56 protein-coding genes (2 of these 56 only partly in view) are annotated in these 55,285 nt (G+C 61.6%); 35 read left to right on the top strand and 21 right to left on the bottom strand.

Annotated elements, in window-relative coordinates:
- From addB to AC5STI_RS13745, 5 genes are all read left to right on the top strand, one after another.
- On the top strand, positions 1 to 1,880 hold the 3' portion of the coding sequence (addB, locus tag AC5STI_RS13765; RefSeq protein WP_495447069.1) for a double-strand break repair protein AddB. It extends 1,054 nt beyond the left edge of the window; the window shows 1,880 of its 2,934 coding nt (coding positions 1,055–2,934); its start codon lies off the left edge, out of view; the stop codon is at positions 1,878 to 1,880.
- Positions 1,877 to 5,230, top strand: a complete 3,354-nt coding sequence (gene addA / locus AC5STI_RS13760; RefSeq protein ID WP_495447068.1) for a double-strand break repair helicase AddA — start codon at positions 1,877 to 1,879, stop codon at positions 5,228 to 5,230. Before addB ends, addA begins: the two co-directional genes overlap by 4 nt.
- A 62-nt stretch (positions 5,231 to 5,292) precedes the next feature.
- Positions 5,293 to 5,613, top strand: a complete 321-nt coding sequence (gene trxA, locus AC5STI_RS13755; protein ID WP_421052842.1) for a thioredoxin — start codon at positions 5,293 to 5,295, stop codon at positions 5,611 to 5,613.
- 156 nt (positions 5,614 to 5,769) lie between these two features.
- Positions 5,770 to 6,117, top strand: a complete 348-nt coding sequence (locus AC5STI_RS13750; RefSeq protein WP_495447067.1) for a Lin0512 family protein — start codon at positions 5,770 to 5,772, stop codon at positions 6,115 to 6,117.
- A complete protein-coding gene (locus AC5STI_RS13745; RefSeq protein ID WP_495447066.1) occupies positions 6,114 to 6,485 on the top strand; it encodes a Lin0512 family protein in 372 nt (123 codons plus the stop codon). The genes AC5STI_RS13750 and AC5STI_RS13745 overlap by 4 nt, the downstream gene beginning before the upstream one ends.
- A 52-nt stretch (positions 6,486 to 6,537) precedes the next feature.
- Here the strand turns inward: AC5STI_RS13745 and AC5STI_RS13740 are convergent, their stop codons facing one another.
- Positions 6,538 to 6,729 carry a DUF1127 domain-containing protein gene (locus AC5STI_RS13740; RefSeq protein ID WP_475048551.1) on the bottom strand — a complete coding sequence of 64 codons (192 nt, stop codon included), beginning with the start codon at positions 6,727 to 6,729 and terminating at the stop codon, positions 6,538 to 6,540.
- 221 nt (positions 6,730 to 6,950) lie between these two features.
- Here AC5STI_RS13740 and hslV point away from each other — a divergent pair, with 221 nt between their 5' ends.
- The 3 genes from hslV to AC5STI_RS13725 all read left to right on the top strand — a co-directional run bounded on the left by hslV (position 6,951) and on the right by AC5STI_RS13725 (position 10,079).
- Complete coding sequence (hslV, locus tag AC5STI_RS13735) at positions 6,951 to 7,508, top strand: ATP-dependent protease subunit HslV (RefSeq protein WP_495447065.1); 558 nt, start codon at positions 6,951 to 6,953, stop codon at positions 7,506 to 7,508.
- Positions 7,509 to 7,573: 65 nt separating this feature from the next.
- Positions 7,574 to 8,884 carry an ATP-dependent protease ATPase subunit HslU gene (hslU, locus tag AC5STI_RS13730; protein ID WP_475048545.1) on the top strand — a complete coding sequence of 437 codons (1,311 nt, stop codon included), beginning with the start codon at positions 7,574 to 7,576 and terminating at the stop codon, positions 8,882 to 8,884.
- Between the two features lie 79 nt (positions 8,885 to 8,963).
- A complete protein-coding gene (locus AC5STI_RS13725) occupies positions 8,964 to 10,079 on the top strand; it encodes an alpha/beta hydrolase (RefSeq protein ID WP_495447064.1) in 1,116 nt (371 codons plus the stop codon).
- Between the two features lie 11 nt (positions 10,080 to 10,090).
- Here the strand turns inward: AC5STI_RS13725 and AC5STI_RS13720 are convergent, their stop codons facing one another.
- Genes AC5STI_RS13720 through AC5STI_RS13710 form a run of 3 tightly spaced genes read right to left on the bottom strand, consistent with a single transcriptional unit; the run spans position 10,091 to position 12,384 of the window.
- A complete protein-coding gene (locus tag AC5STI_RS13720) occupies positions 10,091 to 10,678 on the bottom strand; it encodes a Smr/MutS family protein (RefSeq protein ID WP_495447063.1) in 588 nt (195 codons plus the stop codon).
- Positions 10,679 to 11,731 (bottom strand): murein transglycosylase A, encoded by a 1,053-nt coding sequence (gene mltA, locus AC5STI_RS13715; RefSeq protein WP_475048539.1) that lies wholly within the window; start codon positions 11,729 to 11,731, stop codon positions 10,679 to 10,681.
- The gene (locus AC5STI_RS13710) at positions 11,728 to 12,384 is read right to left on the bottom strand and encodes a Tim44/TimA family putative adaptor protein (protein WP_495447062.1); all 657 of its coding nucleotides are present in this window, start codon (positions 12,382 to 12,384) and stop codon (positions 11,728 to 11,730) included. The genes mltA and AC5STI_RS13710 overlap by 4 nt, the downstream gene beginning before the upstream one ends.
- 116 nt (positions 12,385 to 12,500) lie before the next feature.
- Between AC5STI_RS13710 and AC5STI_RS13705 the strand changes: the two genes are divergently transcribed.
- Both AC5STI_RS13705 and secB read left to right on the top strand, forming a co-directional pair.
- Positions 12,501 to 13,001: an FxsA family protein gene (locus AC5STI_RS13705; protein WP_490397851.1), complete on the top strand. Its 501-nt coding sequence runs from the start codon at positions 12,501 to 12,503 to the stop codon at positions 12,999 to 13,001.
- A 56-nt stretch (positions 13,002 to 13,057) separates the two neighbouring features.
- On the top strand, positions 13,058 to 13,546 hold the full coding sequence (secB, locus tag AC5STI_RS13700) for a protein-export chaperone SecB (protein WP_475048532.1): 489 nt from the start codon (positions 13,058 to 13,060) through the stop codon (positions 13,544 to 13,546).
- Between the two features lie 72 nt (positions 13,547 to 13,618).
- Here the strand turns inward: secB and dnaQ are convergent, their stop codons facing one another.
- Genes dnaQ through AC5STI_RS13680 form a run of 4 tightly spaced genes read right to left on the bottom strand, consistent with a single transcriptional unit; the run spans position 13,619 to position 16,356 of the window.
- Positions 13,619 to 14,344 (bottom strand): DNA polymerase III subunit epsilon, encoded by a 726-nt coding sequence (dnaQ, locus tag AC5STI_RS13695; protein ID WP_475048529.1) that lies wholly within the window; start codon positions 14,342 to 14,344, stop codon positions 13,619 to 13,621.
- Complete coding sequence (coaE, locus tag AC5STI_RS13690; protein WP_495447061.1) at positions 14,337 to 14,930, bottom strand: dephospho-CoA kinase; 594 nt, start codon at positions 14,928 to 14,930, stop codon at positions 14,337 to 14,339. Before coaE ends, dnaQ begins: the two co-directional genes overlap by 8 nt.
- Positions 14,927 to 15,760: a shikimate dehydrogenase gene (locus AC5STI_RS13685; RefSeq protein WP_495447060.1), complete on the bottom strand. Its 834-nt coding sequence runs from the start codon at positions 15,758 to 15,760 to the stop codon at positions 14,927 to 14,929. Before AC5STI_RS13685 ends, coaE begins: the two co-directional genes overlap by 4 nt.
- Positions 15,757 to 16,356: a Maf family protein gene (locus tag AC5STI_RS13680; RefSeq protein WP_495447059.1), complete on the bottom strand. Its 600-nt coding sequence runs from the start codon at positions 16,354 to 16,356 to the stop codon at positions 15,757 to 15,759. The genes AC5STI_RS13685 and AC5STI_RS13680 overlap by 4 nt, the downstream gene beginning before the upstream one ends.
- Before the next feature lie 410 nt (positions 16,357 to 16,766).
- Between AC5STI_RS13680 and AC5STI_RS13675 the strand changes: the two genes are divergently transcribed.
- The 7 genes from AC5STI_RS13675 (at position 16,767) to AC5STI_RS13645 (ending at position 24,208) form a co-directional block, all read left to right on the top strand.
- Positions 16,767 to 17,222 (top strand): CopD family protein, encoded by a 456-nt coding sequence (locus tag AC5STI_RS13675; protein ID WP_475048519.1) that lies wholly within the window; start codon positions 16,767 to 16,769, stop codon positions 17,220 to 17,222.
- 173 nt (positions 17,223 to 17,395) lie between these two features.
- Positions 17,396 to 18,667: a transcription termination factor Rho gene (gene rho / locus AC5STI_RS13670; protein WP_039184518.1), complete on the top strand. Its 1,272-nt coding sequence runs from the start codon at positions 17,396 to 17,398 to the stop codon at positions 18,665 to 18,667.
- A gap of 30 nt (positions 18,668 to 18,697) precedes the next feature.
- Entirely contained in the window at positions 18,698 to 19,984 is a 1,287-nt protein-coding gene (mnmE, locus tag AC5STI_RS13665) for a tRNA uridine-5-carboxymethylaminomethyl(34) synthesis GTPase MnmE (RefSeq protein WP_495447058.1), read from the top strand.
- 13 nt (positions 19,985 to 19,997) lie between these two features.
- Positions 19,998 to 21,872 carry a tRNA uridine-5-carboxymethylaminomethyl(34) synthesis enzyme MnmG gene (gene mnmG, locus AC5STI_RS13660; RefSeq protein WP_495447057.1) on the top strand — a complete coding sequence of 625 codons (1,875 nt, stop codon included), beginning with the start codon at positions 19,998 to 20,000 and terminating at the stop codon, positions 21,870 to 21,872.
- Positions 21,869 to 22,486: a 16S rRNA (guanine(527)-N(7))-methyltransferase RsmG gene (rsmG, locus tag AC5STI_RS13655; protein ID WP_495447056.1), complete on the top strand. Its 618-nt coding sequence runs from the start codon at positions 21,869 to 21,871 to the stop codon at positions 22,484 to 22,486. The genes mnmG and rsmG overlap by 4 nt, the downstream gene beginning before the upstream one ends.
- Positions 22,479 to 23,288, top strand: coding sequence for a ParA family protein (locus AC5STI_RS13650; RefSeq protein ID WP_495447055.1), 810 nt, complete (start codon positions 22,479 to 22,481; stop codon positions 23,286 to 23,288). The genes rsmG and AC5STI_RS13650 overlap by 8 nt, the downstream gene beginning before the upstream one ends.
- Positions 23,289 to 23,314: 26 nt before the next feature.
- A complete protein-coding gene (locus tag AC5STI_RS13645; RefSeq protein ID WP_495447054.1) occupies positions 23,315 to 24,208 on the top strand; it encodes a ParB/RepB/Spo0J family partition protein in 894 nt (297 codons plus the stop codon).
- On the opposite strand, the gene AC5STI_RS13640 is transcribed toward AC5STI_RS13645, so the two are convergent.
- From AC5STI_RS13640 to rph, 4 genes are read right to left on the bottom strand one after another with little or no spacing between them, the layout of a single operon-like run.
- The gene (locus tag AC5STI_RS13640) at positions 24,198 to 24,551 is read right to left on the bottom strand and encodes a YbaN family protein (RefSeq protein WP_495447053.1); all 354 of its coding nucleotides are present in this window, start codon (positions 24,549 to 24,551) and stop codon (positions 24,198 to 24,200) included. The genes AC5STI_RS13645 and AC5STI_RS13640 overlap by 11 nt on opposite strands.
- 4 nt (positions 24,552 to 24,555) lie before the next feature.
- Entirely contained in the window at positions 24,556 to 25,710 is a 1,155-nt protein-coding gene (gene hemW / locus AC5STI_RS13635) for a radical SAM family heme chaperone HemW (RefSeq protein WP_495447052.1), read from the bottom strand.
- Positions 25,703 to 26,317 carry an RdgB/HAM1 family non-canonical purine NTP pyrophosphatase gene (gene rdgB, locus AC5STI_RS13630; protein WP_495447051.1) on the bottom strand — a complete coding sequence of 205 codons (615 nt, stop codon included), beginning with the start codon at positions 26,315 to 26,317 and terminating at the stop codon, positions 25,703 to 25,705. Before rdgB ends, hemW begins: the two co-directional genes overlap by 8 nt.
- On the bottom strand, positions 26,314 to 27,027 hold the full coding sequence (gene rph, locus AC5STI_RS13625) for a ribonuclease PH (protein WP_495447050.1): 714 nt from the start codon (positions 27,025 to 27,027) through the stop codon (positions 26,314 to 26,316). The genes rdgB and rph overlap by 4 nt, the downstream gene beginning before the upstream one ends.
- A 143-nt stretch (positions 27,028 to 27,170) precedes the next feature.
- Between rph and hrcA the strand changes: the two genes are divergently transcribed.
- Both hrcA and AC5STI_RS13615 read left to right on the top strand, forming a co-directional pair.
- Positions 27,171 to 28,235, top strand: a complete 1,065-nt coding sequence (gene hrcA, locus AC5STI_RS13620; protein WP_495447049.1) for a heat-inducible transcriptional repressor HrcA — start codon at positions 27,171 to 27,173, stop codon at positions 28,233 to 28,235.
- 9 nt (positions 28,236 to 28,244) lie between these two features.
- Positions 28,245 to 28,808: a nucleotide exchange factor GrpE gene (locus tag AC5STI_RS13615; RefSeq protein WP_495447048.1), complete on the top strand. Its 564-nt coding sequence runs from the start codon at positions 28,245 to 28,247 to the stop codon at positions 28,806 to 28,808.
- Positions 28,809 to 28,895: 87 nt separating this feature from the next.
- Here the strand turns inward: AC5STI_RS13615 and mutS are convergent, their stop codons facing one another.
- Together mutS and AC5STI_RS13605 are read right to left on the bottom strand one after the other, a co-directional pair.
- The gene (gene mutS / locus AC5STI_RS13610) at positions 28,896 to 31,526 is read right to left on the bottom strand and encodes a DNA mismatch repair protein MutS (protein WP_495447047.1); all 2,631 of its coding nucleotides are present in this window, start codon (positions 31,524 to 31,526) and stop codon (positions 28,896 to 28,898) included.
- Positions 31,527 to 31,628: 102 nt separating this feature from the next.
- A complete protein-coding gene (locus tag AC5STI_RS13605; RefSeq protein WP_495447046.1) occupies positions 31,629 to 32,462 on the bottom strand; it encodes a flagellin in 834 nt (277 codons plus the stop codon).
- Positions 32,463 to 32,766: 304 nt separating this feature from the next.
- On the opposite strand from AC5STI_RS13605, the gene AC5STI_RS13600 reads away from it, so the two are divergent.
- A complete protein-coding gene (locus tag AC5STI_RS13600) occupies positions 32,767 to 35,022 on the top strand; it encodes an NADP-dependent malic enzyme (RefSeq protein ID WP_490397835.1) in 2,256 nt (751 codons plus the stop codon).
- 6 nt (positions 35,023 to 35,028) lie between these two features.
- Positions 35,029 to 35,901, top strand: coding sequence for a ribokinase (locus AC5STI_RS13595; protein ID WP_495447045.1), 873 nt, complete (start codon positions 35,029 to 35,031; stop codon positions 35,899 to 35,901).
- Between the two features lie 76 nt (positions 35,902 to 35,977).
- Here AC5STI_RS13595 and msrA read toward each other — a convergent pair whose 3' ends face one another.
- Positions 35,978 to 36,643 carry a peptide-methionine (S)-S-oxide reductase MsrA gene (msrA, locus tag AC5STI_RS13590; protein WP_495447044.1) on the bottom strand — a complete coding sequence of 222 codons (666 nt, stop codon included), beginning with the start codon at positions 36,641 to 36,643 and terminating at the stop codon, positions 35,978 to 35,980.
- A gap of 149 nt (positions 36,644 to 36,792) precedes the next feature.
- On the opposite strand from msrA, the gene AC5STI_RS13585 reads away from it, so the two are divergent.
- Entirely contained in the window at positions 36,793 to 37,701 is a 909-nt protein-coding gene (locus AC5STI_RS13585) for a D-amino acid aminotransferase (RefSeq protein WP_495447043.1), read from the top strand.
- Positions 37,701 to 38,414 carry a sulfotransferase-like domain-containing protein gene (locus AC5STI_RS13580; RefSeq protein ID WP_495447042.1) on the top strand — a complete coding sequence of 238 codons (714 nt, stop codon included), beginning with the start codon at positions 37,701 to 37,703 and terminating at the stop codon, positions 38,412 to 38,414. Before AC5STI_RS13585 ends, AC5STI_RS13580 begins: the two co-directional genes overlap by 1 nt.
- A gap of 74 nt (positions 38,415 to 38,488) precedes the next feature.
- Here AC5STI_RS13580 and AC5STI_RS13575 read toward each other — a convergent pair whose 3' ends face one another.
- The 3 genes from AC5STI_RS13575 to AC5STI_RS13565 all read right to left on the bottom strand — a co-directional run bounded on the left by AC5STI_RS13575 (position 38,489) and on the right by AC5STI_RS13565 (position 40,540).
- Complete coding sequence (locus tag AC5STI_RS13575) at positions 38,489 to 38,773, bottom strand: SCP2 sterol-binding domain-containing protein (RefSeq protein ID WP_495447041.1); 285 nt, start codon at positions 38,771 to 38,773, stop codon at positions 38,489 to 38,491.
- Between the two features lie 79 nt (positions 38,774 to 38,852).
- Entirely contained in the window at positions 38,853 to 39,317 is a 465-nt protein-coding gene (locus AC5STI_RS13570) for a DUF1810 domain-containing protein (protein WP_495447040.1), read from the bottom strand.
- Entirely contained in the window at positions 39,314 to 40,540 is a 1,227-nt protein-coding gene (locus AC5STI_RS13565) for an argininosuccinate synthase (protein WP_008553676.1), read from the bottom strand. Before AC5STI_RS13565 ends, AC5STI_RS13570 begins: the two co-directional genes overlap by 4 nt.
- Before the next feature lie 23 nt (positions 40,541 to 40,563).
- Here AC5STI_RS13565 and AC5STI_RS13560 point away from each other — a divergent pair, with 23 nt between their 5' ends.
- Together AC5STI_RS13560 and ilvA are read left to right on the top strand one after the other, a co-directional pair.
- A complete protein-coding gene (locus AC5STI_RS13560) occupies positions 40,564 to 41,439 on the top strand; it encodes a hypothetical protein (RefSeq protein ID WP_495447039.1) in 876 nt (291 codons plus the stop codon).
- A 72-nt stretch (positions 41,440 to 41,511) separates the two neighbouring features.
- Positions 41,512 to 42,738, top strand: a complete 1,227-nt coding sequence (ilvA, locus tag AC5STI_RS13555; RefSeq protein ID WP_495447038.1) for a threonine ammonia-lyase IlvA — start codon at positions 41,512 to 41,514, stop codon at positions 42,736 to 42,738.
- Between the two features lie 15 nt (positions 42,739 to 42,753).
- Here the strand turns inward: ilvA and AC5STI_RS13550 are convergent, their stop codons facing one another.
- A complete protein-coding gene (locus tag AC5STI_RS13550; RefSeq protein WP_475048469.1) occupies positions 42,754 to 43,077 on the bottom strand; it encodes an Hpt domain-containing protein in 324 nt (107 codons plus the stop codon).
- A gap of 187 nt (positions 43,078 to 43,264) precedes the next feature.
- On the opposite strand from AC5STI_RS13550, the gene AC5STI_RS13545 reads away from it, so the two are divergent.
- The gene (locus AC5STI_RS13545; protein WP_475053049.1) at positions 43,265 to 44,518 is read left to right on the top strand and encodes a PP2C family protein-serine/threonine phosphatase; all 1,254 of its coding nucleotides are present in this window, start codon (positions 43,265 to 43,267) and stop codon (positions 44,516 to 44,518) included.
- 79 nt (positions 44,519 to 44,597) lie between these two features.
- Here AC5STI_RS13545 and AC5STI_RS13540 read toward each other — a convergent pair whose 3' ends face one another.
- Complete coding sequence (locus tag AC5STI_RS13540) at positions 44,598 to 45,041, bottom strand: NUDIX hydrolase (protein ID WP_495447037.1); 444 nt, start codon at positions 45,039 to 45,041, stop codon at positions 44,598 to 44,600.
- Positions 45,042 to 45,118: 77 nt separating this feature from the next.
- Here AC5STI_RS13540 and hslO point away from each other — a divergent pair, with 77 nt between their 5' ends.
- The 8 genes from hslO to AC5STI_RS13500 all read left to right on the top strand — a co-directional run bounded on the left by hslO (position 45,119) and on the right by AC5STI_RS13500 (position 54,457).
- Complete coding sequence (hslO, locus tag AC5STI_RS13535) at positions 45,119 to 46,105, top strand: Hsp33 family molecular chaperone HslO (protein WP_475048467.1); 987 nt, start codon at positions 45,119 to 45,121, stop codon at positions 46,103 to 46,105.
- Positions 46,080 to 46,706 carry a CoA pyrophosphatase gene (locus AC5STI_RS13530; protein ID WP_495447036.1) on the top strand — a complete coding sequence of 209 codons (627 nt, stop codon included), beginning with the start codon at positions 46,080 to 46,082 and terminating at the stop codon, positions 46,704 to 46,706. Before hslO ends, AC5STI_RS13530 begins: the two co-directional genes overlap by 26 nt.
- The gene (locus tag AC5STI_RS13525; RefSeq protein WP_495447035.1) at positions 46,706 to 47,857 is read left to right on the top strand and encodes a CCA tRNA nucleotidyltransferase; all 1,152 of its coding nucleotides are present in this window, start codon (positions 46,706 to 46,708) and stop codon (positions 47,855 to 47,857) included. Before AC5STI_RS13530 ends, AC5STI_RS13525 begins: the two co-directional genes overlap by 1 nt.
- 214 nt (positions 47,858 to 48,071) lie before the next feature.
- Positions 48,072 to 49,910 (top strand): ABC transporter ATP-binding protein, encoded by a 1,839-nt coding sequence (locus AC5STI_RS13520; RefSeq protein ID WP_495447034.1) that lies wholly within the window; start codon positions 48,072 to 48,074, stop codon positions 49,908 to 49,910.
- A complete protein-coding gene (locus AC5STI_RS13515) occupies positions 49,907 to 51,751 on the top strand; it encodes an ABC transporter ATP-binding protein (RefSeq protein WP_495447033.1) in 1,845 nt (614 codons plus the stop codon). Before AC5STI_RS13520 ends, AC5STI_RS13515 begins: the two co-directional genes overlap by 4 nt.
- 54 nt (positions 51,752 to 51,805) lie before the next feature.
- Positions 51,806 to 53,053 (top strand): class I SAM-dependent RNA methyltransferase, encoded by a 1,248-nt coding sequence (locus AC5STI_RS13510; protein ID WP_495447032.1) that lies wholly within the window; start codon positions 51,806 to 51,808, stop codon positions 53,051 to 53,053.
- Between the two features lie 19 nt (positions 53,054 to 53,072).
- Complete coding sequence (locus tag AC5STI_RS13505) at positions 53,073 to 53,864, top strand: ion transporter (RefSeq protein ID WP_495447031.1); 792 nt, start codon at positions 53,073 to 53,075, stop codon at positions 53,862 to 53,864.
- Between the two features lie 65 nt (positions 53,865 to 53,929).
- Positions 53,930 to 54,457 (top strand): L,D-transpeptidase family protein, encoded by a 528-nt coding sequence (locus tag AC5STI_RS13500; protein ID WP_495447030.1) that lies wholly within the window; start codon positions 53,930 to 53,932, stop codon positions 54,455 to 54,457.
- A gap of 105 nt (positions 54,458 to 54,562) precedes the next feature.
- Here AC5STI_RS13500 and dalA read toward each other — a convergent pair whose 3' ends face one another.
- Positions 54,563 to 55,045 carry a divisome-associated lipoprotein DalA gene (dalA, locus tag AC5STI_RS13495; protein WP_495447029.1) on the bottom strand — a complete coding sequence of 161 codons (483 nt, stop codon included), beginning with the start codon at positions 55,043 to 55,045 and terminating at the stop codon, positions 54,563 to 54,565.
- A gap of 170 nt (positions 55,046 to 55,215) precedes the next feature.
- On the opposite strand from dalA, the gene AC5STI_RS13490 reads away from it, so the two are divergent.
- Positions 55,216 to 55,285, top strand: partial view of a L,D-transpeptidase gene (locus AC5STI_RS13490; RefSeq protein WP_495447028.1) — the 5' portion only. Its footprint extends 548 nt past the window's final position; 70 of the gene's 618 nt are visible here — the first part of the coding sequence; its start codon is at positions 55,216 to 55,218; the stop codon falls past the right edge of the window.

The raw sequence follows: 55,285 nt of genomic DNA, 5'->3' as shown, positions 1-55,285 counted from the left end.
TGATCACCCCGGACCGGATGCTGACCCGCCAGGTCTCCGCCGCGCTGGACCGTTGGGACATCCTGCCGGACGACTCGGCCGGCCAGCCGTTGCAGCTGTCGCCGCCGGGCCGCTTCCTGCGCCATGTGGCGGGGCTGTTCTGCAAACCGCTGGCCTGCGACAGTCTGCTGACTTTGCTGAAACACCCGCTGACCCATGACGGCGCGGACCGCGGCAACCACCTGCGCCAGACCCGCGAGCTGGAGCTGTCCCTGCGCCGCAACGGCCCGCCTTTCCCGGATGCCGCCGCCTTTACCGGGTTTGAGAAGGGCCGTGAGCTGACGCCGGGCTGGACGGATTGGCTGGCAGCCTGTTTCGCGGATCAGGAGATTGCCGGCACCCTGCCCCTGACCGGCTGGGTCCAGCGTCTGCGCGGCCTGGCCGAACGCATCGCCGCCGGCAGCCAGGCCGATGGCGCCGGCACGCTGTGGGATAAGAAGGCCGGTCAGACCGCCCTCGCCTGCATCGAAAACCTGGAGGCCGAAGCACCGTACGGCGGCGATATGACTGCCCGTGACTTCGCCGACCTGCTGGGCGCGCTTCTGAGCCAGGGAGAGGTCCGCGACCGCGATGCGCCTTATGGCTCGATCATGATCTGGGGCACGCTGGAGGCTCGTGTGCAAGGCGCCGATCTGGTGATCCTTGGCGGCCTGAACGAAGGCAGCTGGCCCGAGGCCGCCTCACCCGACCCCTGGCTGAACCGCCAGCTGCGCAACCAGGCGGGGCTCTTGCTGCCAGAACGCCGCATCGGGTTGTCGGCGCATGACTTCCAGCAGGCCATCGCCGCGCCCGAGGTCTGGCTGACCCGTGCCGAACGCTCGGAAGAGGCCGACACCGTGCCCTCGCGCTGGCTGAACCGCTTGACCAACCTGCTGTCCGGGCTTCCGGAGCAAGGCGGCCGCGCGGCGCTGGACGCCATGCGCGCCAAGGGCCGCCAGTGGCTTGGCTGGGCGGAAGCGCTGGAAGAACCCACGCCGATCCCGCAATATCGCCGCCCGTCTCCCTGCCCGCCTGTGGCCGCCCGCCCGCGGCGGCTGACGATCACCGAAATTCCGCGGCTGATCCGCGATCCTTATGCGATCTACGCCAAACATGTGCTGCGGCTGAAACCGCTCAACCCGCTGGTGCAAGAGCCCGACGCCCTGCTGCGCGGCATTGTGGTGCATGAGGTGTTCGAGCACTTCATCAAGGACGCCCAAGCCGATCCGTCTCTGCTGACGGCGGAGCAGCTGATCGGCAAGACTCGAGACCTGCTGGAGACCCATGTGCCCTGGCCCGTCGCCCGCATCCTGTGGCACAGCCGCATCCGCAAGATTGCCGGCGATTTCATCCTGGCCGAGCAGGAGCGCCAAGCCCGCGCCAAGCCGGTTGCTTTTGAGGCCAAGGGCAGCGCCCGGCTGGATCCGCTGGATTTCACCATCGCCTGCCGCGCCGACCGGATCGACATGGACGACCGCGGTTTCCTGCATCTCTACGACTATAAGACCGGCACACCGCCCAGCGAGTCGCAGCAGAAGAAGTTCGAAAAACAGCTGCTGATCGAGGCTGCAATGGCCGAGGAAGGCGCCTTTGACGCCCTCGGCCCAGCTGAAGTGGCCCGTGCGCTGTTCATAGGATTGGGCAGTAAACTGAACGAAGTGCGCGCGCCGCTGGAGGATGAGCCCCCCGCAAAGGTCTGGGATGAGCTGCGCACGCTGATCGGAGCCTATTTCGAGCCTAATCAGGGCTATTCCAGCCGCCGCATGGTGCACCGCGACGACATCGCCGGCGATTACGACCACCTCGCGCGCTACGGCGAATGGGACCGCAGCGCCGAACCGCAGCCGGAGGATCTGGCATGACCATCCGCGACGCCGCCTCCGAGGCGCAGTTCCGCGCCGCCCGCCCCGATGCCTCCACCTGGCTGGCGGCCAACGCGGGCTCCGGCAAGACCAAGGTGCTGACCGACAGGGTGGCGCGGCTGCTGCTAAAGGGCGTGCAGCCGCAGCATATCCTCTGCCTCACCTACACCAAGGCTGCCGCCAGCGAGATGCAGAACCGGCTGTTTAAGCGGTTGGGGGAATGGGCGATGCTGGGGGATGCGGCGCTGATCGCAGCACTGACCGAGCTGGGGGAAGTCAACACCGCGGCCGAGGATCTGGCCAAGGCCCGCACCCTGTTTGCCCGCGCCATCGAGACACCGGGCGGGCTGAAGATCCAGACCATCCACTCCTTCTGTTCGTCGCTCTTGCGCCGCTTCCCGCTGGAGGCCGGCGTCAGCCCGCAGTTTTCCGAGATGGACGACCGCGCAGGCCAATTGCTGCGGGCAGAGATCATGGAGGACTTTGCCCAAGGCGCGCAAGCACCGCAGGTCGACGCCCTGGCGCGCCATGTCAGCGACAGCGATTTTGAAACGCTTACCGCCGCCATCTGCCAGCGTCGCGCCGATTTCGGCGAGCCGCTGGACTGGAACGGGCTGCTGGAGCTGTTCGGCCTGCCCGAAGGATTTGACGAGACCGCGCTGGAGGCACTGGTGTTCCTGGGCGGTGAGGAAGAGCTGCTGCAACGTACCCGCGAGATGCTGGGGCAGGGCGGTACCACGGATCAGAAGGCAGCAGCCAAGCTCGCCAGCATCACAAAGCCCACGCTCGCCGATTTGAGCACACTGGAAGACGTCTTTCTGACCGGTGCCAGCGCCAAGGAGCCTTTCACCGCCAAGATAGACAAGTTCCCAACCAAGAAACTGCGCGAATCCCACCTGTCCCTAATGGATCAGCTGGAACCGCTGATGCGGCGGGTCGAGGATGCGCGCGCCAAACGCCTCGCCCTCACGGCCGCCCGCAAGAGCCACGACCTCCACCGCTTTGCTGCCGCCTTCCTGCCGGAATACGAGCGCCGCAAACAGCTGCGCGGCTGGCTCGACTTTGACGACCTGATCCTCAAGGCCCGCCAACTTCTGAATGACCCCGGCGTTGCCGCTTGGGTGCTGTACCGCTTGGATGGCGGAATCGACCACATCCTGGTGGACGAGGCGCAGGACACCAGCCCGGTGCAATGGGACGTGATCGAGAAGCTGGCGCAGGAATTTACCGCCGGCGAAGGCGCGCGCTCGGACGTTGAGCGGACGATCTTTGTGGTCGGCGACAAGAAACAGTCGATCTATTCCTTCCAGGGTGCTGACCCGGATGCATTCGACCGGATGCAGCAGGAGTTCGGCAACCGGCTGGCGGAAACCGGGGCAGGGCTGCAGGATGCCTCGCTCGATTTTTCCTTCCGCTCCTCCGCGGCGATCCTGAAACTTGTGGATCTGGTATTCCGCGAAAGCCCGCGCGCTGGCTTCCGCAAGGAGGCGCTGCACCAAGCCTTCAAATCCGACCTGCCGGGCAGGGTGGATCTGTGGCCGGTGGTCGGCAAGGTCGAGGACGACGAGGATCCAGACTGGACCAGCCCGGTAGACCGGCCCAGCAGCCGCCACCACACGGTGATCCTGGCCGAACGCATCGCGCGCTCGATCAAGCAGATGATTGAAACCGGCGTCACCATCCCCGAGGACGGCCCGGAGCGCGGCACCTTTCAGCGCCGCCCGGTGCAGGCCGGCGACTTCCTGATCCTGGTGCAGCGCCGCTCCGATTTGTTCTCGGAAATCATCCGCGCCTGCAAAAAGGCCGAACTGCCCATCGCCGGCGCCGACCGGCTCAAGGTGGGCGCTGAACTGGCGGTCAAGGATATCGCCGCGCTGCTGCGGTTTCTGGCGCTGCCGGAAGACTCTCTGTCATTGGCGGAGACGCTGAAATCACCGCTGTTCGGCTGGACAGAGCAGGCGCTGTTCGATCTCGCGCACCGGCGGGAGGCGATGTACCTGTGGCCGGCGCTGCGCGAGCGGGCAGGGGAGTTCCCCGAAACCATGGCGGTGCTGGATGACTTGCGCGCCAACGCCGACTTCCTGCGCCCATACGATCTGATCGAGCGCATCCTGACCCGCCATGGCGGCCGTCAGAAACTGCTGGGCCGGCTGGGTCCGGAGGCTGAGGATGGCATCAACGCGCTGCTGTCCCAGGCGCTGGCCTATGAACGCACCGATGTGCCCAGCCTCACCGGCTTCCTGGTCTGGATGCAGACCGATGATCTGGAGATCAAACGCCAGATGGGTGCGGCCGGCAACATGATCCGGGTGATGTCCGTGCATGGCTCCAAGGGGCTGGAAGCGCCGATTGTGATCCTGCCGGACACTGCCAAACGGCAGCCGCCGCGGGATGCGGAAATCATGCTGGCAGGTGGCACTCCGGTCTGGAAAATGCCCAAGGACCAGATGCCGCCTGCGATGCTGGCGGCCCGTGAAGCCGCGCAGGAGAAACTGCAAAACGAACGGCTGCGCCTGTTGTATGTGGCTCTGACCCGGGCGGAAAAATGGCTGATCGTCGCTGCCGCCGGCGAGGTGGGCGAGCAAGGTGACAGCTGGTACCGGCTGACGGAACACGCCATGCGCGACGGCGGTGCGGTGGAATTCGACGCGGAGGGCGGCACCGGCCTGAGGCTGCAGCATGGCGATTGGGACGGCCTGTCGCTGGTCGTGCCCGAAGCGCATGAAGTCGCGAAACATGAGCTGCCGGAGGTCTTCACCCGCCCGGCGAAACCCTATGCAGCGCCGGCGCCGGCGCTCAGCCCTTCCGATCTGGGCGGAGCCAAAGCGCTGCCCGGCGATCAGGGGCTCGATGAGGAGGCCGCCAAGGCCCGCGGCAGCCGGCTGCACCTGCTGCTGGAGCACCTGCCCGGACGGGCGGAAGCAGACTGGCCGCGGCTGGCACAAAACCTGCTGCAAGGAGCCGGCGACTGTGCGGAACTGCTGGCCGAAGCCGACGCTGTTCTGCAAAACACTGCCCTGGCAGATGTGTTTCACCCGGATACGCTGGCCGAAGCCCCTGTCACCGCCGACCTGAACGGTGCCCGCCTGCACGGCATCATCGACCGGCTGGTCGTCACCCCCGAAACGGTCCTTGCGGTGGATTTCAAGTCCAACGCCACCGTGCCGGCAGAGCCTGAACAATGCCCCGAAGGCCTGCTGCGGCAGATGGGGGCCTATGCCCATGCGCTGGCCCTGATCTATCCTGGCCGGACCGTTGAGACCGCGCTGCTCTGGACCCGGACTGCAACCCTGATGCCGCTGCCGCACGAGCTTGTGACTGCGGCATTGAAGCGGCAGTTGGAACCTTGACGATCGGTTAAGCCGTACCTAGGTTCCGACTCCAGTTGCCACACACTCATGGAGACATTCATATGTCCACCGTAGCCGTCACCGACGCCACTTTTGACGCCGAAGTCAAGAACTCCGATATCCCCGTTGTGGTGGATTTCTGGGCAGAGTGGTGCGGTCCCTGCAAACAGATTGGCCCGGCTCTGGAAGAGCTGGCCGCGGAACTCGGCGGCAAGGTGAAAATTGCCAAGGTCGACGTTGATAGCAACCCGAACTCCGCCGCCGCCATGGGCGTGCGCGGCATCCCGGCGCTGTTCATCTTCAAGGACGGCCAGGTGGTCTCTAACCGAGCCGGCGCTGCCCCCAAGGCCGCGCTGCAGAGCTGGATCGAAGAGTCGATCTGAGCCTGATCAAAGTACTCGATTTCGAAGGGCTGTCCCCGCGGGGACAGCCCTTTTTTTGTTTAGCGGGCTCTGGTGTAGCGGCAGGCGCCAAACTGGCTCTTTCCTTTGCCCGGCCGCCCTGCAAGGGTCCCTCCCGGAACAGATACAGGAGGCGACATGGCCAAGACACGGGTCCTGGTGGAATTCGGAATGGGCACATCGCTCAGGCGCGAAGACTACACCGAAGCCGCCCGCCGCGCGATCAGGGACGCGCTGTGGCACAATTCCGTCAACATGGCGGAACTGTTTGATTTCTCAAAAGAAGACATGATCATCGATGCCGAGATCGGAGTTCAGGATCCGGAGGCGGTAGACCAAGACGCGCTCTTGGAGATCTTCCCCTACGGCCGGCCCAGTATCACGGTTGTGAAAGGCGGGCTCGACATAGACAAGCCTCACGGAGGGCGCACGGTGATCGCCAATGCAGCAGTGGTTGTGTCCTTTGACATGGAGGCCGTAAAATGAGCGAAAAGCGCATCATCCTGGAGATGGGCACCGGCAATGATCTGTACGGTCAGGACTATACCAAGGCCGCCCGCCGCGCAGTGCAGGACGCCCTGCATCATTCCTCGATCACGCTGTTTTCCAAACTGGGGATCGATCACAGCGAAATGCGGGTGGAGGTCACCATCGGTGTGCAGCAGCCAGACGCGGTCGATTGCGATCTGGTGGCACAGGACCTGCCGCGTGGCCATGCGAGCGTGCGCGCGGTTAAGGGCGGTTTGGATGTGGAAGATGCCGGCGCCGGCTCCCGCCATGTGGTGGCCACAGCAGCAATCGAGGCCTGGCTGCCGGATCAGGCCGGCAAATACAAAACCAGCACCCCGGAATGAACAAAGCCGCCCGTGGCAGGGCGGCTCATTCAAAGGATCTGGTCATGGAGGATCAGAACTTGGCGATGTCGGAGCGGTCCAGGCCGATGTCTTCCAGCTGGGCATCGGTCAGCTGTGCCAGAACCTTGCGGGTTTCGCGGGCCTCATACCATTCGACGATGGTGTTCTTGACGTTGGCCATTGCGTCGACCACGCGGAGAACGGTGACTGCTCCGAGCGGCGCATGAATGTTTGCGGTCGTCATTTGCGCATATCCTTCTGAGAAACAGCCGACCCTGTGCCGGTTGTGAGCCTCATTTAGGATGCGGTGCCGAGTCCCGCAATTGCCGGTTCGACAGCCCCGATCTGCAATTTCTGCATAGCAGAAAACTGGGGAGCATGTCCTGCAAGGCTGTTGATCCCCGCCGCTCTCTTGTGCCGGCGGGGGGATGGTTCCATATAGGGGGCAACCAAACGGAGACTTACATGGCAGACGATAAATTTCCTGGCTGGCACGGCACCACTATCATCGGTGTCAAGAAGGGCGGCCAGGTGGTTATTGCCGGCGACGGCCAGGTGTCGCTGGGGCAGACCGTGATCAAGGGCACCGCCCGCAAGGTGCGCCGCCTGTCACCCGGCGGTTTCGATGTGGTGGCGGGTTTTGCCGGCTCGACCGCTGACGCGTTTACCCTGCTGGAACGGCTGGAGGCCAAGCTGGAAGCCACGCCCGGCCAGCTGGCGCGGGCCAGTGTCGAGCTGGCCAAGGACTGGCGCACCGACAAATACCTGCAGAAGCTGGAGGCAATGCTGATCGTCACCGACGGCAAGGACATGTTCGTGATTACCGGCGCCGGCGACGTGCTGGAACCGGAACATGATGTGGCGGCCATTGGTTCCGGCGGCAATTACGCGCTGGCAGCTGCCCGCGGGCTGATGGACAGCGACAGGTCCGCCGAAACAGTGGCACGGGACGCCATGGCCATCGCCGCCGATATCTGCGTCTACACCAATGGAAACCTGACCGTCGAAACCATCGGCGGCTAAGAATTTTAAGCAAAATTCTTAGCAAAACTTTTTGCTAAAAGTTTTGCCCCCGGGAAAGGACTGACATGACCGATCTGACCCCCCGCGAAATCGTCTCGGAGCTGGACCGTTTCATTATCGGCCAGAAAGAGGCCAAGCGCGCCGTGGCCGTTGCCCTGCGCAGCCGCTGGCGGCGTAAGCAGCTGGATGACGATCTGCGCGATGAGGTGTACCCGAAGAACATCCTGATGATCGGTCCCACCGGCGTCGGCAAGACCGAGATCTCCCGCCGCCTGGCCAAGCTGGCCCGTGCGCCCTTCATCAAGGTGGAAGCCACCAAATTTACCGAGGTCGGCTATGTCGGCCGGGACGTGGAGCAGATCATCCGCGATCTGGTCGACAGCGCCATTGCTCAGACCCGCGAATACATGCGCGAGGATGTGAAGGCCAGCGCCCACAAGGCGGCCGAGGATCGTGTGCTGGAAGCCATCGCCGGCAGCGACGCCCGCGAGGCCACCCGCGAGATGTTCCGCAAGAAGCTGAAGGCGGGCGAGCTGGACGATACCGTAATCGAGCTGGATGTGGCCGACACCTCCAACCCGATGGGCATGTTCGAAATTCCCGGCCAGCCAGGCGGCGGCAATATGGGGATGCTGAACCTCGGCGATCTGTTCGGCAAGGCGATGGGCGGGCGCACCACCCGCAAGAAACTGACCGTTGCCGAGAGCTATGAGGTGCTGATCGGCGAGGAGGCAGACAAGCTGCTGGATGATGAGACGGTCACCCGCACTGCTCTGGAGTCGGTGGAGCAGAACGGCATTGTCTTCCTTGATGAGATCGACAAAGTCTGCGCGCGCCAGGAAACCCGCGGCGGCGATGTCAGCCGAGAAGGCGTGCAGCGCGACCTGCTGCCGCTGATCGAAGGCACCACCGTCAGCACCAAGCACGGGCCGGTCAAGACCGACCATATCCTGTTCATCGCCTCCGGCGCCTTCCACATTGCCAAACCGTCGGACCTGCTGCCCGAACTGCAGGGCCGTCTGCCGATCCGGGTGAACCTGCGGGCTCTGACAGAGGAAGACTTCGTCCGCATCCTGACCGAGACCGACAACGCGCTGACGCGGCAGTACACTGCGCTGATGGGCACCGAAGAGGTTGCTGTCACCTTTACCGAAGACGGGATCGCGGCGCTGGCCAAGATCGCGGCCGAAGTGAACCAGACGGTCGAAAACATCGGCGCCCGGCGGCTTTATACGGTGATGGAGCGGGTGTTCGAGGAGCTGTCCTTTACCGCGCCGGACCGTTCGGGTGAGGCGGTGACCGTGGATGCGGCCTTTGTGACGAAAAACCTGGGTGAGCTTGGACGCTCAGCCGATCTTAGCCGTTACGTGCTTTAACCCGTCAGCACGGATTGCAACCACTGGACATTGGCGGCAGGTGCAGTAGCCTGCCGCCAGTTCATTGAGGTGGGACGATATGCAAAGGCTGCGCCTGATTTGCGGTGTGATGCTGGTGTTTCTGGCAGCCTGCACTGACCGGTCCTATTCTCCCACCTTTCCTGCGGCACTGAACGTGGGCACCCCCAAAACCGTCTTCGCCGCCACCAACCGCGATCAGCTGCCGGATGGCACCTTTGGCGCGGAGCGGGCAGAGGGGTACAGCCTGCTTGAACTTACCGTTTCAATTCCGCCGGAACATACGCCTGGTTCGTTGAGGTTCGGCTATAGAAACCCGGATCCTGTCACTGAGTTCACCATGGCAGGGCGGAAGACATTTGAAAGCGATGCCGCCTTTGGCGCACGGCTGCAGCAGGAACTGGCCAAGTTCCCGCCAAAGGAACGCGACATCACAGTGTTCGTGCATGGCTTCAACTCCACCCAGGCCGAGACCGCATTCAGGGCGGCCCAGCTGACCCATGACATCGACGTTCCCGGCGCCACGGTCATCTATTCCTGGCCTAGCAAGGGACAGCCGCTGGGCTATGCCTATGACGGCGACAGCGTTCTGTTCGCCCGCGACGGGCTGGAGCAGCTGCTGCGCAAGCTGCGTGTCGCCGGTGCAGGCCGGGTGGTAGTTGTCGCGCATTCCATGGGCGGACTGCTGACAATGGAGACGCTGCGCCAGATTGAAATCCAGACACCGGGGTGGACCTCCAGGAACCTGGGCGGCGTGGTTCTGATGTCGCCGGATCTGGATATCGACGTGTTCAAAACCCAGATGCGCCGTTTCCGAAAGGTGCCTCAGCCCTTCGTGATCTTCGTTTCACGCAAAGACAATGTTCTGACGCTGTCCCAGCGCCTGCGCGGGCTGGACGGGCGCGAGCGGCTCGGCAATCTGAATAATATCGAAGAGCTCAGCAGCTTGCCCGTCGAAATCATCGACACCACCGCTTTTGCCGACGAAGCGGAGTCACAGCACTTTGTTGCAGCCAGCTCGCCGGCGCTGCTGGCGCTGCTGAACGGCGCGCGGCAAACCGCGGACACCTTTGCCGACGACCCGGAGCGTTTGCGGCGCATCCTGCCGGGTCAGATCGTCATTCAGGAGAATGCTATCAAGGTCGCGCTGTCGGGCAGGCCTGCGGACAACAGGTAAAGAGCAGGCCCTCAGCGGTTGCGCCGCAAGTAGACGTAATAAGCGCCCTCGCCGCCGTGGCTGATGTGTGCAGGCGTGATCTGCAGCACTGCTTGCGCCAAGGGCGGCAGCGACAGCCAATGCGGAACCTTGTGGCGCAGCACCCCGCGCGGAACCGGCATCGGGCCCGGCTCGTCGCGGTCTTTGCCCTTGCCGGTCACCACCAGCACCAGCCGTTTGCCGGAGGCCTGCGCCGAAAGGATGAACCGGGTGAGGGCAGGGTGCGCGGTATCAATGCGCATCCCGTGCAGATCCAGCTTGCCTTCCGGCTTCAGCTTGCCGCGCTTCATCCGGCGGAAAGCCTTTTCGTCCATCTGCAGCGGATCACTGGCCAGGCTGCGGGCAATCGAAGGCTTCAGGTCATGCTTCACCGGCTTAGGTTTGGCCCGGCTGCCTAGCTCGAACGGGTCCATTCGCGGCTCTGGCTGCTTGACCGGCTTGGGTTTCGGCAGCGGCGGAGCAGGCGGCGATGAATGGGCACCCGGGTGCAAACGCTCCGTGTGCTTTACGACCTTGTGCCAGAGGTCGATCTCATCGCCTGTCAGTTTCCGCCGTGTCATTCAAAGATCTTCCGGCAGCATCGCATAGGCACGCTGGATCGGCAGCAGCACCACCATCCGGCCCGGGTCTTTCATGGTTCCCGCAGTCTCGCCAGCCTTGTCACCGGTCCCGACAAAGATATCGGCCCGCTGTGCGCCCTTGATGGCGGAGCCGGTGTCTTGCGCCACCATCAGCCGGCGCAGCGGCATGTGGCCGTCCTTTTCTACCCAGACCGGCGCGCCCAGCGGGGTATAGGCGGGATCGGCGGCAATGGTGCGCATCGGCGTGACCGAGCGGTTCATGGCGCCAAGCGGGCCCTTGGAGGCCGCTACTTTGCGCACCTCCCGGAAGAACACATAGGACGGGTTGTGAAACAGCAGTTCCTTGCCGTCCACGGGATTGCGCCGGACCCATGACTTGATGACCTGAGCGCTGACCTGATGGGCATTGTAGACGCCACGGCGCACCAATTCCTTGCCGATGGATTTATAAGGGTGGCCGTTGGCGCCGCCATAGCCGACGCGGATCATGGAACCATCCGGCAGGCGGATCCGGCCGGACCCCTGGATCTGCAGAAAGAACAGCTCTACGGGATCATCCACCCAGGCGATTTCCAGCCCGCGGCCCTGCATCACATCACCGCTCAGGATATCGCGGCGCGGCAGCCACTGATCGGTGCGGCGGGCCTCAGGCGGCATCTTGTAAACCGGGTAGCGGAAGCGGCTGCTTCGGTAGCGGGAGCCGTCCAGCTCCGGCTCAAAATAGCCGGTGAACAAGGCAGGGTTGCCGTCCTCGATCAGCACCGGGCGGAAGAACAGCTCAAAAAACGCCCTTGCCCCTTCCGGCGGCTGCGACTGTGCCGCCCTGCACAAAGCGGACCAGTCAGGGTCCCTGAGGTCCTTGCAAGTGCCCAGAAACACCTTAAGCGCCTGAGCATGGTCGTCCTGTGCCCAGCCGTCGAGCTGTTCAAAGTCCAGGATGCTGGACACGGTCTCGGAGTGCGCCCCGGAGGCGGTCATCGCGGCACCTGCAATTGCAGCCGCCCCAAGTGCCCCCCGAAGCGCCGCAATCATGCGTCCGTCGCAACCAGCTGCCAGTTGGGGTCGTCGCTGCCCATGTTGCGGGCAAAGACCCAAGTGTCTTTTTGGCGTTTTATCGCCTTGGGGTCGCCCTCGACGATGTCGCCGCCGCGGTCGCGGACCACAGATGTCATTTCGGCGACAAAACGCATGGTGATTTCTGCGCGCCCGGTCTGCGGATCGAATTGCGCGTCCTGCAGGGTGGTTTCCCTCACGCCAATGAAGTCGGCCTCAATCTTGTAACCCTTGTCCTCGCGCTGCGCGACGGCATCGACGAAGCTGTCGAACACATCTTCGGCCAGGAACGGCTGGATGTCGTCCAGGTTGCCGTGCTCAAATCCCATCAGGATCATCTCATAGGCGCCGCGCGCGCCCTGAACGAAGTCCTGAACCTGGAAGGACGGCTCTGCCCGCTTCATTGCCGCCAGCGCCTGAGCCTGCTGGCTGCCTTCCGCCACATAATCGGTGATATCGCGGTCCGGGCCGCCCTCGATCACCTCCAGATCCGGGCGGCGGCCCCGGGCTTCGGATTGCGGCAGCGGCGGCTTTTCAAAGCCTTCGCGCGTTCCGAGCACGCTTTTCAAGCGCAGGATCAGAAACACAGCAATACCGGCCAGAACCAAAAGCTGAATCACAGGCGACTCCATGGATACCTCATGCTAGGCGTTCGTGCTTTGTTTGAAACCAAAGCGGTCACGTCTTATGTAGGTGACGGGCGGGGGCAAGTCTACCGCCCGGGTGTATGATCTCAAGGAAACCCCCAATGTATCTCTTCGTGGCCTTTCTGATGGTTCCCATCATTGAAATCGCTCTGTTTATTCAAGTTGGCGGCGCCATCGGCCTGTGGCCGACGCTAGCCATTGTGGTTCTGACTGCGGTTCTGGGGACCTGGCTGGTGAAAACCCAGGGGCGTTTGGCAATGGGGCAGCTGAGATCCTCGTTCGAGCAACTGTCTGACCCGGCAGAGCCTTTGGCGCATGGCGCCATGATCCTGGTGGCCGGCGCGCTGCTGTTAACCCCGGGCTTCTTTACCGACGCCGTCGGTTTTGCGCTGCTGATGCCGCCGGTCCGGCTGGCGGTTTACCGCTACCTGCGCGCCCGTGTCACAGTGGCGAAGTTCCAGATGGGACCCGGCAGCATGCAGGGCCGCCACTATCCCGGAGCGGCCGGCCGGCCTGATGACATCATTGATGGCGATTATGAAGATGTGACACCGGCAGACCGGCGCGGCGGCCCGTCAGGCTGGGTTGACGGTCCCCGTTGAGGAACCCGGACCAAGCTGGTAAGCACGGTCCAAAGCATATTTTCAGGAGTACCTACATGGCCGAAAACGGCGAAGCCCAGCAGCAGCCGCAAGTCCAGATGAACATTCTGGGCCAGTTCATCCGCGACATGTCGTTTGAAAACGTGATGGCGCAGAAAGGCACCGGCGGCGAGGTTCAGCCCGACGTCAGCGTGCAGGTGAACCTGGATGCGAAGAAGCGCTCGGCCGAGAACCAGTACGAGGTTGTCACCAAGCTGACTGTCGAGTCCAAGAACAAGGAAGCCGGCAACGTCCTGTTCGTGCTGGAGCTGGAATATGTCGGCGTGTTCAACATCGTTGGTGTTCCGGAAGACCAGCTGCACCCGTTCCTGCTGATCGAATGCCCGCGCATGACCTTCCCGTTCCTGCGCCGCATCGTGTCCGACGTGACCCGCGACGGTGGTTTCCCGCCGCTGAACCTGGACAACATCGACTTTGTCGCGATCTACCGCAACGAACTGGCCCGCCGCCAGCAAGAGGCCGCGGCCGCGCCGACGCCGCAGTAAGGTTGCTGACCTTGGAACCAGAAAACGCCGCTGAAGTTCAGCGGCGTTCTTCTTTTGGCCGGTTATCCTGGATCAGGATACCTTCCACAAAGCTTCATCACCCAGCTTGGCCACAAACGCCTCATGCGCGGCCAATTCGTCTGCTGTGATGCGCGCGGGCAGGGGTGTTGCACGCGGCACCGGGCGCCAGTCATCCTCAACCTGCGAGGAACTTGAGGAGGATTGTGTGGACAAGCCGAAATCCGGCTGCCGGCCGCCGATCAGCTCCAGATAAACATCAGCCAGGATTTCAGAGTCGAGCAACGCCCCGTGCAGGGTCCGGTTGGTGTTGTCGATATTGAAGCGGCGGCACAGCGCATCCAGTGTCGCTGGCGAGCCCGGGAACCGCTGCCGCGCCATGGCCAGCGTATCAAGCGCCTGATCCATCGGGAGTTTCGGCAGCCCCATCCAGTCCAGTTCCGCATTCAGGAACTTCATGTCAAAGCTGGCATTGTGGATGACCAATTTTGAATCTTGCACGAAATCCAAGAACTTTTGCCCCACTTTGGCAAAGACCGGCTTGTCCCGCAGCGTTACTGCGCCCGGTTCAGGCTTTTGCGGAGGCTCCAGAAGGTCAGGCCCGATACCGTGGACGCCAAAAGCCTCGGCCGGCATCGAGCGTTCCGGGTTGATATACTCGTGGAACGTCTTGCCGGTCGGCATGTGGTTATACAGTTCCACTGCACCGATCTCGACAATCCGGTCGCCGGAGAACGGATCAAACCCGGTGGTTTCGGTATCAAGAACGATTTCACGCATGGCTTTGTTTGCTCCTGATATCTGCGAGGATCTCTGCCACTTGCACCGCGGCATGTTCGAGCGTATCGGTCTCAATCACATAGTCGGCGCGGGCGATCTTCTCCTCAATCGGCATCTGTTTTTGCAGGATATGCCGGAACTGCTCAACCGTCATTGTGCCGCGGGCAAGAACCCGCTCTTGCTGGGTCTGCGGATCTACGGTGACGCAGGCCACGGCGTCCATTTCAGCGTTGCCGCCGGTTTCAAACAGCAGCGGGATATCAAAGACCAGGATATCGCTTTGCGCCTGCGCCCGGAACTCAGCACGGTCCTGCGCAACAAGCGGATGCACGATCGCTTCGATCTGCTTCAAGGCTTGCGGATTTGCACCGATGATCCGTTTCAGCGCAGCGCGGCAGACTTCTCCGTCCTCGATGGCGTCCGGAAATACGGCCGCCATTGGCTGAACGGCGGCTCCGCCTTTGCCATAGAGACGATGAACGGCAGCATCCGCGTCCCAAACCGCGCAGCCGTGATCGGCAAACAGCTTTGCCGTCGTGCTCTTACCCATGCCAATGGAGCCCGTGAGGCCGAGGCTGAAACTCATCCGAGCACCGCCGCCCGGGTGGCATCGTCAACTTCGGGGCGGTGGCCGAACCAGCGTTCAAAACCCGGTACCGCCTGGTGCAGCAGCATGCCCAGCCCGTCGACCACGGTGCAGCCGGCTTCCTCAGCCGTTTGCAGCAGGCCGGTTTTCAGCGGTGCATAGATCAGGTCTGTCACGACGGCATCAGACTGCAGGCCGTCCAGCGGCACCCGCAGCCGCGGTTTGCCCACCATGCCCAGAGAGGTCGTATTCACAATCAGCTTGCCTTCCTCAATGGCGTTGCCGGCCTGCAGCCATTCCACGACCTGGATCCGGTTGCCGAAGTCCTTCTGCAGCTGATCCGCCCGCTCGCGCGTGCGGTTGCTCAGCAGGATCTCCGGCACCCCGGCCTCCATCAGCGAGGCGACCACTGCGCGGCAGGCGCCGCCTGCCCCCAGCACGACTGCCGGCCCGGATTGCGGATCCCAATCCGGGGCGCCCTGATGCAGGTTGGTGATAAAGCCGTAGCCGTCTGTGTTGTCCGCCAGGATCGTTCCGTCCTCGCGGAATATCAGGGTATTCGCCGCACCGATCAGTTTCGCCCGGTCGGTGACTGTGTCGGCAATCTCCATCACCGCCTCTTTGTGCGGGATGGTGACATTGGCGCCAACGAACCCCATTTTCGGCATCATCCTGATGGTCTCTGCCAAGTCCTCGGACTCCACGTGCATCGGGACATAATGCCCGGCGATACCATGCGTTTTCAGCCAGTATCCATGCAGCTGCGGGGACTTAGAATGCGAAACCGGGCAGCCAATAACGCCGGCGAGCGGGATTTTTGCTTCTGTCATTGCTCGATTACCCCTTGCAGACCCAGGTAACTGATAAGCTCCATCAGCGGCAATCCCAAGACATTAAAGTAACTGCCCTCGATGGAGGCGAACAGCCGCACACCTTCTTCCTCCAGCTTATACGCCCCCACCGCATGGCGGATGCTGTCCCAGTTGCGGCTGACATAATCTTCCAGATAAGCATCAGAGCATCTGCGCATCACCAGCCGGACTTGTCCGACATGGCGCCAGACCGGCTCGCCATCCCGATAGATCACGGCGGCCGACAACAGCATGTGCCGCTTGCCCCGCATCTCTTTCAGCTGGGCCTGCGCAACCTCTTCACTTTCCGGCTTTGAGAGAAGTTTTCCCTCAAAATCAAGAACCTGATCGCACCCAAGCACAATCCTTCCCGGATGTTTACTGCTGATCTTGCGCGCCTTTGCCTCTGCCAGCGCATCGGCGATGTCACGCGGCGGCGCTTCCTCTGCCAGCAATGCGGCCTTGATCGCCTGCTCATCCAGACGCGGGACATCCGTTTCGAATTTGATCCCGGCCTGGCGCAGCAGATGCGCCCGGATTTCGGAACCAGAAGCCAGCACTATGTGGGCAGTCATGTGGAAAACCCCGTGGGAAAGAAGCAGACGGTTTCAGGACGTTTTGTATGGTTTTCCGCGCTCAAGTAAAGACTCCAGGGGTTGACGCAAATCCCGGGATTCAGCCCGCTGAGTCGTCCTTTGTGAGTCAGGATAACTTTGAATCCGTGGATATGCCGGCTCTCCCCGGATCATCCCGCTGTTATCCCCAGGCACGGGAAAGTAAAGACATCCTTAACACACCTTATTTTCCTGGCGCCGGCGTGAAAACCAGGACTCCTGTCCGTTCCGCGCTGGAATCTTATCCCTGCTGGGGATAAGCGGGGGAGGATTCACTTATCCACTGGAATCCACGCACACTACAAAAACATCATCCTTCTAATATTCATTTATTTATTAGGGTGATCAGATCTGACCGGGGAGAACTGCCCATGGACCTGAGCGATGTGATGTTCACGCTCTACCCATATGCCAAGTCGCTGCACATCATGGCCGTGCTCAGCTGGATGGCGGGTCTTTTCTATCTCCCCCGACTGTTCGTTTATCATGTGGAGCAGGCTGAGAATGTGCAGGAAGCAATCCCGATCTTCCTCACCATGGAAGAGAAGCTCCTGAGGATCATTATGCGCCCTGCCATGTATGTATCCTGGGCCGCAGGGCTGTTTATCGTGCTAACGCCAGGGATCGTCGACTGGAGCTATGTCTGGCCCTGGACCAAGGGCGTGTCGGTGATTGCCATGACTTGGTTCCACCATTGGCTTCTGTTCCGCTACCGCGATTTCAGAGAAGGGCGGAACAGGCTGACGGGTCGGCAATTTCGGATGATGAACGAAGTGCCCACTGTGCTGATGCTGGTGATCGTGGTTTCCGTTATCTTTAAATTCTAGCGCAGAGGCGCTGAAACAGGTCCAGCAGCGCCGGAACGCTTGCAGCCGGCGTTTGACTCATCTGAAACGAGTCCCTATGTATGGGCTCCAGCGGGCCCGTCCGGGCAGCCGTGTTTTCCAAACCTGTCGTGTGACCGACCCCCGGCGAAGCGGGGAGTAGAGGCCGTATCTATATGACCGTGCAATCCCTGAATCTGTCCGATCTCAAGGCGAAAAGCCCCAAAGCGCTGCTGGCGATGGCCGAGGAGCTGGAGATCGAAAACGCCTCGACCATGCGCAAGGGCGAGATGATGTTCCAGATCCTGCGGGAACGCGCGGATGAAGGCTGGGACATCGGCGGTGACGGCGTTCTGGAAGTGCTGCAGGACGGCTTTGGCTTCCTGCGTTCGCCCGAGGCAAACTACCTGCCCGGTCCGGACGACATCTATGTCTCGCCTGACATGATCCGCCAGTATTCCCTGCGAACCGGCGACACCGTCGAAGGCCAGATCAAGGCGCCGCTGGAGACAGAGCGTTACTTCGCGCTGACCAACGTCACAATGATCAACTTCGAAGAGCCGGAGAAGGCCCGCCACAAGATTGCCTTTGACAACCTGACCCCGCTCTACCCGGATGAGCGCCTGAAGATGGAGATCGAGGATCCCACCATCAAGGACCGCTCCGCCCGGGTGATCGACCTGGTTGCGCCGATCGGCAAAGGCCAGCGTTCGCTTATCGTGGCGCCGCCGCGGACCGGTAAAACGGTGATCCTGCAGAACATCGCGCATTCGATTGAGAAGAACCATCCGGAGTGCTACCTGATTGTTCTGCTGATCGACGAACGCCCGGAAGAGGTGACCGACATGCAGCGCTCTGTGAAGGGCGAAGTAGTCTCCTCCACCTTCGATGAGCCGGCGACCCGCCACGTTGCGGTGTCCGAAATGGTCATCGAAAAAGCCAAACGTCTGGTGGAGCATAAACGAGATGTTGTGATTCTTCTCGATTCGATCACAAGACTTGGTAGGGCCTTCAACACCGTCGTGCCGTCTTCCGGTAAAGTTCTGACCGGTGGTGTGGACGCAAACGCCCTGCAGCGGCCGAAACGCTTCTTTGGTGCGGCCCGGAACATCGAAGAAGGCGGCTCGCTCACCATCATCGCCACCGCGCTGATCGACACTGGCAGCCGGATGGACGAGGTGATCTTTGAAGAATTCAAAGGCACCGGTAACTCGGAAATCGTGCTGGACCGCAAGATCGCCGACAAGCGCGTGTTCCCGGCCATCGACATTCTCAAATCCGGCACCCGGAAAGAGGATCTGCTGGTCGACAAGGGAGATCTGGCCAAGACCTTCGTGCTGCGCCGGATCCTGAACCCGATGGGCACCACCGATGCGATCGAATTCCTGCTGTCCAAGCTGAAGCAGACCAAGTCAAATTCCGAGTTCTTCGACTCGATGAATACCTAATCCGGGCCGGCGAGAGAGAAAGGCCACCCCATGGACACGATCTTTGCGCTGGCCTCCGCACAGGGGAAGGCCGGGGTTGCGGTGATCCGCGTCTCCGGGCCCTTGGCGCTTGCCGCCGGCGCGCGGCTTTGCGGCGGGGAATTGCCGGCGCGGGGCACCAACCTGCGAATCCTGCAGGACGAATCAGGCGGGCGCCTGGATGAGGCGCTGGTCCTGAGTTTTACCGCGCCGAACAGTTTTACCGGTGAAAATACCGTTGAATTTCAAACGCATGGTAGCACATCAGTGGTCTCTGCCGTGCTTGATTCGCTGGGGCGAATCGATGGGCTGCGGATGGCTGAACCGGGTGAGTTCACCCGCAGGGCGCTGGAAAACGGCAATCTCGACTTGGCTCAGGTCGAGGGTCTTGCCGATCTGATTGATGCCGAGACTGAGGCGCAGCGCAAACAGGCGCAGGTCATTCTCGCCGGCGGGCTGGGGCAGCTGGCGGAAACCTGGCGGGCCAAGCTGATCCGCGCTGCGTCGCTTATCGAAGTGACCATCGACTTCGCCGACGAAGAAGTTCCGGTTGACGTCACCCCCGAGGTTTCGGCACTGCTGGCGGATGTTCAGGCCGGCCTCGAAAAGGAGACTGCAGGCGTCAGGATAGCCGAGCGGATCCGCAGCGGCTTTGAAGTGGCAATTGTCGGCGCTCCGAATGTCGGCAAGTCTACGCTGCTGAACGCGCTGGCCGGCCGGGAAGCGGCGATCACATCAGAGTACGCCGGCACCACCCGCGATATTATCGAAGTCCGCATGGACCTTGGCGGACTGCCCGTTACCTTGCTCGATACCGCCGGCTTGCGCGATACCGATGACCACGTCGAAGGGATCGGCATCGCTCTGGCGCGGAAACGGGCGGAAGATGCAGACCTGCGTGTTTTTCTGGCGGAAGAGGATGAAGTCCTGGATGTTGAGATGCAGCAGGGCGACATCCGGTTTCTTCCCAAGGCGGACTTGCGCGATCACGCGGGTAATGCCATCTCCGGCCGGTCGGGGCAGGGGGTTGACCGGCTGGTTGATCATGTTTCGAAGGTCTTGCAGACACGCTCGGCCCAAGCTGGTATTGCAACGCGCGCACGGCACCGCGACGCGATGCTGGCGGCGCTGGCCAGTCTGGCGGACGCGCAGGAAATCCTGCAGCGCGGCCCGGAATACTATGATATAACGGCCGAGGAAATGCGCTCTGCTATTCGAGCACTGGAAATGCTGGTGGGGCGGATCGGAGTGGAGAATCTCCTGGATGAGATTTTTTCGAGTTTCTGCCTAGGGAAGTGAAGGAGTGTTTCACGTGAAACATTCAGCATATGACGTGATTGTTGTCGGCGGCGGCCACGCCGGCACCGAGGCCGCACATGCTGCGGCCAGGATGGGGGTCCCCACCGCTTTGGTGACGCTGAATCGCAGTGGCATTGGTGTAATGTCCTGCAACCCTGCAATTGGTGGGCTCGGAAAAGGTCACCTTGTCCGGGAGATCGACGCGCTCGACGGTGTCATGGGCCGGGTTGCCGACCTCGCCGGCATTCAGTTCCGTTTGCTGAACCGCCGCAAGGGGCCGGCTGTACAGGGTCCACGGGCGCAGTCGGACAGGGCGATCTACCGTCGCGAGATGCTAAGACTGACGGAAGCCCAGGAGAACCTGGATATCGTCGAAGGCGAGGTCACTGATTTCCTCATGGACGGGCAAGCTGTCGCCGGCGTGATCCTGGCGGATGGCAGCGAAATCCCAAGCAAATCGGTCATTCTAACCTCCGGAACCTTCCTGCGCGGGGTCATTCATATTGGTGACGTCTCCAAGCCAGGCGGGCGGATGGGCGATAAGCCGTCGGTCAAACTCGCGGAACGGCTTGACAGTTTCGAGCTGCCGCTGGGCCGGCTTAAGACGGGCACGCCTCCGCGGCTGGATGGGCGGACTATCAACTGGGACATTCTGGATGCTCAGCCAGGCGACGATGATCCGGTCTTCTTCTCCTTCCTGACAAAATCTGTGAGCGCAAAGCAGGTGTCCTGCGGGATTACCCATACCAACGCACGGACCCACGAGATCATCCAGAAAAATTTGGAACGGTCAGCAATGTACGGCGGCCATATCGAGGGCGTCGGACCGCGCTACTGCCCATCGATCGAAGATAAGATCGTCCGTTTTGCCGACAAGGAATCGCATCAGATCTTCCTGGAGCCTGAGGGCGTAACGGATCATACGGTCTATCCCAATGGCATCTCCACCAGCCTGCCGCAGGATGTGCAGGAAGCTTATGTGCATTCTATCCGCGGGCTTGAGCAGGCTGTCATCCTTCAGCCGGGATATGCCATTGAGTACGACTATGTCGACCCCAGGGCTCTGACGCTGGAGTTGAAGCTCAAGGACGTGCCCGGGCTTTATCTAGCCGGTCAGATCAACGGGACTACCGGTTACGAGGAAGCCGCAGCCCAGGGAATGGTTGCCGGCCTGAACGCGGCGCGTGCTTCTCTTGGAGAGGGGCCGGTCAGTTTCAGCCGATCGAACAGCTATATCGGCGTGATGATCGACGACCTGACCACAAACGGTGTGGCTGAACCCTACCGGATGTTCACGTCGCGGGCGGAATTCCGGCTGTCCTTGCGGGCTGATAATGCGGACCAAAGATTGACACCGCTGGCCGTCGAAATCGGTTGTGCCGGCGATGAGCGGAAGGTGGCGTTTCTGGAGAAAAGCGAACGCTTGGAGGCGGCGCGGTCTGTGCTGGAAGCCAAAAGCTTTACTCCAAAACAGGTCGCTGAAGCCGGTATCCGGGTCAACCAGGATGGCAACCGGCGGACGGGGCTGGATATTCTTGCCTTCCCCGATGTCGTGTTCGAGGATGTCGTGCCCTTGATGCCGGAACTGGCCGGTGTTGAAACGGACATCCGCCGGCAGGCCGAACGAGACGCGCTTTATGCTAATTACATTACCCGGCAGGAGCGGGAGATCTCGGCGATGAAGCGGGATGAGGGGTATGTGATCCCGGCGGGCTTTGTTTATGACGGGATTGAAGGCCTTTCCAAGGAGTTGCAGCAGAAGCTGTCCCGTGCACGTCCGGAATCTCTGGCGCAGGCGGCCAGAATTGACGGGATGACGCCGGCAGCGCTTGCGTTGCTGCTCGCTCGGCTGCGCCGGGATCAGGCACGTCAGGACAAGTCTGCATGACCGAGAATAATATTCTGGAAGACCTCAATGTTTCACGTGAAACATTGAAACGGTTGGAGACCTTTGAACAGGTCATTCTGAAGTGGAACCCCAAGATCAACTTGGTTTCCAAGTCCAGCCTGCAGCAACTTTGGACGCGGCATATCGCGGATTCCGTTCAAGTTTTCCGCTGCACCGACACTCCTGACCACTGGGTGGATATCGGAAGCGGTGGCGGCTTTCCTGGACTGATTATCGCGATCCTGGCGGCCGAAGAAGCTCCAGACATGAAAATCACCCTGATTGAAAGCGATCAGCGTAAGTCGGCGTTCCTTCGCACGGCCGCCCGGGAATGCGGTGCCAGGGTTTCGGTGATTTCCAAACGAATTGAGCAGGCCGAGCCTCAGCACGCAGATGTATTGTCGGCGCGGGCGCTGGCGGATCTATCCCTTCTCTTGGAATTTGCGGAGCGGCATCTGGGTGCCGGCAGCACCGCACTCTTCCCCAAGGGGGAGAGCTGGAAAAAAGAAGTGGATAACGCGCGGCAGCGATGGCGGTTCGATGCGGAACCGGTTAAAAGTTTGACAGAACAAGAAGCAGTAATCCTGAAAATAAGGGGAGTGGCACGTGTCTGATTATTCCCGCCCGGAGGGGCCTCGTATTATCGCGGTCGCAAATCAAAAAGGCGGGGTAGGGAAGACAACAACAGCCATCAACCTTGCGGCGGCGTTGGTGGAGTGCGGCCTTAGGGTACTCGTTGTTGACCTTGATCCGCAGGGTAATGCTTCAACTGGGCTGGGAATTGAGCCATCCGACCGGGAACTAACAAGCTACGATCTTCTGGTCGAGGATGCCGCCTTGGGAGATGTGATCCGTCAGACTGAGATCGAAGACCTGTGTATCATCCCGGCGACGGTAGACCTTAGCTCCGCAGATATCGAGCTTTTCACCAATGAAAAGCGTAGTTTCCTGCTTCATGACGCGCTGCGTCAGACGGCTATGGATGAATATGATTGGGACTATGTGCTGATCGATTGCCCGCCTTCGCTGAACCTGCTGACGGTCAACGCGATGGTTGCGGCCCATTCGTTGCTGATTCCGCTGCAAAGCGAATTCTTTGCGCTGGAAGGCGTGACGCAGCTGATGCTGACGATTCGGGAAGTGCGTCAGTCGGCGAATCCGAACCTGAGGATCGAGGGTATCGTCCTGACCATGTTCGACCGGCGCAACAACCTGTCGCAGCAAGTCGAGCAGGACGCTCGCGACAACCTGGGTGATCTGGTGTTCCAGACCAAGATTCCGCGCAATGTCCGGGTGAGCGAAGCGCCGTCCTATGCACTACCCGTATTGAACTATGATACCAATTCGCTGGGCGCGCAGGCCTACCGCGCTCTAGCGGAAGAACTTCTCAATAAACATCACAAGATAGCGGCCTAAATGCAGAACAAGAACCGGAGGCAACCATGGCAGACAAAAAGACGAAACCGCGCGGGCTGGGCCGGGGATTGTCGGCGTTGATGGCAGATGTGAACCCTGCACCGGTGAGCACCCAGACGGAAGCTCCCCGGAATGCAGAAGTGCTGGTGCCGATCGAAAAGATCGTTGCCAACCCGAACCAGCCCCGCCGGCAGTTTCTGCAGGAAGACCTGGATGACCTGACCGCGTCTATCAAGGAAAAGGGCGTTCTGCAGCCGCTGATCGTGCGGCCGAAGGCCGGCGGTGTTTACGAAATCGTGGCCGGCGAACGTCGCTGGCGTGCTTCGCAAGCAGCGCAGCTGCATGAAGTTCCGGTGCTGATCCGCGAGTATTCGGACCTTGAGATGATGGAAGTTGCCATCATCGAAAACATCCAGCGTTCGGATCTGAACGCGATGGAAGAGGCACAGAGCTACAAGCAGCTGATGGAGAAGTTCGGCCACACCCAGGAGAAGATGGCGGAGGCGCTTGGGAAAAGCCGCAGCCACATTGCCAACTTGGTGCGCCTGCTGCACCTTCCTGACGATGTTCAGATCCTGGTGCAAGAGCGCAAGCTGTCGGCAGGGCACGCCCGGGCGCTGATCACCTCGGATAATGCTTCTGACCTGGCGCGGAAAATTGTGAAGGGCGGGCTGTCGGTTCGCGCGACCGAAGCCTTGGTTAAAAAGGACGCTGCCGGGATCCGTCCCGCGCCGGCCAAGAAGGCAAAGCCAGGCGGGGAGAAAGATGCAGACACGCGTGCCCTGGAAGGCGATCTGTCGGCAATGCTGAAGATGAAGGTCTCAATCGATCACAAGCCGGGCGGTGAAGCTGGTTCTGTGACGATCAGCTATGAAAACCTGGATCAGCTGGATGAACTGTGCAATCTGCTCAGCCGTTAGGCCGGGTCCAGATAAAGGCCAGCACAGCCGTGAGCACCACTGCCTGAATGCCCAAAACATGTCCGGGCGCGCCAAGCAGAAGCGAAATACCAAAGACGGCGGCGATCGAAACGGTTGCCGCCTTTTTTGCGCCCGGCCGGATGGCGCCGTGTTCGCGCCAGTCCATGATCATCGGGCCAAACACATTGTGGGCGACGATCCAGTTGTGCAGCCGCTCGGAAGAATTGGCAAAGAAGAATGCAGCGAGCAGGAGGAAGGGCACGGTTGGAAGCAGGGGGAGCACAATTCCAATAGCCGCCAAGGCGACGCAGCAAAGTCCCAAGCCGGCATAAAGGAAACGCATTGCCTCAATCCATTAACAGTTCTCGGAGCACCGCATTCAGAACGGCGCGCCCTTGATTGGTCGCACGAAGTCTCTGATCAGAGATAGTTACCATGCCCAAGTCTGCAAGATCCGCGAGCTTGCTTTGCGGAAGGGTACGGCCGGAAATCTGGGTATAGCGTACCATATCCAGACCTTCTGTCAGGCGCATCCCCATCATCAGGTATTCTGCCGCAGCATCTTCCTGCGATAGGGACTCCCGCAGGGATTCTCCGTTGCCCTTGTTTACGGCCTCCAGCCAGGCGCCAGGGGTGAGGTGGGTTTCGGTGGCATAGCGGATGCCGTTCAAAGTCAGGCGTCCGTGCGCGCCGGGGCCGATACCGGGATAGTCGCCATAACGCCAGTAGATCAGGTTGTGGCGGGACTCTGCGCCTGGCTTTGCGTGGTTTGATATCTCGTAGCCGGCCATGCCGTGCGCTGCAGTAATCTCCTGAGTGGCCAGGTACATATCGGCTGCGGTGTCATCTTCCGGCAGGCCGCGCAGTTTGCCCCGGGCGTAGCGGTCGCCGAAGGCGGTGCCGTCTTCGATGGTGAGCTGATAGAGCGAGAGGTGGTCGATCGCCATGGACAGCGCCTCATTCAGCTCCGTTTTCCAGGCCGCAAGGGTTTGGCCCTGGCGGGCGTAGATCAGGTCAAAGCTGACGCGGTCAAAACAATTGCGGGCGATGTCGAAGGCGGCCTTGGCTTCAGCGACACTATGGATGCGGCCGAGCCGGCGCAGGTCCTCGTCGTTCAGAGCCTGAATGCCCATGGAGATCCTGTTGACCCCAGCATCGCGGTATCCGGCAAACCGGCCGGCCTCGACGGAGCCCGGATTCGCCTCCAGAGAAATCTCCAAATCATTGGCAAAGGGCCAGATTTCACGTGCCCGTTCGATAACGGCGGCAACGGTTTCCGGCTGCATCAGTGAGGGTGTGCCGCCGCCAAAGAAGATCGTGTTGAGCACTCGGCCGGAGAGCTGTTCCGAGAGTCTGTCGAGTTCAGCCAAGTAGGCTCTAACCCATAATTTCTGGTCTATTCTTGCGGAGACATGACTGTTGAAGTCGCAATAGGGGCATTTGGCCTGGCAAAACGGCCAGTGCACGTATAGGCCAAAGCCCCCATTGCGCCAGTCATCCACTGAAACAGCCCTGCACGAATTGGGCCAGCGCTTTGCCGCGGTGGCTGATCTTGTTCTTCTCCGCCGGGTCCATCTCGGCGCAAGTGATGCTGTAACCGTCCGGCTGGAACATCGGGTCATAGCCAAAACCATGCTCACCGCGGATCGGCCAGACCAGCTGGCCCGGCATCACGCCTTCGAACACCTCGTCATGCCCGTCGGGCCAGGCGATGACCAGGGTGCAGCGGAACTGGGCGGTGCGGGGCGCGTTGGCGCCGGCTGCGGCCAGCTCGTCATTGGCGCGGGTCATCGCCATCTTGAAGTCACGGCCGTTAGGAGTCTCTGCCCAGTCGGCGGTATAAACGCCGGGGGCGCCATTCAGTGCGTCGATGGTGATGCCGGAGTCATCGGACAGGGCAGGGAGACCGGTGGCCTCGGCGGCAGCATGGGCCTTGATCCGGGCATTGCCGACGAAGGTATCCTCAGTCTCTTCCGGTTCCGGAAGGTCCATTTCGCCGGCGCCGATCACCGTCACGCCGTAGGGCGCGAGGATCTCGGCAATCTCGTTCAGCTTGCCCTTGTTGTGGGTGGCGACAAGCAGCTTGCCGCCTTCCAGTTTGCGGGTCATTTGGACGCGGCCTTCTGCATTTCTGCGAGCTCAACGGTGCCTTTAGAGGCAAGGTCCATCAACTGGTTCATCTGATCACGGGAGAAGACGGAACCTTCGGCCGACATCTGCACCTCGATCAGCTTGCCGGAGCCGGTCATGATAAAGTTGCCGTCGACGCCTGCCTCGGAATCCTCAGGATAATCCAGGTCCAATACCGGCTGGCCGGCATAGATACCGCAAGATACGGCAGAGACCGGGTCCATCAGCGGGTCGATCTGAACATCGCCGGCCTTCATCAGTTTGTTGACCGCAAGGCGCAGCGCGACCCAGCCGCCGGTGATCGAGGCACAGCGGGTGCCGCCATCGGCCTGCAGCACGTCGCAGTCGACAGTGATCTGGCGTTCGCCCAGGGCAACCCGGTCGACGCCGGCCCGCAGGGCACGGCCGATCAGGCGCTGGATTTCCACAGTGCGGCCGCCCTGCTTGCCCGAGGAGGCTTCGCGGCGCATCCGGGTGTTGGTAGCGCGCGGCAGCATGCCGTATTCGGCGGTGACCCAGCCCAGGCCGGTGCCCTTGATGAAGGGCGGAACGCGGTCTTCGATGGTGGCGGTGCACAGGACGTGGGTGTCGCCAACCTTGATCAGGCAGGAGCCCTCGGCGTGTTTGGTGAAGCCGGTCTCAATCGACACGGGGCGCATTTCGTTCAGTTCTCGTCCTGAGGGTCGCATGGCACATCCTTTGTTAGCTGGCTTGGGGATATCCCCCGGACGCGGGGCTATGCAAGCCCGATTGACCTTTTGACACTCTGCTCTTTAATGACATCCGGGTAGCGGGTTCCTATGTTTAAACCGTAAGAAATGCTGGACGAACGATGAGCAATCCGAACAACATTCTGGAGGACTTGAACGACCGCTCCCGGGAGGTGTTCCGGGCTGTGGTCGAAAGCTATCTGGAAAGCGGCGATCCGGTGGGCAGCCGCACGCTGACACGGTCGCTGAGCGAAAAGGTGAGCGCCGCGACAGTCCGCAATGTGATGCAGGATCTGGAGTTTCTGGGGCTGCTGGACAGTCCGCATGTCAGCGCCGGCAGAGTGCCGACGCAGCTGGGCTTGCGGATGTTTGTCGACGGTCTGCTGGAAGTTGGCGATCTCAATGTCAAAGACCGCGAGAAGATCGACGCGACGCTGGGCCGGAATGCCGGTGATGTGGGCGGGATGCTGGACCGGGTCGGAGCCGCACTCTCGGGGGTGACGCAGGGCGCGTCGCTGGTGCTGACGCCCAAGCACGAGGCCGAGATTCGCCATATCGAGTTTGTCTCGCTGGCGCATGACCGGGCGCTGGTTGTTCTGGTGTTTTCCGACGGTCATGTGGAAAACCGGCTGTTTTCCCCGCCGCCGGGGCAGACACCCAGCTCAATGCGGGAGGCGGCGAATTTCCTGAACGCACTGATTGAGGGCAAGACCCTGAGCGAAGTGCAGCGGCAGATGCAAAAAGAGATCGCGGCACGGCGGCAGGAAATCGACAGCCTTGCACACGCCATGATTGAAAGCGGCCTGGCCGTTTGGGAGGATGACGGCAGCGAGCAGGCCCGGCTGATCGTGCGCGGCCGGGCGAATCTGCTGGCGGAGCCTGGTGCAGCGGAGGAGCTGGAGCGGATCCGGACCTTGTTTGACGATCTGGAGCGCAAGCGCGATATCGCCGAATTTCTGGAACTGACCGAGGACGGCGAGGGTGTGCGCATTTTTATCGGCTCGGAGAACAAACTTTTCTCACTTTCGGGTTCCTCTTTGGTGGTGTCTCCCTATATGAACGCGGATCGGAAGATAATCGGCGCGGTGGGGGTGATCGGCCCGACGCGCCTGAACTACGGACGGATCGTGCCGATTGTGGACTATACGGCACAACTGGTCGGCAAGCTGTTGTCGGACCGGAGTTAGAGGTGAAAAATGGCAGAGCTCAAGAACGAAGACTTTCTGGATGACATCGCCGATGCCGAAGCTGAGGAGCTTGCGGCGCAGACCGAAGAAATTGATGACGATGCGCTGGAGATCGACGCGCTGCGGGCCGAGCGGGACGAGTTGAAGGACCGGTTCATGCGGGCGCTGGCGGATGCGGAAAACGCCCGCAAGCGTGGCGACAAGGCCCGCCGCGAGGCAGAGCAGTACGGCGGCTCAAAACTGGCCCGCGATATGCTGCCGGTCTACGACAACATGAAACGTGCGATCGAAGCCGCGACCGACGAGCAGCGCGAGGTTTCTGCGGCGCTGATCGAGGGTGTTGAACTGACCATGCGCTCGCTGCTGGGCGTGTTCGAAAAGCACGGCATCCGGATTGTCTCGCCTGAGGTTGGCGACAAGTTCGACCCGCAGGTGCATGAAGCAATGTTCGAGGCGCCGGTGCCGGGCACCAAAGCGGGCGACATCATTCAGGTCTCCGCAGAGGGCTTCATGCTGCACGACCGCCTGCTGCGGGCGGCGCAGGTTGGCGTGTCGTCGACTCCGGCCAGCTGATGAACAGGCCCTGGCGGGCCTGTGCCTCCGGCGGGAGTACTTTTTGGAAAGATGAAAGGGCGGGTCCGTTTGGATCCGCCCTTTGCCTTATTCCGCAGCCTCTTTCAGTTTGTAGAGCATCTCCAGCGCTTCCCGCGGGGAGAGGTCGTCCGGATGGATGCTGGCCAGAAGCTCCTCGGCGGCTGAGGGGCTAGACGGTGCCTTGGGCTGCGGCGGCGGGGCGGCTGCAAAGAGGGGCAGGTCGTCGATCTGGATCTTGGACCCGCCCTCGCGGCTGCCTTGCTCCAGCATGTCGAGCACGTCGCGCGCACGGGCAACAACGGACGCGGGGAGGCCAGCAAGCTGGGCTACTTGGACGCCATAAGACCGGTCAGCAGCACCTTTACGCACCTCGTGCAGGAAGATCACTTCGCCCTCCCATTCCTTGACCGCGACTGTGGCGTTGTCGACGCCGTCCAGCTTGGCGGCGAGCTGCGTCAGCTCGTGGTAATGTGTGGCAAACAGCGCGCGCGAGCGGTTCACCTCATGGAGGTGTTCCAGCGTAGCCCAAGCGATGGAGAGGCCGTCGTAGGTGGCAGTGCCGCGGCCGATTTCATCGAGAATGACCAGCGCCCGGTCGTCTGCCTGGTTGAGGATGGCAGCGGTTTCGACCATTTCCACCATGAAGGTGGAGCGGCCGCGGGCCAGGTCGTCGGACGCACCAACGCGGCTGAACAGCTGGCTGACGATGCCGATATGGGCGTTTTCCGCGGGCACATAGCTGCCCATTTGGGCGAGCAGGGCGATCAGCGCGTTTTGGCGCAGGAAGGTCGATTTACCGGCCATGTTCGGACCGGTCAGCAGCCAGACCGCCGCGCCGTCCTGTGCCGTGAGATCGCAGTCGTTGGCCACAAAGGTCTCGCCGCCCTGCTGGCGCAGGGCCTGTTCCACGACCGGGTGGCGGCCGCCTTCCACGTGGAACGAACGGCTGTTGTCGACCTTGGGCCGGGTCCAGTTTTCGCCGCAGGCCAGATCGGCGAGGCCTGTGAGCAGGTCCAGTTCCGCCAGTCCGCGAGCGGCGGTGTTGAGGCGGGCCGCGGCGTCCAGAATGGCGCCAGAAAGCCTTGCATAGAGCCGCTTTTCGATCTCTAGAGCCAGATTGCCGGCGTTCAGGATGCGGGTTTCGATCTCGCTCAGCTCCACCGTGGTGAAGCGCACCTGGTTAGCGGTGGTCTGGCGGTGGATGTAGGTCTCATTCAGCGGCGGCGACATCATCTTGTCCGCGTGGGTCGCGGTGGTTTCAATGAAATAGCCCAGCACGTTGTTGTGCTTGATCTTCAGCGAGGAGACGCCGGTGTGCTCCGCGTATTTCTGCTGCATGGACGCGATGACCGAGCGGCCTTCGTCACGCAGAGTGCGGGCCTCGTCCAGTTCCGGGTCATATCCGGCGGCGATGAAGCCGCCATCACGGGTCAGCAGCGGCGGTTCGGCGACAAGGGCCGCGTCGAGGAGGGAGAGCAGATCGTCGAATCCCTGGAGATCCGAGATCGCTCGGGCCATCAGTGCCGGAAGCTCCTTGCCGCTGCAGAGTTCCGCAATCACCTCCGCTTGCGACAGACCGTTTCGGATCGCGGCCAGGTCGCGCGGGCCGCCGCGCTCCAGCGCGAGGCGGGATAGCGCCCGGTCCAGGTCCGGCGTCTTCCGCAAGGCGGCGCGCAGGTCCTCGGCAGTCTGCGTGTGCTCGACCGCAAAGTCCAGGGCCGCCAGGCGCTGATGGATGGTGTCCAGATTGCGCGACGGGCTGGAGAGGCGTTGTTCCAGCAGCCGGGCGCCGCCGGGGGTTACAGTCCGGTCCACAACTGACAGCAGCGAGCCGGCGCGGCCGCCGGACAGCGAGCGGGTCAACTCCAAGTTGCGGCGGGTGGCGGCGTCGATCTGCACCACCCGGTCCTGCGCTTCCTGCTGCGGAGGCTGCAACAGCGGCAGTTTGCCCTTCTGGGTGATCTCCAGATAGTCGATCAGCGCCCCCATCGCCGAGACTTCGGCGCGGGTGAAGGTGCCGAAACCGTCCAGCGCACTGACGTTGAAGAGGCCGCAGATGCGTTTCTCAGCTGCGGTGCTGTCAAAGCTCGCCTTGCCCAGAGGGGTAAGCGGGATCTTGTATTCATCGGCCAGCGGGCGGGCGGCCTCATAGGCGGGGCCATCGGCGACGATCAGTTCAGAAGGCGCCAGGCGCGCCAGTTCCGGCGACAGGCGGACCCGCGCAACCGGCATCACGTGGAATGCGCCGGTGGAAATGTCGGCCCAAGCAAGCGCGGCCTCATCCCGGAGTTCGGAATAGGAGACGAGGAAATTGTGGCGGCGCGCCTCCAGCAGGGAATCCTCGGTCAGAGTGCCGGGGGTCACCAGCCGCACCACGTCGCGTTTCACCACCGATTTGGATCCGCGCTTCTTGGCCTCGGCCGGGCTTTCCAGCTGTTCTCCCACCGCGACACGGAAGCCTTTGCGGATCAGCGTCAGCAGGTAGCCTTCGGCGGCATGGACCGGCACGCCGCACATCGGAATGTCTTCGCCATTGTGCTTGCCGCGTTTTGTCAGCGCGATATCCAGAGCCTCTGCCGCATTCACGGCGTCCTCAAAGAACATCTCGTAGAAGTCGCCCATCCGGTAAAAGAGAAGCGCGTCCGGATGCGCTGCCTTAATCTCCAGATACTGCGCCATCATGGGCGTTACGGTCATGAAAAGTCCCCCGGGGTCGTCTTTGCCAGACATCTACAATGGGGGCGGTGCGAGGAAAACCCGGATGTGGCTGCCGCCGGGAACGCCGGCGGCAGCCTGCTGTCAGTAGAGGTTGCGCAGCGTGTCAGGCATCGTGTTGACGATGGACAGCGACAAGGTGCTCAGCTGCTGCTGTGCCTGCAGCGCCAGGAGCTTTGTTGCCGCTTCCTCCATATTGGTGTCGATCATCGAGCTCACGCCTTGGGTAATTGAATCCGACATCTTGCTGACGAAATTCCCCTGTTCCGCAAGCTGGTTGGCGCTGGCGCCCAAGGCGGCGGAACTGTCGCTGGCGTAGGACAGAAAGCCTTCGATCTCTCCCAGGGCCGTGAGCGCGCTGGCGCTGTCGGTGATAGCGGTGCGGTTGGCGAGGTCGAACTGCGGGCTGCCTTCGAAGTCCACGCCGTCGGCGCTGAGCGTTGACAGACCGCCAGTTCCGGAGAGTCCGGACGCAACGGTCAGAGAGGTGCCGCCGGCGCCGTCGACGTCCGTTTTCAGCAGGTTCACTCCGTTGAAGCCGGAGGCGGAGATGATCGAATTGATCTTCTCGGTCTTCTTCGCCATGGCCGCTTCGAACTTGCTGAAGTCACCAATGCCGCTGCTGGCCATCACTGCCAGCGACCGCATCTCGGTCAGGGTTTCGGTGATTTGCTCCGCCCCGGCGGAGGCGACCGCCACGGTGGCTTCGCCCATCGACAGGGAGTCGGAGACTGACCGCAACCCTGAGATATCCGAGTTCATCAGCTCGGAAATCGCCCAGAGAGCGGCATTGTCCTGGGCGGTATTGACGTCGCGGCCGGTGGATATGCTGTCTTGGACGGTGTTGAGCTGGGTGTTGACGCCACCCAACGTCTGCAAGGCAACCATAGCACCGGAATTGTTGTGGAAACTTATCATTCCGCAATGTTCCTTTTCTTGATCCGAAAGCCCGGAGTACGGGCGGACTGCCGTCCTTCTGACGAGTGCTTTCCTGGCTATTAGAGACGAGCCGCAGCGCCACCTGACAGGCAGGTGCGGGTTAATGCTTATTAAGAAAATACAGCATCCGAAGGTCTGCTTTAAGGCGAAAACCTGACGGTATTTATCGCCTTTTAGCCGCATTTATCTCAATTCTGGCTATACAGATTCTTGAAACCCCGGATTGAGGGGCGCGGTGGGCTGGGATAAGACGGTCCGCGACGAGGAGAGGACAAGAGATTAAATGCCCAAGAACAAGATCACCGACGAGGAAGCCCTGGCGTTCCACCTGGAGCCGTCTCCGGGTAAATGGGAGATCAATGCTACCGTCCCGATGACCACGCAGCGGGATCTGTCGCTGGCTTACTCCCCCGGCGTAGCAGTGCCTTGCGAGGCGATCGCGGAAAACCCTGAAACTGTCTATGACTACACCAACAAGGGCAACCTGGTGGCGGTGATCTCCAACGGCACCGCGGTGCTGGGCCTGGGCAATCTGGGCGCGCTGGGGTCCAAGCCGGTGATGGAAGGCAAATCGGTCCTCTTCAAACGCTTTGCCGATGTGAACTCGATAGACATCGAACTGGACACCGAAGATCCGGACAAGTTCATCGAGGCGGTCAAGCTGATGGGGCCGACCTTTGGCGGCATCAACCTGGAAGACATCAAGGCGCCGGAATGCTTCATCATCGAGCAGCGCCTGAAGGAAGAGATGGATATCCCCGTCTTCCACGATGACCAGCACGGCACCGCGGTGATCTGCGCAGCCGGCCTGATCAACGCGCTGCATCTGTCAGGCAAGAAGATCGAGGATGTGAAGATCGTCCTCAACGGTGCCGGCGCTGCTGGCATCGCCTGTATCGAGCTGCTGAAAGCGATGGGCGCGCGGCATGAAAACTGCATCGCCTGCGACACCAAGGGCGTGATCTACCAGGGCCGCACCGAGGGCATGAACCAGTGGAAATCGGCCCATGCAATCCAGACCGACCTGCGTACACTCGAAGAGGCAATGCGCGGTGCGGACGTTTTCCTGGGCGTTTCGGTCAAGGGCGCCGTGACCCAGGAGATGGTCGCCTCGATGGCCGACAACCCGGTGATCTTCGCGATGGCCAACCCGGATCCGGAGATCACTCCGGAAGAGGCGCATGAAGTTCGGGTGGACGCCATCGTTGCCACCGGCCGCTCAGATTACCCGAACCAGGTCAACAATGTCCTGGGCTTCCCCTACCTGTTCCGCGGCGCGCTGGACATCCATGCCCGCGCTATCAATGACGAGATGAAGATTGCCTGCGCCCACGCGCTGGCCGCCTTGGCGCGCGAGGATGTGCCGGATGAGGTGGCGCTTGCCTATGGCAAGTCGCTGTCCTTCGGGCGTGACTACATCATCCCGACTCCCTTCGACCCGCGCCTGATCCACCGGATCCCTCCGGCGGTGGCCAAGGCTGGCATGGACACCGGCGCCGCCCGCCGCCCGATTGTGGACATGGACGCCTATGAGGTCGGTCTGAAGTCCCGCATGGATCCGACGGCTTCGATCCTGCGCGGGCTGAACGCCCGCGCCCGTTCCGCCCAGTCGCGGATGATCTTTGCCGAGGGTGACGATCCGCGCGCGCTGCGCGCTGCGGTGATGTATCAGCGCTCCGGCTTCGGCAAGGCGCTGGTTGTGGGCCGGCAGGAGGACGTTCGGATCAAGCTGGAAAAAGCTGGTCTTGGCGATGCAGTCCGCGAGCTTGAGGTGGTGAACGCCGCCAACACCCCGCATTTCGAGTTGTACAAGGACTTCCTGTACAACCGCCTGCAGCGCAAGGGCTTCGACCGCAAGGATATCCACCGCCTGGTGGGCCGCGACCGGCATGTGTTCTCCAGCCTGATGCTGGCGCATGGGCATGGCGACGGGCTGGTGACCGGCGCAACCCGCAAGTCCGCGCATGTGCTGGACCGGATCAACCACGTGTTTGACGCAGACGCTGATCACGGCGTTGCCGGCGTGACCGCGCTGCTGCACAAGGGCCGGATCGTGCTGATCGGCGATACGCTGGTGCATGAATGGCCGGATGAGAACCACTTGGCGAATATCGCCGAACGCGCCGCCGTTGTTGCCCGTCACATGGGGCTTGAGCCGCGGGTGGCCTTTGTCAGCTTCTCCACCTTCGGTTATCCGGTGTCGGAACGGGCCGAAAAGATGCATGTCGCTCCCACGGTCCTCGACAAGCGCGGCGTCGACTTCGAATACGAAGGCGAGATGACTGTGGACGTTGCCCTGAATGAGCGCGCGCAGCGGTATTATCCGTTCCAGCGCCTGACCGGCCCGGCCAACATCCTCATCGTGCCGGCCCGCCACTCGGCCTCGATCTCGGTCAAGCTGATGCAGGAAATGGGCGGCGCCACGGTGATCGGCCCGATCCTGTCCGGCATCGACAAGCCGATCCAAATCTGCTCGACCACCTCCACCACCAATGACATTCTGAACATGGCGGTGCTGGCGGCCTGCAACATCGGGTGATCTGATATGGCGATCTGGAACCTCGGTTCAATCAACGCGGACATGGTCTATACCATGCCGCATCTGCCGGCGGCGGGGGAAACCCTGGCCGCCTTGCGCCTTGACCGGTTCCTGGGCGGCAAGGGCGCCAACATGTCCGTTGCCGCCACCCGGGCTGGCAGCGAGGTGCACCACATTGGCGCGGTGGGACCGGACGGGTCTTGGGCGATTGAACGTCTGACGGCATACGGTGCCGGCACGGACCACATTGCCCAAGTGGAGACGCCAACCGGTCATGCCATCATCGCGGTGGAGCCTGACGGCGAAAACCAGATCATCCTGTTCCCGGGTGCCAACCGTGTACTCAACAGCGAACAGCTGGAGCAGGCGCTGGCCCAGGCAAGCGCCGGCGACATTCTGGTGATGCAAAATGAAACCAACCTGCAGGTAGAGGCGGCACAGCTGGGCCGGAAGCTGGGTTTGCGGGTGTGTTATGCCGCGGCCCCGTTTGATGCGGACGCAGTGCAGGCGGTGCTGCCGTATCTGGATTTCCTGATCCTGAATGAGGTGGAAGCCCAGCAGCTGCAGAAGGCTATCGGCAAGACGCCCGGTGAAACCGGCGTTAAGGATGTGATCATTACCCTTGGCTCCAAGGGCGCACGCCACATCGACGGTGAAACAGGCGCCGTTCTGGACGTGCCTGCGCTGCCGGTCACTGCGGTCGACACCACTGGGGCCGGCGACACCTTCACCGGCTATGTCCTGTCAGGTCTGGACCGGGGGCTGCCGATGGCAGAGGCAATGGAGCAGGCCAGCCGCGCAGCGGCGCTGATGGTCACCCGCCATGGCACTGCGGATGTGATCCCGGAGCTTGCAGAGGTTCAAGCCGCCCGTTTCTGATCCGGGCGGCCTGGTTCTTACTTGGTGCAATTCCTCTTCGGGAAATGGCTGTCAGGCCAAGAGGGCAGGCTCTGCCCTAATGCCCCTTGGCAAAAGGCGCCTCGCTGCCCCACAGCTGCGCCACCCTTGCGTCCCGGCCGCAGGCTTGGCGGTAACGCTTGTAGGCAGCCGCCTGCCGCTTGGGTCCAAACCGGGTAAATACCAGGCTGTTACCCTTGTAATAATCCTGGTGATAATCCTCGGCCTTGTAGAAGGTCTTTGCCGGCAGAACCGGTGTCACGATCTTTTGGCCCAACGCCTTCTGCGCCTCAGATTTTATCCTGTCGGCCAAGGCTGTTTCTGCCTTGTTAGAGACAAAAACCGCAGTCCGGTAACTCTCACCGCGGTCGCAGAACTGGCCGCCTGCGTCTGTCGGATCAACCGAGCGGAAGAACATCTCCAGCAGTCTCTCCCGGGACACTTTTGACGGGTCAAAGATGATCTGCACCGCCTCGTAATGGCCGCTGCCGCCGCGGGTCACGTCCTTGTAGGTCGGGTTCGCCACCTTGCCGCCAGTGTAACCTGAAACGGCCTCGACCACCCCCGGCACGCTTTCAAAATCGCTTTCCACACACCAGAAACAGCCGCCGGCGACGGTGAGGACTTCAGTGGACTGGGCCTGCAGCGGATTGGTTTGCGCTGCGGTGCCGATGGCAATCAGGCCCGCCAGAGCCAAAGGTTTCAGTTTTTCCAGAACACGCATCTCTGCCTCCATCCTGTTTTGATGCCACCCTGCCGGCTGATGCCGCGCCTCTCAACCCGGAAGGCGGGGTCCTCACAAACAGGTGACAGCAAGTTACCGCTTGGAAATTGGATCCAATCTTACTAACGTGCCGCCAGCAGGAGGATTCCATGACCAAAAAGATGAGCACTCACCAAGCCGAAGAAGATCAGCGCAACGAGGAGATCCTGATCTATCTGAACAGCGAAATCGTTCCCAAGGCCGAGGCCAAGGTGAGCGTATATGACAGCGGCTTCATGCTGGGCGATGGCGTATGGGAGGGGCTGCGCCTGTACAACGGCACCTGGGCCTTCATGGACGAGCATCTGGACCGGTTGTTCGAGGCGGCCAAGGCCATTGATCTGGATATCGGCCTCGACCGGGAAGGGGTCGAAACCGCCTTGTTAGAGACACAAAAGGCCAATGGCATGACAACGGATGCTCATGCCCGGCTGATGGTGACGCGGGGCGTGAAGACGCGGCCGTTCCAGCATCCCTCCCTGTCACGGCAGGGGCCGACCATGACCATCATCATGGAGCACTCGCGCCCCAACCTGCCGCGCCCGATCAAGCTGGCGACGGTGCCGCATGTCCGCGGGTTGCCGATGACGCAGGACCCCAAGCTGAATTCCCATTCAAAGCTGAACTGCATTCTCGCCTGTATCGCGGCGGAGAAAGCGGGTGCGGATGAAGCGCTGATGCTGGACGTGAACGGTTTTGTGAACACCACCAACGCCTGCAATTTCTTCATCGTGCGGAAGGGTGAGGTTTGGACCTCCACCGGAGACTATTGCATGAACGGGATCACCCGGCAGAAAGTGGTCGATCTGTGCCGCGAAAACGGTATCCCAGTGTATGAGCGCAATTACTCGCTGGTCGACACTTACGGTGCGGATGAAGCCTTTCTCACCGGCACCTTCGGCGCGCAGACCCCGGTGGGGGAGATTGACGGGCGGCAGATCGGCAGCGGACAGATGGGGCCCGTGACCGAGCGCATCCGGGACCTCTACAAGCACCTGATTGAAAAGGAGTGTGCGTAATGCGGATTGCTATGTGGTCAGGACCGCGGAACCTGTCGACCGCGATGATGTATGCCTTTGGCAACCGCGGCGATTGCGCGGTGGTGGATGAACCGTTTTATGCCGCCTATCTGGCGATGACCGGTCTCGACCATCCGATGCGGAGCGAGATTTTGGAGAGCCAGCCGCAGGATCCCGAAACGGTGGCGCAAGCGCTGCTGGGGCCGGTGCCAGGGGCCAAGCCGTACTACTACCAGAAACACATGACCCAGCACATTATTCCAGGCGTGCCCCGGGACTGGATGCGTGAGGCGGTCAATGTCTTTCTGATCCGCCATCCGGCGCGGGTGATCGCCTCTTATGCCGCGAAGCGGGAGAACCCGACGCTGGAGGATATCGGTTTCCGCCAGCAGGCAGAGCTATTTGAAATGGTGCGCGGCTGGGGGCAGACGCCGGTGGTGGTGGACAGCCATGATATCCGTGCGGACCCTGCCGCCAAGCTGGAACAGCTGTGCGAGGCGATCGGCATTCCCTATTCCCCGAAGATGCTGAGCTGGCCCAAGGGCGGGCACAAGGATGACGGCGTCTGGGCCGAGCATTGGTATGGCGCGGTCTGGAATTCGACCGGGTTTGCCGGCGCCGAAGGTCCGCTGCCGGACGTGCCGGACGCGCTGCAGCCCATGCTGCAGGCGGCAATGCCCTATTACGAGCAGATGAAGGCCGTGAAGATCTGATGCGGTGAGGGGGCGTTGCCCCCTCGCGCCTGCGGCGCTCACCCCCAGGATTACTAGGAGCAAGAGGAAGACGATCAGCCGATCAGCTTGCTCAGTTTCATGGCGACGCCCATATCGCCGGACACCTTGATCTTGCCCATCATCACCGCGGTCATCGGGTTCAGCTTGCCGGCGAGCAGCTTTTGCAGGTTGTCTGCGGACAGGCGCAGCGTGCAGTCGGTGTCCCGGTCCAGGGTTGTGGCGTCCCCCTGCGAGAGCACGATGACGCCGTCACCGCCGCAATCGAATTTCAGCGAACCGTCGAATGTTTTTCCCGCCAGCCCGGTGCGAATGCCTGCTGCGATATCTTCAAGTGCCATGGTGTCCTCCCTTGCCTGACGTGAGCGTTAGGCAGGCAGGGCGGTCCGGGCAATACTGACCAAGGGGGAAGCGGGCGGATTACCCGCCGGCAAGCGCGTGCTGGGTGAGAGGGCAGGGCTGGCCATCATAGAAGGTATCAAGCACCTGCTGAAACTCTGCAGGCGCGCCGGGCACAGCGGCAAACAGTGTCATTGAGGAGCGCAGTTTCTTGGCATCAATGCCGCCGAGGATCTGCTCAGGCGCCTTGTCCCTATGGGACAGCATCAGCTGGCTGACCTTCACCAAGCGGGCGCGCAGTTTCTCGTGGTTCAGATAGGCGGTGGCCTCCGACAGGTCCTCGATCCCGTAAAGCTGCGCCATGTGGGAACGGCCAAGCTCGGCCAGCTGGGGAAAGACGAACCACATCCAGTGGCTCGTCTTGTGCCCTGCAGAGAGTTCGCTCAGGACAGCCGCCCAGACGGTGTCCTGAGCCTCGACGAACATGTCCAGCTCTTCCGCGAAATCGTCCTCGAAATCGCCGTCTATGCCGTCTCGGTCACTCACTTCTTGATCCGGCGCTCGCGTGCGGCCAGCAGCTTGAGGCGCAGTGCGTTCAGCTGGATGAAGCCTGCGGCGTCCTTCTGGTCGTAGGCGCCGGCGTCTTCTTCAAAGGTCACATGCGCTTCGGAGTAGAGCGAGTTGTCCGACCAGCGGCCAACGGTGGAGGCCAGGCCCTTGTAAAGCTTCACGCGCACGGTGCCGGAGACGAACTCCTGGCTCTTGTCGATGGCGGCCTGCAGCATTTCGCGCTCGGGGCTGTACCAGAAGCCGTTGTAGATCAGCTCTGCGTACTGCGGCATCAGCTGGTCCTTCAGGTGCATTGCACCGCGGTCCATGGTGATGGATTCGATACCGCGGTGGGCTTCCAGCAGGATGGTGCCGCCCGGGGTCTCGTAGATGCCGCGGGACTTCATGCCGACGAACCGGCCTTCGACCAGGTCGAGGCGGCCGATGCCATGCTTGCGGCCGTATTCATTGAGTTCGGTCAGGATGGTGGCCGGGCTCATCGCTTCGCCGTTGATGCTGACCGCGTCGCCCTTCTCAAACCCGATCTCGATGTATTCGGGGGTGTCGGGTGCTTCTTCCGGGTGCACGGTGCGCTGGTAGACGTAATCGGGCGCTTCCTGCGCCGGGTCTTCCAGTACTTTGCCCTCGGAGGAGGTGTGCAGGAGGTTTGCATCGACCGAGAAGGGGGCCTCGCCGCGCTTGTCCTTGGCAACGGGGATCTGGTGCGCTTCGGCGAATTCCAGCAGTTTGGTGCGGGACGTCAGGTCCCACTCGCGCCAGGGCGCGATCACCTTGATGTCGGGATTCAGAGCGTAGGCGGCCAGTTCGAAGCGGACCTGGTCGTTGCCCTTACCGGTGGCGCCGTGGGCCACGGCGTCGGCGCCGGTCGCCTCAGCAATCTCCACCAGGCGTTTGGAGATCAGCGGGCGGGCGATGGAGGTGCCCAGCAGGTAGAGGCCCTCGTAAACCGCATTGGCGCGGAACATCGGGAACACGAAGTCGCGGACAAATTCCTCGCGCACATCCTCTATGAAGATGTTTTCCGGCTTGATGCCCAGCATTTCCGCTTTCTTGCGGGCGGGCTCCAGCTCTTCACCCTGGCCGAGATCGGCGGTGAAGGTGACAACTTCGCAGCCGTATTCGGTCTGCAGCCATTTCAGGATGATTGAGGTGTCGAGGCCGCCGGAATAGGCGAGCACAACTTTCTTGGGCGCGGACATGGAATTCCCTCTCAGGTCAGAACGTGTGGGGCGTAGCGGGTTTTGCCCGGAAGGGCAAGGATTTCCGGGGTTTTCTAATCAGCAGGACACGCTTAACGTGCGCAGCAAAACGGAAAGATCTTTTGGAGAATACCTCAATGAAGGGCTGGTCGATTTTCTCGCATTCCGTGAGCATGGTGCTGCGGAATTTCCAGGCTGCAATCCAGATATTCCTGGTCCCAACGCTGCTCGTGTTCGCAGTGGTGTTTGCCGTGGTCTATGCCGCCATACAGTCGGGGCTGGCACCGCAGGGGCAAGCCGTCAATGTGGCGCTGGGCAGTGTGCCTTCCGGCTTGCTGCTGCAAATGGCGGCGGTCTGGATCGTCGTCATGCTGATCAGCATCTGGGGTGTTGTCGCCTGGCACCGGTATGTGCTTCTGGAAGAGATGCCTGAAGGCTGGATTCCCCGGCTCCACACCTCCAATATCCTCATCTACTTTCTGCGAGCGGTCCAGCTGGTCATCGTTTCGGTGATTGCTCTGCTGGTGGTTGCCTTCATCGGCAGCGCGTTTGTTAAGGCCGCGGGGTTATTCGGGGCTGCCATCCTGATTGTGCTCTTTGTCGGCATCGCCCTGTTTCTGTCGCGGCTTCTGGTCATTCTCCCTGCTGCGGCAGTTGGCAGGCCATTCGGCCTGAGTGACGCATTGGAGGCTACCAAGGGCGCGGTTCCGGCGCTGTTTCTGCTTGGTGTGTGTGTGTTTCTTGCACAGCTCGCGGTGGAGCTGACGCTGTCGGCAGTTTCCGGAATCCCGGCCGTCTCGCTCGCACTGCAATTGGGATTTGCGGTCATGCTGAGCCTTCTGAACGTCAGCATCATGACCACGCTTTACGGCCATTACGTCGAAGGACGCCCGTTCTGATCACCGGTATTCTTATGTATGCTTGTCTCCCGCCTCTTGCCTTGGAGGCGGGCTTGCGCCACTGAAGGATACATGAGCGATTTCAAGACCCAGGCCCGCGCCGCCGAACAGGCGATGCGCGATGTGTTCCCCGCGACGCCGCTGCAGCGCAACGTGCATCTTTCCGAACGTTTCGGCGCCGACATCTACCTCAAGCGCGAGGACCTGAGCCCGGTCCGTTCCTACAAGATCCGCGGCGCGCTGAACGCGATGCGCAAGCAGCCGGATCAGGAGCTGTTCGTTTGCGCCTCGGCCGGGAACCATGCCCAGGGCGTCGCCTTCATGTGCCGCCACATGGGCAAGCGCGGCGTGATCTTCATGCCCGTCACCACGCCGCAACAGAAGATCCAGAAGACCCGGATGTTCGGCGGCGACAATATCGAGATTCACCTGGTCGGCGACTATTTCGACATCTGCCTGGCCGCCGCGCAGGAGTGGTGCGCGCAGGAAGGCGGGTATTTCCTGTCGCCTTTCGACGATGCCGATGTGATCGAAGGCCAGGCCTCCATCGCCGTGGAGATCGAGGAACAACTGGGCAAGCTGCCGGACCACGTCCTGTTGCCGGTGGGCGGCGGGGGCATGTCGGCAGGCGTCTCCTCCTGGTTCGGGGAAGAGGTGCACAGCCTGTTCGTGGAGCCGGAGGGCGGTGCTTGCCTGCGCGCAGCGCTGGCAGCCGGCAAGCCGGTGCCGCTGGACACCGTTGATACCTTTGTTGATGGCGCCGCGGTGGGGCGGATCGGCGACCTGCCGTTTGACATTCTGAAGGACGTGCCGCTGCCGGATGTGCTTGCAATTTCCGAGGACCGGATCTGCGCCACCATTATCGAGATGCTGAACGTCGAGGGCATCGTGCTGGAGCCGGCCGGCGCGCTGTCGGTCGAGGCGCTGCAGGATGTGCGCTCCTGGATTCGCGGCAAGACCGTGGTTTGCGTGACCTCCGGCGGGAACTTCGATTTCGAACGGCTGCCCGAGGTCAAGGAGCGGGCGCAGCGCTATTCCGGGGTGAAGAAATACTTCATCCTGCGGCTGCCGCAGCGGCCCGGCGCGTTGAAGGAATTTTTGGGCATCCTGGGTCCTGAGGACGACATCGCCCGTTTCGAGTACATGAAAAAATCGGCCCGCAACTTCGGCTCTGTCCTGATCGGGATTGAAACCAAGCGGCCGGAAAATTTTGAGCAGCTGTTTGCGAGGCTGGATGCGGCTGGGATGACTTATACAGACATCACCCGGGACGAAACGCTTGCGCAGTTCGTGATCTGAGGTCCGTCGCAGGGATCAGAATTTTTCCGACATGCCTGTCAGGAAGGCGGACTTGGAAGCCTGAAATTCGGCAATGATGGCGGGGATGTCGACACCTTCCGCGCCACCCTGTGCGGATTTTCTCTCACCGTCCAGGCAAAGCGCAGAAAAATCCGCAAAGCCAAGGTTCAGCGCGCTGCCTTTCAGGAAATGCAGGTCCTGTTCAAGCTGCTTGCGGTCGCCGCCTCGCAGTTTTCCAATAACTTCTTCGACTTCTTCAAGAAAGATTTCAACAACTTCCTCGAAATCCTCTGCACCCACTTCTTCGCGCAGCTCGGTCACGCGCGGCCAGTCAATCATGTGTCTTGTCCCTACGATCAGTCGCCATGCGCGATTTCTTAAGTTGCTTGCAGTAAAGATATAGTGAAATAAAGGGGGAAGCTCAAATTTTAGGTTTCACCGCCTGTTAAATTTCTGGACCGATAGTATCACAAGACTGTCTGATTATGCCATTTGTGAGGTGCCTTCGGTGCTGCCAGAAAGTTCGATGGACAACGAGGACCACACAGTGGCCGGATCAATACGCCGTGTGCTGGTTGTCGATGACAGCCGCCTGCAGAGACGCATCCTTGTGGCCTCACTCAAGAAATGGGGGTTTGAGGTCGTCGAAGCCGAGAGCGGCGAGGCAGCGATGGAGATCTGCCAGGCGGAAACGCCGGATCTGATCCTTAGCGACTGGATGATGCCGGGCATGAACGGGCTGGAGTTCTGCCGCGCATTCCGGGCCCGCTCCAGCGAGGATTACGCCTATTTCATTCTGCTGACTTCCAAGAGCGAAAAGAACGAAGTTGCCGAGGGGCTTGACGCCGGCGCCGATGACTTCCTGACCAAACCGGTGAGCTCTGACGAACTGCGTGCGCGCATTTCCGCGGGCGAGCGGATCCTGCGGATGCAGCGGGAGCTGTCAGAGAAGAACCGGATCGTCTCTGAAACCCTGGGTGAGCTGCAGCGGGTGTATGATGCGATCGACAAGGACCTGATCCAGGCCCGCAAAATCCAGGAATCGCTGGTGCCGGAGCTGTCTAAGACCTTTGGCTCCTCTACTGTCAGCCTGCTGCTGAAACCCTGCGGGCACATCGGCGGGGACCTGGTTGGCATGTTCTCTCCGGGCGTTAACCGTATCGGATTCTACTCCATCGACGTTTCCGGCCACGGCATCACCTCCGCGATGATGACGGCGCGGCTCGGCGGCTATCTGTCTTCCAACTACTTCGACCAGAATGTCGGGATGGAGAAGCGGTTCAACCGTTTTTATGCACTGCGCCAGCCGGAAGAGGTTGCCAGCCTGCTGAATGCTCGTCTGATCGCCGATACCGGTATCGAAGAATACTTCACCATGGCCTATTGCATTGCCGATCTGCGCAGCGGTGTCATCAAAATGGTGCAGGCCGGCCACCCGCATCCGTTGCTGCTGCGCAAGAGCGGCGAGATGGAATTTATCGGCAAAGGCGGCGTGCCGGTGGGTCTGGTGCCGGACATCGGCTACAGCCAGGAAGAATTCACAATGGAACGCGGCGACCGCCTGCTGCTTTTCTCCGACGGTTTCACCGAGGCTCGGCTGGAAGACGGTTCCATGCTGGAACCGGAGGGCCTGCTTGAGCTTGTGGAGAAATGCGGCTCTGACCAGAGCGGCAAGGAATTCCTGGACGACCTTTATTGGCACCTGACCCAGGTCATGAGCAAGGAACACGGGCTGGAGGATGACGTCTCAGCCACGTTGTTCGAATACCAGGGCCCCTGAACCTGACTCAGCGGCTGTCCAAAGATGTCCCGGCCGCGGCTGGGATTTTGTGCATTTGGGCGATAGGTTTGGACATATTTCACAGGCGTGCGGCCAACTGGGTGGCAAAATGGCGGTCGCCGGCGTTGCCAAGCCGAATGGCAGCCTCTTGCGGGTCAATCCACAGCGCTTCATGCCCCTTCTCCAACGGCGGACCGAGGCGGCGCAGCGGACGGGCCATGTAAATATGGCACAGCTTCTCGGCCCACAGGTCGTATTCCGGCATATAGGCAAAACGCCGGAACACCCCCACCTTCCGCGGTGCAGAGATCTTCCAGCCGGTTTCTTCATAAACCTCGCGGTGCAGCGCAGGGATCGGCGATTCGCCAGGGTCGATACCGCCGCCCGGCAGCTGCAAATCGGGGTGCGGGTCATACTGGCAAGTGATCAGCAGCTTACCGTCGCGCGGCAGGAGCGCATAAGCTCCAGGCCGAATCCGGTAGCGCTGGCCCTTTTGCGGGGTGTCGCCAAAACGTCTGATCACGGGCCGGCCCCTTCACTCCAGTATCAATTCTCCTATATAGCCCCGGTATGCCAATCCCCGGCGCATAAGGAAACCCCATGACCATTGGTTCGAAAATCGCGTGGGACGACACCGTCCTGCCCTTCCAGCTTGATGCATCCGACATGCGCGGCCGCGTGGCGCGGCTGGACGGCGTGCTGGATGGTATTCTGAAACAGCATGACTATCCGCCAGTGGTTGAGGCGCTGGTCGCCGAGATGGCGCTGCTGACGGCGCTGATCGGCCAGACCATCTCGCTGCGCTGGAAACTCTCGCTTCAGGTGCAGTCCAAAGGCGCGGTGCGGATGATTGCCACAGATTACTATGCGCCCCAGAAAGAGGGTGAAATCGGCCAGATCCGTGCCTATGCCAGCTTTGACCGAGACCGGCTGACCGATGGCGACCCGTTCGAACAGGTGGGCGAAGGGTATTTTGCGATCCTGATAGACCAGGGCAATGGCACCCAGCCCTACCAGGGCATCACCCCGCTGGCCCAAGGCTCGCTGAGCGCCTGCGCCGAAGCCTACTTTGCCCAATCGGAACAGCTGCCGACCATGTTCAAGCTGAGCTTTGGCAAATCGGCCGAACCTGGCGTGCCCGAGCACTGGCGCGCAGGCGGCGTGATGCTGCAGAGCATGCCCAAGGCGTCGCCCTTCGCGGCCCAGGGCGAAGGAACGGGTGACGTTCTGCAGGCTTCCGATCTGGTGACCGGGGACGAGGAAGAGAACTGGAACCGGGTCACCATGCTGCTGAATACGGTGGAAGACCTGGAACTGATCGGCCCGTCGGTCACGCCCACCGATCTGCTGGTCCGATTGTTTCACGAGGAACAACCGCGGGTCTATGACTTCCAGCCGGTGCGTTTCGGCTGCACCTGCTCGGAAGACCGCGTGCGCCAAAGCCTGTCGATCTACTCCGCCAAGGACATCGAGAAGATGACCACGGATGAGGGCCGGGTGACCGCGGACTGCCAGTTCTGCGGCGCGCACTATGATCTGGACCCAGCGTCGCTGGGGTTTGATGCGGAAAACCCGCCCAGTGAGTGAGGCCGCGCAGGATCTCATCGGAACCATCACTGCCGCGCTGAAGCTTCAGGGCGGCGGTTCTTCCGATTTTGACCTCAATCCTGGCACGGTGCTGCCGGAGGGGCGCAAGCTGCGGGATGCCGGGGTGCTGGTGCCGGTCTCCATCGCCTCCGGCGCGCCCCGGCTGATCCTGACCAAACGGTCCTCGGCGCTCAAACACCATCCAGGCCAGATCGCCTTTCCCGGCGGCAAGGTGGATGAGGGCGACAAGGACGCTTGCGCCGCAGCGCTGCGCGAGGCCTGGGAGGAAATCGGCCTGCCGCAAGATCTGCCTGAGATCCTCGGCTGCCTTCCGGAGCATGAGACAGTGACTGGGTTCTCCGTGACCCCGGTGGTTGCGCTGATCCGGGAAGAGTTCGCTGCGCGCCCGGAAGCAGGGGAAGTGGCCGAAGTCTTTTCCGTGCCGCTAAGACACGTTCTGAATACGGAAAACTACATCATCGAATCGCGCCGTTGGCGCGGGACCCGCCGACGCTATTATACCGTACCCTATGGGCCCTATTACATTTGGGGCGCCACCGCGCGGATGTTGCGCGGTTTTGCGGCACGGATGGAAAGCTGATGCGGATTGACCAGCCCTGGCTGAAGAACAAGGCAACTCAGGCGGTGTGCGAGGCTGTCACGGCGGATGGTGCGCAGGTGCTGTTTGTCGGCGGATGCGTGCGCAATTCACTGCTGTGCGAGCCTGTCTCCGATATGGATATCGCCACCGATGCGCGGCCGGAGCAAGTGATGGAGCTCGCCGCCCGCGCCGGCATCAAGGCGGTGCCGACCGGGATCGACCACGGCACTGTGACGCTGGTCAAAGACGGCATCCCGCATGAGATCACCACCTTCCGCAAGGATGTCGAGACCGACGGCCGCCGGGCTGTGGTCGCGTTTTCAACCGAAATCACTGAGGACGCCCGTCGCCGTGATTTCACCATGAACGCGATATATGCGCGCCCGGACGGGGAAGTGGTCGATCCGCTGGGCGGCCTGGCGGATCTGACCAAGCGCCGGGTACGGTTCATCGGCACCGCGGAAAACCGCATCCGCGAAGATTACCTGCGCAGCTTACGCTATTTCCGCTTTCACGCCTGGTATGGCGACCACTCAGAGGGATTCGATCCGGATGCGCTGGCGGCGATTGCGGCCAACCTGGACGGTCTGGCATCACTCTCCAAGGAACGCGTCGGGGCAGAGCTGTTGAAGCTTCTGACCGCCCCCAATCCTGCGCCGTCTGTCGCAGCAATGCGGCAGGTCGGCGTCTTGGCTCAAATTTTGCCTGGCGCCGATGACCGCGCCCTGGCACCGCTGATTCATCTGGAGGCGGGGCGTCCGGCGTACGGCATCCGGCGTCTCGCCGCGCTGGGCGGTGATGGTCTGCAGGAGGCCCTGCGGCTGAGCAAGGCTAAGGCCTCACATCTGAACGCAATCCGGAACGCCGCGACTGGTACAGCGGGGGCAGGGGAGCTGGGATACCGGCTCGGTACGGAGAAAGCGCTGGATGCACTGCTGTTGCGCGCTGCGCTGCTGGAACAGCCGTTTCGCACTGATTTAGAGACTGAAATCGCGCTGGGCGCGGAAGCGGTTTTCCCGGTGAAAGCCCGCGATCTGTTGCCGGATCTGCAAGGGCCGGCGCTGGGCGCGGCGGTAAAAAAACTGGAAGCGGACTGGATCGCGTCCGGGTTCACGCTCAGCCGCGAAGAGCTGCTGAGCACTTTCCGCTGACAAGAGGTGGCAGCAGCGTCACAACCTTTGGGGGTGACAAAACGGCAAATCTTGCGTACCCATGGGGCAGCCACCACATGACGGAGGAATGCTGATGTATTACGGGATCTGGTTTCTCTAACGCCTGAGACCTTGCCCCGTTTGACGTGGGAGCCTTGGGCTGCCCGCTGTCTTCATCTGTATTCCGATTTGCTCAAATGCCTGGAGCACCCGCATGTTTCGCTTTTTTGAAAACCTCATTGACCCTTATTGCGCCTACCCGGAAACCAACACGCCTCCGACGCGGCTGTGGCCGTTCCTGCGCGACTATTCCAAACCGTTCAAAAGCGTCTTCATTCTGACTGCGCTGATGTCGGTCGTGGTCGCCGGGATTGAAGTTGGGCTGATTTACTACATGGGCCGCATCGTCGACCTGATGTCGGGCACCCCGTCCGAGGTCTGGGAGGCGCATGGCACCGAGCTGATCCTGGTGGCCCTGTTCATCCTGCTGCTGCGTCCGGTGATCCAGCTTCTGGACGTTGCGCTGCTGAACAATGCCATCCTGCCGAACTATGGCACCCTGATCCGCTGGCGGGCGCACAAGCACGTGCTGCGCCAGTCGGTGGGATGGTTCGAGAACGATTTTGCCGGCCGGATTGCCAACAGGATCATGCAAACCCCGCCCGCTGCGGGCGAGGTGGTCTTTCAGGTGTTTGACGCCATCACCTTCTCGCTGGCCTACCTGGTGGGTGCGGCAGTGCTGCTGTGGGTTGCCGATGTGCGTCTGATGCTGCCTCTGGCAGTCTGGTTTGTCCTCTACGCGCTTCTGGTGATGTGGACGGTCAAGCGGGTCGGCCCGGCCAGCCAGGCGTCGTCCGACGCGCGCTCCACTGTGACGGGACGGGTTGTCGACAGCTATTCCAACATCCACTCGGTCAAGATGTTTGCCCATCACGACCGGGAGCTGACCTATGCCCGCGATGCGATCGAGAACACCCGCAAGACATTCCAGACGGAGATGCGCATCTTCACCATCATGGATGCCACGCTGGTTACGCTGAACGGTCTGCTGATCGTCGGTGTGGTCGGCTGGGCGGTGATGCTGTGGATGCAGGGCACGGCTTCGGTGGGTCTGGTGGCGGCCGCCACGGCGCTAACCCTGCGGCTCAACGCGATGACCGGCTGGATCATGTGGGCGCTGACCTCCTTCTTCCGCCAATTGGGGGTTGTGGCCGAGGGGATGGAGACTATTGCCCAGCCCATCGACCTGGTGGATGCCGCCAATGCGGAGCCGCTGCGGCTCACCAAGGGCGAGATCGAGCTGCGCAACCTCTCGCATCACTACGGGCGCGAGGCAGGCGGACTCGACCGGATCAGCCTGACCATCCAGCCGGGGGAGAAGATCGGCCTGATCGGACGCTCTGGCGCTGGCAAGTCGACCTTGGTGAAGCTGCTCTTGCGGTTCTACGACGCCGAAAGCGGCCAGATTCTGATCGACGGCCAGGACATCCGGGCGGTAACACAGGACAGCCTGCGCAGCCGTATCGGCATGGTCCAGCAGGACAGCGCGCTGATGCACCGCTCGGTGCGGGATAACCTGCTGTACGGACGTCCGGATGCAACAGAGGAGCAGATGATTGCCGCCGCCAATCAGGCACAGGCGCATGAGTTCATTCTGGATCTGGAGGACCCGCAGGGGCGCAAGGGGTATGACGCCCATGTGGGGGAGCGCGGGGTGAAACTGTCTGGCGGGCAGCGCCAGCGTGTGACCCTGGCTCGGGTGATCCTAAAGGATGCGCCGATCCTGGTGCTGGACGAGGCCACCTCGGCGCTGGACTCTGAAGTCGAGGCGGCGATTCAGGAAACCCTCTATGGCATGATGCAGGGCAAGACGGTAATCGCCATTGCACACCGGCTGTCCACTATCGCGCAGATGGACCGTATCCTGGTGATGGATCAGGGCCGTATAGTTGAAGAAGGCTCGCATGAGGCGCTATTGAAGGCGCAGGGGCTTTATGCGCAGCTTTGGGCACGCCAGTCCGGCGGCTTCCTGAACATCGAGGCAGCAGAATGAACATCGGCAACCTGATCGACGCCTTCCGCCCGGCAGAGGGTCCGCCGCCGCAGCGTCTGGGGGCCTTCCTGCGCTGGTGCCTGGCTGGTGCCTGGCCGATGCTGCTGCTGGCGGCGGCCTTTTCGGCACTGGCCGGCGGAATGGAAGCGGGCACCGCATTTATCCTGGGAATGGTCATTGACACCGCCATCGCCAGCGGGCCGGAGCAGTTCTTCTCGGCCGGCAATGTGGCGGTGATCACCTTGGCGCTGGGCTTCTTTCTGTTCGTGCGCCCGGTGCTGTTCGGCCTGTCCGCGGCCTCCAACGCCATTGTGGTGCAGCCCAATGTGAACCCGCTGGTGCTGTCGCGGCTGAACCGCTGGACTCTGGGTCAGTCGGTGCGGTTCTTCGACGATGATTTTGCTGGCCGGATCGCTCAGAAACAGATGCAGACGGCAACCGCCGTCACCTCCGTGACCACTGAGATGATCAATGTTGTGGCCTTTGCTCTAGCGTCTCTTGCCGGCTCTTTGGCCTTGTTAGGGTCTATTGACTGGCGCATTACCGGTGTGTTTCTGGTGTGGCTGATCGCCTATTTCGCGCTGATCCGCTGGTTTCTGCCGCGCATCCGTAAACGGTCCGGCGCACGGGCCGGGGCGCGGGCGATGGTGACCGGGCAGGTTGTCGACTCGATCACCAACATCAAGACGGTCAAGCTGTTTGCCCATGCCGACCACGAGGAACGCACCGCTCAGGACGCCATGGTGCGATTCCGCGACAAGTCGCTGCATTTCGGCTACCTCTCCGCGAGTTTCCGCTTCTGCCTCATGTGCCTCGCAGGCGTCCTGCCGGTGCTGCTGATCGGCGCGACGCTGTTTCTGTGGCAGTCGGGCACGGCGACCGAAGGCGACATCGTGGCGGCGGGCGCGGTCTCGATCCGTATCGCCCAGATGACCGGATGGGTCAGCTTTACGCTGATGGCGATCTACTCCAACGTGGGCGAGATCGAGAACGGCATGAAGACTCTGTCGGTCCGCGACCGGGTTGAGGACAAGCCCGATGCTAAACCGCTGCAGGTCAGCGAAGGAGAGATCGTCTTTGACCAGGTGGAGTTTGCCTATGGCCGTGATGTCGGCGGGGTGCAGGGGATCGACCTGACCATTCACCCAGGTGAAAAGCTGGGCATCGTCGGGGCCTCAGGGGCGGGGAAGTCGACGCTCGTGTCGCTGCTGCTCAGGCTTTATGACGGGGAGAATGGCCAGATTCTGATTGACGGTCAGGATATTGCCAAGGTGTCCCAGAACTCACTGCGCAGCCAGATCGGCATGGTCACCCAGGAAACCGCCATGTTCAACCGCTCGGCGCGGGAGAACATTCTCTATGGGCGGCCGGATGCCACTGAGGAAGAGCTGATCGCGGCGGCACAGAAGGCCGAGGCGCATGAATTCATCACCGAGCTGGAGGATGGCCAGGGCCGCACTGGCTATGACGCCTATCTTGGCGAGCGGGGTGTGAAACTGTCCGGCGGGCAGCGGCAGCGGATTGCGCTGGCGCGCGCCATTTTGAAGGATGCGCCCATTCTGGTTCTGGATGAGGCCACCTCGGCACTGGATTCTGAGGTTGAGGCCGCGATCCAGGCGGCTCTGCACCGGGTGATGGAAGGCAAAACGGTACTGGCGATCGCTCACCGTTTGTCGACGCTCAGCGAAATGGACCGGATCATCGTGATGGAGAAAGGCCGCATTGCCGAGAGCGGCGGCCATGACGAATTGCTGGCCAAGGGCGGGCTCTACGCCCAGTTCTGGGCGCGGCAGTCGGGCGGTTTCATCTGCACAGATGAGGAACAGGCGGCCGCTGAGTAACCCGGTTGGCGCATTTTGCTTTTGCTGGTCCCTGCGCCGCGCTATTGAGCCGCCATGACTGACGCAGCCAGAACCACAGCAACGATCAGCCGGCTGGGCCATCAAGGCGATGGCGTGGCCGATGGTCCCCTGTTTGCCCCGCGCACCCTGCCGGGCGAGATTGTCAGCGGTATTGCCGAGGGCAACCGTCTGACCAGCATCCGTATCGAGACGCCTTCGGAACACCGGGTGCAGCCGCCCTGCCGCCACTACAAGTCCTGCGGCGGCTGCCAGCTGCAGCACGCCAGCGACAGCTTTGTGGCGGATTGGAAAACGGATGTGGTGCGCAATGCCCTGAGTGCGCAGGGGCTGGAGACGGAATTCCGGCCCATCCACACTTCGCCACCGAAGTCCCGTCGCCGCGCAACGCTGGCAGTGCGGCGCACCAAGAAAGGTGCGATGGCCGGGTTTCACGGGCAGGCGTCGGAGGTAATCACGGAAATTCCCGATTGTCAGCTGCTGGAACCCGCCTTGATGGCGGCAATTCCCGTGGCCGAGGCTCTGGCCCTAGCCGGGGCCAGCCGTAAAACGCCGTTGGCGGTGACGGTCACCACGTCGGAAGTCGGCCTCGACATGCTGGTCAAGAACGGCAAGCCGCTGGACGGCCCGTTGCGGATCGAGCTGGCGCAGCTGGCCGAGAAGCACCGGATTGCCCGGCTGACCTGGGACGATGAGCCGGTGGCGATGGAGCAGCCGCCGGTTCAACCCTTCGGCCCGGCCCTGGTCTGCCCGCCGCCGGGTGCCTTTCTGCAGGCCACGCGGGAGGGCGAGGCTGCCCTCCTGGCCGGTGTGCTGGAGATCACCAAAGGCGCCAAGCGGATCGTCGATCTGTTTGCCGGCTGCGGCACCTTTGCGCTGCCTTTGGCGCAGGCTGCCGAGGTGCACGCGGTGGAGGGCGAGCGCGAAATGGTGGCGGCACTGGATGCCGGCTGGCGCAAGGCCAAGGGGCTGAAGAAGGTCACCACTGAAACCCGCGACCTGTTCCGCAACCCGCTGCTGCCGGAGGACTTGAACCCCTTCGGGGCCGCTTTCGATGCGGCGGTGATTGACCCGCCCCGGGCCGGTGCCGAAGCGCAGGTTGCGCAGCTGGCCAAGGCCCGCACGCTGGTGATCGCCTATGTTTCCTGCAACCCTGTGAGCTTTGCCCGCGATGCAAAGATTCTGGTTTCAGCAGGCTATAGCCTCGACTGGGTCCAGGCCGTTGACCAGTTCCGCTGGTCGGCCCATACCGAACTGGTTGCGCAGTTCACACTGAAAGACTGAAATGACGGATACCCGAGCGATGACACCAACCCAACGCCTGGCAGCGATTCTGGACAGTGACCTATTCGGCCGGTTCATCATCGCTGTCATCCTGGTCAACGCAGTGACTCTGGGGCTGGAGACGTCGCCAACAGTCATGGCCAGGGCCGGCGGGCTGATCCATCTGATCGACAATATCTGCCTGTCGATCTTCGTGGTGGAGATCCTGGCCAAGCTATTTGTGAGACGGCTGCGGTTTTTCCTGAGCGGCTGGAGCGTGTTCGACTTTGTGATTGTCGGCATCGCGCTGGCACCGGGTGCCCAAGGGCTTTCGGTTCTGCGGGCGCTGCGCATCCTGCGGGTACTGCGGGTGATCTCGGTCGCACCGCGGCTGCGCCGGGTGGTTGAGGGATTCATCACCGCGCTGCCCGGCATGGGCTCGGTATTTCTGCTCATGGCGATCATCTTCTACATCGGCGCGGTGATCTCTACCAAGCTGTTCGGCCAGGATTTTCCGGAATGGTTCGGCGACCTGGGCCTCAGCGCTTATTCGCTGTTCCAGATCATGACGCTGGAAAGCTGGTCGATGGGGATCGTAAGGCCTGTGATGGAAATGCATCCCTATGCCTGGGCCTTCTTCGTGCCCTTCATCATGGTCACCACATTTGCGGTGGTGAACCTGCTGGTCGGCCTGATCGTGAACTCGATGCAAGATGCGCACCACGAGGAGGAAGGCGAACGCACCGATGCCTACCGGGATGAAGTTCTAAGCCGCCTGGAGGCAATAGAGCAGAAAATTTCAGGCCTCTCAGAGCAAGACAGGAAAATGTGAATTTCCTTAAAGCCGGTTTCGCGGTATTGGCTGGTAAGAGGCAAACAAGAAAAACAGGCTTAACGATGGACAGAAGGGCATTCGGGTTCGGTGCTGCCGCAAGCCTTGCACTGGCGGGCTGCAGCAGGTCTGGCAGTGAGGTTAGCAGGTTTCAGTTCTACCAAGGCCCACCGGTAACTTCCGTTGTGATCAACAAAGGTGCGCGCAAAATGTACCTGCTGCACAACGAAGAGGTTCTGCGGGAATACGACGTCGATCTGGGCTTTGCTCCGCTGGGGCATAAGCAGTTCGAAGGTGACGGGAAAACCCCGGAAGGCACCTATGTTATCGACCGGCGGAATCCCAACAGCCGGTACCACCTGTCGGTGGGGATTTCCTATCCGAACACACGGGACCAAGCCAACGCGGCGGCTGCGGGCAAGCGCCCCGGCGGCGAGATATTCATCCATGGACAGCCGAAAGACCGCAAGGAGCGCAAGCGCGCGGCGCGGGTCAGCGATTGGACCGCGGGCTGTATCGCAGTGTCGAATGAAGAGATCGAAGAGATCTATGCCATGGTGCAGGACGGCACCACTATTGCCTTGAGGCCCTGAACCGCGGGCAGCTGGAAGTTCTCCCGCGCCTGCAGATGCACCGGCGGGGCCGGCACCTCTTGGCAGCCTTGGGCATTGCGCCGTGCTGACGCACGGCGCGCCGGCTCAGCTGCCCATTACCAGCGTCCACCAGATTTTTCCGTTCGGTTCTTGAAACCAGGAAAAGCCCATATTCGCGGCCTTCGGGTCCAGGATCACCGCGCGGGTTGCAGGCCGTTCCAGCCAGGCGGTCAGGGTCTGCTGCTCATTTTCATAAGTTTCCGAGATATTCTCGCCCAGCAGTTTACCGGTGTATCCCGCCCGCGTGACCCGGTCGAGCGGCGACGAGCCGTCGGAGCCGAAATGCCAGGGTCGGTTCTGAACCGACATATCACGCGAATGGGTCGCCGCCGCGGCGGTCAGTTCGGCGTTCAGTTGCACCGGTTGTGCACCCGCGGCCTGACGCAGCGCATTGACGGAATCGAGCATCCGGATCTGGACCTTGTCCGCATTGCGGATGCGGTAGCCGTTGCCGGAGTCCGTTGCGGGCGTACAGGCCGCCGCTGCGGTTAGAATGGCAGCAGCCAAAAGCAGAAAAACACGCTTCATATTTCTCTCATGCTCCGTCAGTTGCCCTTGCACTTATCCTTCCTGTGGCCCGGGTGCAAACGGAGCGGCAGAAATATGCGGACTTCAGCGACGGATTGGTTTGCGACTGCGGCTTTCCGGCCATAAACTGCCGCAACCCAGGATCCTGATTGCGCAAGTTGGAATGAGTCATGTCACGAATCCCATTTAATAACATCAGCAGACGGAACTTTCTTGCCGGCAGTGCTGCCCTGATTTCCT

Source organism: Leisingera sp. CC-HEC096, from assembly GCF_059429235.1.
The sequence above is the reverse complement of the archived record's forward strand: the minus strand, read 5'-3'. Positions and strand labels throughout refer to the sequence as shown.

Coding starts and splice junctions, on each gene's coding strand:
- AC5STI_RS13640 (WP_495447053.1), bottom strand. CDS start 24,551: ATGCGTTTCCTTTATGCCGGCTTGGGACTTTGCTGCGTCGCCTTGGCG.
- trxA (WP_421052842.1), top strand. CDS start 5,293: ATGTCCACCGTAGCCGTCACCGACGCCACTTTTGACGCCGAAGTCAAG.
- AC5STI_RS13745 (WP_495447066.1), top strand. CDS start 6,114: ATGAGCGAAAAGCGCATCATCCTGGAGATGGGCACCGGCAATGATCTG.
- AC5STI_RS13600 (WP_490397835.1), top strand. CDS start 32,767: ATGCCCAAGAACAAGATCACCGACGAGGAAGCCCTGGCGTTCCACCTG.
- rdgB (WP_495447051.1), bottom strand. CDS start 26,317: ATGACCCGCAAACTGGAAGGCGGCAAGCTGCTTGTCGCCACCCACAAC.
- AC5STI_RS13750 (WP_495447067.1), top strand. CDS start 5,770: ATGGCCAAGACACGGGTCCTGGTGGAATTCGGAATGGGCACATCGCTC.
- hslO (WP_475048467.1), top strand. CDS start 45,119: ATGACCATTGGTTCGAAAATCGCGTGGGACGACACCGTCCTGCCCTTC.
- rho (WP_039184518.1), top strand. CDS start 17,396: ATGACCGTGCAATCCCTGAATCTGTCCGATCTCAAGGCGAAAAGCCCC.
- secB (WP_475048532.1), top strand. CDS start 13,058: ATGGCCGAAAACGGCGAAGCCCAGCAGCAGCCGCAAGTCCAGATGAAC.
- AC5STI_RS13740 (WP_475048551.1), bottom strand. CDS start 6,729: ATGACGACCGCAAACATTCATGCGCCGCTCGGAGCAGTCACCGTTCTC.
- AC5STI_RS13530 (WP_495447036.1), top strand. CDS start 46,080: ATGCGGAAAACCCGCCCAGTGAGTGAGGCCGCGCAGGATCTCATCGGA.
- hslV (WP_495447065.1), top strand. CDS start 6,951: ATGGCAGACGATAAATTTCCTGGCTGGCACGGCACCACTATCATCGGT.
- AC5STI_RS13515 (WP_495447033.1), top strand. CDS start 49,907: ATGAACATCGGCAACCTGATCGACGCCTTCCGCCCGGCAGAGGGTCCG.
- AC5STI_RS13680 (WP_495447059.1), bottom strand. CDS start 16,356: ATGACTGCCCACATAGTGCTGGCTTCTGGTTCCGAAATCCGGGCGCAT.
- AC5STI_RS13585 (WP_495447043.1), top strand. CDS start 36,793: ATGACCAAAAAGATGAGCACTCACCAAGCCGAAGAAGATCAGCGCAAC.
- AC5STI_RS13505 (WP_495447031.1), top strand. CDS start 53,073: ATGACACCAACCCAACGCCTGGCAGCGATTCTGGACAGTGACCTATTC.
- dnaQ (WP_475048529.1), bottom strand. CDS start 14,344: ATGCGTGAAATCGTTCTTGATACCGAAACCACCGGGTTTGATCCGTTC.
- AC5STI_RS13580 (WP_495447042.1), top strand. CDS start 37,701: ATGCGGATTGCTATGTGGTCAGGACCGCGGAACCTGTCGACCGCGATG.
- AC5STI_RS13720 (WP_495447063.1), bottom strand. CDS start 10,678: ATGACACGGCGGAAACTGACAGGCGATGAGATCGACCTCTGGCACAAG.
- hslU (WP_475048545.1), top strand. CDS start 7,574: ATGACCGATCTGACCCCCCGCGAAATCGTCTCGGAGCTGGACCGTTTC.
- AC5STI_RS13595 (WP_495447045.1), top strand. CDS start 35,029: ATGGCGATCTGGAACCTCGGTTCAATCAACGCGGACATGGTCTATACC.
- AC5STI_RS13550 (WP_475048469.1), bottom strand. CDS start 43,077: ATGATTGACTGGCCGCGCGTGACCGAGCTGCGCGAAGAAGTGGGTGCA.
- mutS (WP_495447047.1), bottom strand. CDS start 31,526: ATGACCGTAACGCCCATGATGGCGCAGTATCTGGAGATTAAGGCAGCG.
- addA (WP_495447068.1), top strand. CDS start 1,877: ATGACCATCCGCGACGCCGCCTCCGAGGCGCAGTTCCGCGCCGCCCGC.
- AC5STI_RS13710 (WP_495447062.1), bottom strand. CDS start 12,384: ATGGAGTCGCCTGTGATTCAGCTTTTGGTTCTGGCCGGTATTGCTGTG.
- ilvA (WP_495447038.1), top strand. CDS start 41,512: ATGAGCGATTTCAAGACCCAGGCCCGCGCCGCCGAACAGGCGATGCGC.
- AC5STI_RS13565 (WP_008553676.1), bottom strand. CDS start 40,540: ATGTCCGCGCCCAAGAAAGTTGTGCTCGCCTATTCCGGCGGCCTCGAC.
- mnmE (WP_495447058.1), top strand. CDS start 18,698: ATGGACACGATCTTTGCGCTGGCCTCCGCACAGGGGAAGGCCGGGGTT.
- AC5STI_RS13645 (WP_495447054.1), top strand. CDS start 23,315: ATGGCAGACAAAAAGACGAAACCGCGCGGGCTGGGCCGGGGATTGTCG.
- AC5STI_RS13525 (WP_495447035.1), top strand. CDS start 46,706: ATGCGGATTGACCAGCCCTGGCTGAAGAACAAGGCAACTCAGGCGGTG.
- rph (WP_495447050.1), bottom strand. CDS start 27,027: ATGCGACCCTCAGGACGAGAACTGAACGAAATGCGCCCCGTGTCGATT.
- AC5STI_RS13500 (WP_495447030.1), top strand. CDS start 53,930: ATGGACAGAAGGGCATTCGGGTTCGGTGCTGCCGCAAGCCTTGCACTG.
- mltA (WP_475048539.1), bottom strand. CDS start 11,731: ATGATTGCGGCGCTTCGGGGGGCACTTGGGGCGGCTGCAATTGCAGGT.
- hrcA (WP_495447049.1), top strand. CDS start 27,171: ATGAGCAATCCGAACAACATTCTGGAGGACTTGAACGACCGCTCCCGG.
- AC5STI_RS13545 (WP_475053049.1), top strand. CDS start 43,265: ATGGACAACGAGGACCACACAGTGGCCGGATCAATACGCCGTGTGCTG.
- coaE (WP_495447061.1), bottom strand. CDS start 14,930: ATGAGTTTCAGCCTCGGCCTCACGGGCTCCATTGGCATGGGTAAGAGC.
- AC5STI_RS13705 (WP_490397851.1), top strand. CDS start 12,501: ATGTATCTCTTCGTGGCCTTTCTGATGGTTCCCATCATTGAAATCGCT.
- AC5STI_RS13725 (WP_495447064.1), top strand. CDS start 8,964: ATGCAAAGGCTGCGCCTGATTTGCGGTGTGATGCTGGTGTTTCTGGCA.
- AC5STI_RS13675 (WP_475048519.1), top strand. CDS start 16,767: ATGGACCTGAGCGATGTGATGTTCACGCTCTACCCATATGCCAAGTCG.
- rsmG (WP_495447056.1), top strand. CDS start 21,869: ATGACCGAGAATAATATTCTGGAAGACCTCAATGTTTCACGTGAAACA.
- AC5STI_RS13615 (WP_495447048.1), top strand. CDS start 28,245: ATGGCAGAGCTCAAGAACGAAGACTTTCTGGATGACATCGCCGATGCC.
- AC5STI_RS13575 (WP_495447041.1), bottom strand. CDS start 38,773: ATGGCACTTGAAGATATCGCAGCAGGCATTCGCACCGGGCTGGCGGGA.
- AC5STI_RS13605 (WP_495447046.1), bottom strand. CDS start 32,462: ATGATAAGTTTCCACAACAATTCCGGTGCTATGGTTGCCTTGCAGACG.
- AC5STI_RS13520 (WP_495447034.1), top strand. CDS start 48,072: ATGTTTCGCTTTTTTGAAAACCTCATTGACCCTTATTGCGCCTACCCG.
- AC5STI_RS13510 (WP_495447032.1), top strand. CDS start 51,806: ATGACTGACGCAGCCAGAACCACAGCAACGATCAGCCGGCTGGGCCAT.
- msrA (WP_495447044.1), bottom strand. CDS start 36,643: ATGCGTGTTCTGGAAAAACTGAAACCTTTGGCTCTGGCGGGCCTGATT.
- AC5STI_RS13685 (WP_495447060.1), bottom strand. CDS start 15,760: ATGACAGAAGCAAAAATCCCGCTCGCCGGCGTTATTGGCTGCCCGGTT.
- dalA (WP_495447029.1), bottom strand. CDS start 55,045: ATGAAGCGTGTTTTTCTGCTTTTGGCTGCTGCCATTCTAACCGCAGCG.